The organism is Pseudomonas sp. App30 (assembly GCF_047947025.1).
In the GTDB taxonomy this organism is placed as follows: domain Bacteria; phylum Pseudomonadota; class Gammaproteobacteria; order Pseudomonadales; family Pseudomonadaceae; genus Aquipseudomonas.
In genome coordinates this window covers 3,780,001-3,836,607 of record NZ_CP133165.1, presented here as the reverse complement: position 1 = coordinate 3,836,607, position 56,607 = coordinate 3,780,001, and the positions used below count along the sequence as shown (strand labels likewise).

The window sequence follows — 56,607 nt, the reverse complement described above, 5'->3', positions numbered from 1 at the left end:
TGCCCGGCCTGCCGGCACTCACCAGCTCGCCTTGCCTGTACGACGAACGGCTGCTGGACGCCAGCGACCTGCTGATCAATTCAGGCCAGCCGGGCCTGCTGCTGGAAATCACCCGCGACGATTTCCGCAAGATGCTCAACAAGGCCAGCGCCGGCAACTTCGGCGAGCCGCTGGGCAGCATCCGCCCCAACCTCGACCGCCCCCACGACGACCGCCAGGAAATCACCCAGGCGGTGCAGGCGTTTACCGCGCGGCGCATCCAGCAACGCCTGGAAGCCACCATCGAGATCCCGCCGCTGGCGGAAACCGCGCAGAAAATCATCAAGCTGCGCGTGGACCCGAACGCCACCATCGACGACATCACCGGCGTGGTGGAGACCGACCCGGCCCTGGCCGCGCAGGTGGTCAGCTGGGCGGCCTCGCCGTACTACGCGTCGCCGGGCAAGATCCGCTCGGTGGAAGACGCCATCGTGCGCGTGCTGGGCTTCGACCTGGTGATCAACCTGGCGCTGGGCCTGGCCCTGGGCAAGACCCTGAGCCTGCCCAAGGACCAGCCGCAACATGCCACGCCATACTGGCAGCAGTCGATCTACACCGCTGCGGTGATCGAAGGCCTGACCCGCGCCATCCCGCGGGCGCAGCGCCCCGAAACCGGGCTGACCTACCTGGCCGGCCTGCTGCACAACTTCGGCTACCTGCTGCTGGCCCACGTGTTCCCGCCGCACTTCTCGCTGATTTGCCGCCACCTGGAGGTCAACCCGCACCTGTGCCACAGCTACGTGGAACAGCACCTGCTGGGCATCACCCGCGAGCAGATCGGCGCCTGGCTGATGCGTTTCTGGGACATGCCCGAGGAACTGGCCAGCGCCCTGCGCTTCCAGCACGACCCCAGCTACGATGGTGATTACGCCCAGTACCCGAACCTGGTGTGCCTGGCAGTACGCCTGCTGCGCAGCCGCGGCATCGGTTCGGGCGCCGACGAAGGCATTCCCGACGAGCTGCTGGAGCGCTTGGGGCTGAGCCGCGAAAAGGCCGAGGAAGTGGTCAGTAAAGTGCTGGACGCCGAGGTACTGCTGCGCGAACTGGCTTCGCAGTTCAACCACCACTGACCGCGTGGGAGCCGGCTTGCCGGCTCCCCCGGGCTTATTTCTTCTTCGGTTTCAGGTATTTCATGATGCCCTGGAACCAGATCACCAGCGCCGGGTTGCCCTTGATCTGGATGGTCTTGTCCTGGATACCCTGCATGAACGCCAGCTGCTTGTTCTTGGCCTGCAGGGTCTCATAGCCGAAGGCGGCGTCTTTGAAGGCGATGGCGAACGCCGGGTCGGCCACGGTGCCGCCCTTGCTGGTCACGCGCATGTCCTTGACGATGAAATGCCGGGCCACCTTGCCGTCCAGGGTCTGCAGCTGGAACACCAGGTCGCGGTCCTTGAGCTGCTGGCTGAAAGCGGGGTTGGTGCGGCTGGCCCGGGCCATCAACATGCCCATGGCCCAGAGCAGAAAGCGAAACTTCATGTACGCGCCTCGGAAAAATCATCAATAGGGTACGCAGCAGTGTACCGCTATCGCCGCACGGCACCACTACAAAATCATTTTTTAACGATTTTGCCCGCCAAACAAGGTTTTTAGACGCCATATCGGCGAATTATCGGGCTGTCTAAGCAGGCAACACACTGGGCGATTCGCCACCTTTCAAAGTCGAGAAAACTCCGTCACGATAACAAACTCGAACGTGACGGTACGTTTTCAGCCTGTACGAATCAGACCGTACAAAAAAACCATCTGGCCACTCGTTTGACAGCAACACCGGGGCCCACTAGCTTCTATTGGATCCTTTACACATTGCGTTACATTTATGCAGGTAGCCCGATCGTGACAGCCAAAAAGTCGTTGAGCTCCATTCTGGGCACCGAGCAGGTTCCAGCCCACCTGGCTCGGTCAGTTATCGAGGAGAAGCTGCGCAGCGCCATATTGGACGGCCGACTACCCGCGGGCATGGCAGTACGCCAACAGGAGCTGGCCACGCTGTTCGGCGTCAGCCGCATGCCGGTGCGTGAAGCCTTGCGCCAGCTGGAAGCGCAGTCACTGCTCAAGGTGGTCATGCACAAGGGTGCAGTGGTGGCGCCACTGATCGGCGAAGACGCCGTGGACACCTACAACCTGCGCCTGCTGCTGGAAACCGAGGCACTGCGCCAGTCGGTGCCCAACCTGACCGAAGCGCACATCGCCGAAGCGCGCCATTACATCGATCAGCTCGACACCGAGACCAACCTCAGCGAGCTGGGCCGCCTGAACCGCCTGTTTCACCTCTCCTTGTATGCCGGCTCCAGCAACCGCAAGCTGCTGCGGCTGATTGAGCAGGAGCTGAACGAGGAAGAACGTTTCCTGCGCTTCCACCTGTCGTCCATGGGTTTGGGCAAACCCACCCAGGATGATCACATTGAACTGGTGGATGCCGTGCAGGACCGCGACGTCGAACGTGCGGTCACCGTGCTGCAACGGCACCTGAACAACGCATCCGCAACCATCCGGCATTATCTCGACACTCGCCAGCCGGATTGAACGGGCGCCGCGCCCAGGGAGGCGGCGCGGCCCCGGTAAGACATGCCCGGCACGGCCCGGGTGGGGGAAAGGCCGTGCACGTTCAAAACAACCCATGGTTGATGGTCGCCAATTCCGGGCAGCCCACGCTGATGCGCCTGATCTGCTTCTCATGCGCGGGCGCCGACCCGGCGCAGCTGTTGCAGTTGGCCGAGGACCTCGAAGACCACATCGAGCTGGTCACGGTTTGCCTGCCCGGCCACGGCGCACGGGCCGACGAACCGGCCCTGGAAGACTGGCCGCGGCTGCTTGAACAGACCTTCGCCCAGCTCAAGCCGCTGCTGGCCGAGCCCCACGCCATGTTCGGCCATTGCCTGGGCGGCAGCATCGCCTACGAAATCGCCAAGCGGGCCATCCGCGCCTTCCCTCGCCAGACCCGCCACCTGTTCATCGCCGCCTGCCGCAGCCCCGATACTTCCCCACGCACTCCGTTGCTGCATCAATTGCCTGGCCGGCAATTGTTCCAGGCCCTCGAAGCCCTGAACGCCATTACCTCCCAACAATCGTCCGACCCTCACTTTATCGCCCAAGTCGAACCCATGCTGCGCCGCGACCTGCAACTGGCCGAATCCTGGTCGGACACGGTCGGGCATTCGCTGCAAGTGCCACTGACGGCCCTGTACGGCAGTGAAGACCCATTGGAACCCATGGCCAACATGCTGCCGTGGCAAGGTTTTACCGCGCGCGAATTCGAGCTGATCGAGCTGCCGGGCGACCATTTCTTCGTACACAGCCAGCGCCAGCGTCTGCTACATATCATCAATACCCATCTGGGCCTGCTCAGCGCCTGACTCTCCGCTTGCTTACCTCCTGTAATCGCCCCCTGATGGCAATCTGACCATTTAACGCACACTCTTTGCCTTGGCCCCAGGGCCGTGACCAGCCCATACAAACTATGGGCCGCCGACAGTCACCCATGCAGGAGCAACGCGCGCCGGGCTTGTCCCTCGACTAAATAAATCCCCCCATCTCAAAACTTAGAGTGCTCCGAGTGATGCATTCACTCGCTGTTATTGATTTTGACCGTAAAACGTTGAAAGGGGAGCGCTTGCGCCTCTAAAACTGGCGACGCCGGTTTTAGCGCAACCCTATTGTTTTTAAAATCATAACCTGTTGTTTTTTAACGATTTTATTTGAACAAAAACAACTTCATGGTCTAGCGTTTAGAGGGCTGAGGGGCAGCAACCAACAGCACCCATTTAGCCAATAACAATATTTTACATTTACCCACGAAAACAAAGGAGATATTCAGCCGCTTTTGAGTTGACTGCCGCAGACAAAGTTAATTCCGTTGACGACCTGTTCGAAACAGTGAGGAAGTGCCATGACCTTTCAAAACGTTGTGCTTGAACAAAAGAAAAGCGAACTGGGTGCACACCCGATCTTTGCCGAGATCAACTCGTTGCCCATATTGCAGCGTTTCATGGAAACCCATGTATTTGCGGTATGGGATTTCATGTCCCTGACCAAGCGCCTGCAACGTGAACTGACCTGCGTCAGCCTGCCCTGGCTGCCACCACGAGACCCCAAGGCCGCCAGGCTGATCAACGAGATTGTGCTGGGGGAAGAAACCGACGACCACCTGCTCGAAGGCCACTACAGCCACTTCGAACTGTACCTGGACGCCATGCGCGAGATTGGTGCCGATACCGCGCCTATCGAGCGCTTCGTGCAGCTGCAGGCCGAAGGCGTCAACTACCTGACCGCCCTGCACAGCGTCAACGCCACCCCGGCGGCGGTACGCTTTGTCTGCAACACCCTGGACACCGCTTTGCACGCGCCGGCCCACATGGTCGCGGCAGCGTTCCTGCATGGCCGCGAGAGCGTCATTCCGCAGATGTTCCAGCAACTGCTGGACGACTGGCAAATACCCCGGGAACAGGCCCCTACCCTGCACTATTACCTGCAACGGCACATCGAGGTCGACTCGGACGACCACGGCCCGGCCGCGCAGTCGCTGCTGGACCGCCTGGTAGACGATGACCCGCAACGCCAACAGGAAGTGCACGAGGCGGCGCTGGCAGCCATCGAAAGCCGCATGGCGTTGTGGAACGGGCTGCGGGCGACCCTGCACGCGCGCACCGGGGTGAGCGCATGAACGCCGCCGACTATCGCTCGTTCGCCGACGCCTGGGAAAACCGGGCCACCATCCGCACCCGACCGCGACGGCGGGTGGAGGACGACCAGCGGCTGATCTACCCGGTCAGCCGCCAGCCGCTGGTGCTCAGCGCCACCTTTGAGCGCGAGTGCCCGCAGTTGCGCGACTTCGCCCTGGTGCAGAGCTTGTACAAATTCATCCACGACGTGGTGATTTTCGAGACCGAGATCGTCAACCACACCGCCGGCGCCATCGCTCGCGGCCGGTTCGCCATGGCGCTGCCCTTTGCCTGCCGTTACGACGCCATGACCGTGGTGGTGGACGAGGACTACCACGCCCTGGTGGCCATGGATTTCATGCAGCAGACCATCGAGCTGACAGGCATAGAGCCCATCGGCCTGCCCAGTGAAATCGAACTGAGCCGGGCCATCCCGGCGGCATTGGCGCAACTGCCCGAAGGGCTGCGCCAGGCCGGCGAGCTGATCTGCGTGGCGATCGCCGAAAACACCCTGACCAACGACGTGGCCGCGTTCGCCCGCGACGCCACGGTGAAAGACTCGATCAAGGGGCTGATGGCCGACCACCTGCTGGACGAAGGTCGGCATTCGACGTTCTGGACCCGCCTGGTGCGCATCTACTGGCAAGCGGCGCCCGCCGCCGACCAGGCGCACCTGGCGCGGATGCTGCCGACCTTCATCGAGCGCTACCTGACCAACGATATCCAGAAGGCCTTCGACCTCAGCCTGATCGAGCACCTGCACGCCGATGCCTGCGTGCGTCGGGCCCTGGCCGAGGAGGTGCAGGCCCTGGCCTACCCGATCAACCACCAGCACCCGTTGCTGGCCAACATCCTGCGGTTTTTCCAGGGCAGCTCGATGCTCGACAGCCCCTGCGTGCGCGATGCCCTGGCCGCTTACCTGAGCTGATTCAAGGAGAAGATCATGAGACGTCTGCAGATCATCTTGTGCGGTTCCAGCCGGGCCTTGCGGGCCTTGGGCGCCGCCTTGCGCGAGTACGGGCACCAGGTGGACGAAGCCGGCGGCCCCGCCGACCTGCTGATCGAGGACGGCAGCGCCCCCGTGCCCGCTGGCCCCCGCTGCCTGCACCTGGGCCTGCGCGTCAGCCTCGCCAACGGTGTAGCGCCACTGCCCAGCGTGCAGTGGCAATGCTGGGCGGGCAGCGCCCAGGCCCAGCGGCTGATTATTTGCCAGGCACAGGCAACGCCGCCCAGCGGCAACGGCGCCATGCTCAGCGCGCAGGTCATCGAGAGCCTGGTGGAGCGGCTGACCCTGGAGGTCAGCCGCCTGTCCCGCGACCCACAGCACTTCGCCCGCTGGCCGGCCTGCGACGCCGCGGGGCTGGCCGGCCAGCAGGGGTTGCAGGCCCTTGAAGTGCTGGCCTACCAACACGCCTTCAACCAGACCCGACAACCGCAATGGCTGGACAGCGCGCAGCCGGCACTGGTGGAACAGCTACAGGCCAGCCTGCTACGCCATGCGCGCCAGCCAGCGTTGCTGTGGAGCGATGGCAGCCTGAGCTACGGGCAACTGCATGCCCAGGCGTTGGCGATACGCAGTGCCCTGCAACCCTGGCTGGACCGCGCCCAGCCCCCAGTGATCGGCGTGTGCCTGGGCAAGTCGCCGGCGCTGTATGCCGCGCTGCTGGCGGTGCTGGGTAGCGGCGCCGTGTTCCTGCCCATGGACCCCAGCCACCCGCCCCGGCGGCTGCAAGCAATCGCCGAAAACGCCGGCGCCGCCCTGTTGCTGCACAGCGGCAGCGCCCCGTTTCAAGCGCAAGGCATGGCCTGCCTGGGGGTTGAGGGGCTGCCAGCGGCCACGCGCACCCTGCTGTTCGATCAAACGCCGGGCAGCGAGGCGCCCGCGGTGGCCATCTACACCTCCGGCACCACCGGGCAGCCCAAGGGCGTGCTGCTCTGCCACGCCAACCTCAACCACTTCCAGACCTGGTACCGCCAGCATGTGGCGCTGGGCAGCCAGAGCCGGGTGCTGCAGTTTTCCACCATCGGCTTCGACGCCTCGTTGCTCGACATCCTGCCCACCTTCATCGCCGGGGCGACCCTGGTGCTGCCCAGCGAAGACCAGCGCCGCGACCCCGAGCAACTGGTGGCGCTCATCAATGGCCTGGAGGTCAGCCACGCGTTCCTGCCGCCAGCGCTGCTGAGCATCCTGCCCGCCGACCGGCCGCTGGCGTTGCAGCATCTGGTCACCGGTGGCGACGTGTGCGAGCCGGCGGCGCTGGCCAACTTCGCCGCCCACTGCCAGTTGCACAATATCTACGGCCCCACGGAAACCACGATCCTGGCGACCACCCGCCGCATGCAGCCGGGGGATAACCCGCGCCTGCTGGGCCAGCCTATCGCCAACACGCAGGTGCTGATCCTCGACGAGGACGGCCAGCCGGTCGCCGACAACACCCCCGGCGAGTTGTACATCGCCGGCGCCGGCACCGGCCTGGGCTACCTGAACAACCCGGCCTTGAGCGCGGAGCGTTTCGTCAGCCTGGCGCTGCCCGATGGCCAGCGGCTGGCCGCCTACCGCACCGGCGATATCGGCCAGTGGTGCGACGACGGCATTGCCCTGGCCGGGCGGCGGGACAACCAGGTGAAGATCCGCGGCTTCCGCGTCGAGCCCGAGGAGGTCGAGCACTGCCTGCGCGCCAGCGGCCAGTTCGGCCAGGTGGCCGTGGTGGTGGACGCGCAGAAGCGCCTGCTGGCGTTCGTTGCACAGCCGCGCCAGGCCGACGCGCTGGCGCACCTGACCGCTCACGCCCAGGCCCACCTGGCCGACTACATGCGCCCGCTGCACTACAGCGAACTGGCCGTGCTGCCAGCCACCCCGAACGGCAAGGTCGACCGCCATGCGCTGCTGGCGATACCCCAGGCCGCGGCCCGCGACAAGCCACGGCAAGCGCCCGCCAACGCCGCCGAGGCGAAGCTACTGGCGTTGTGGAGCGAATTGCTGGAACTGCCTGGCGAGCAGATCTGCACCCAGGACAGCTTCTTCAACCTGGGTGGCCATTCCATCCTGCTGTCGCAGATGCTGCTGCAGATTCGCGAGCGCTTCGGCACGGGCATTTCCATCAACCGCTTCATCGAACAACCGACCCTGCAGCGCCTGGCCGAACTGGTGGCCGGCGTGCAGGACCAGGTGCGCCAGGTCAGCCCCCAGGCGTTGAGCGACGCCTTCCGCGAACTGGATATCCACGCCCTGCCCATGGACCGCCTGGGCGACGTGCACAAGGTGGTGGTCACCGGCGCCAACAGTTTCCTCGGCGTGCACATCGTCGAGGCGCTGCTGGCCTGGGGCGCCACCGAGGTGGCGTGCCTGGTGCGTGCGCAGCCCGGCGCCAGCGCCAGCGAACGCTTCCAGCAGGCGCTGGACGAGAACCGCCTGCAGCACCTGGACCTCAGCCGCGTGCGCGTGCACGCCGCCGACATCACCCAGCCAAAACTGGGCTTGAGCGATGCGGTGTACGCGGATATCGACCAGCGCTACGGCGCACTTATCCACAATGCCGCGGTGGTCAACCACGTGCTCGACTACGAGGCGCTGGCGGCCAGCAACGTCGAGCCGGTGTTCCACTGCCTGCGCCTGTGCGAAGGGCGCAGCAAGAAAATCTTCAATTTCGTCTCCACCCTGTCGGCCTCCAGCGTCATCGACGCCGACGGCAACGTGCGCGAGGAACCGCCGGCCGACACCCCGCCCATCTACATCCGCAACGGCTACAACCTGTCCAAGTGGGTGGCCGAACGCATCCTCCAGCGCGCCCGCGAGCAAGGTGTGTGGGCCAACCTCTACCGCCCCGGCAACATCACCTTCAACAGCCGCACCGGGGTGTGCCAGCCGCACCGCAACCGGTTGATGCTGATGCTCAAGGGCTCGCTGCAGCTGGGCCAGGTGCCAGCGCTGAGCCTCAACTTCGACCTGATGCCGGTGGATTTCCTGGCGCGCTTCCTGGCCTTCCACAGCAGCCGCTACCAGGCCCGCCACGCGGTGTTCAACCTGCACAACCCCGAACCATTGAGCTGGGCCAGCTACGTGGCGGCGTTCCGCGAGGCGGGGCGCGACTTCGAGCTGGTCAGCGTGGCCCAGTGGCAACAGCAGCTGGGCCGGGTGGACGCCGACAACGCGCTGTTCGGCGTGCTGGGCTTCTACCTCGACGGCTTCGAAGAAGACATCGGCGACATCTCGCGCATCGACCACGGCAACGCCCGCGACGGCGTGCAGCGCATGGGCGAGCGCTACCCCAGCAAGACCCCGGCGCTGCTGCGCAAGGGTTGCGCGTACCTGAAGGAAATCCAGTTCATCTGAGTCATCCCCACCCCAAGGAGAAGCACCATGAACGCACTCGTACCCGATACCCTGATCCGTCACCCCCAGGGCTGCACCGTCAGCGCTGAAGTGGCCATTAACGCCGACGCCGATGCGGTGTGGGCGCTGGTTGGCAACTTTGCCGGTTTCAACAAGTTCATCCCGGCGCTGGCGCGCATCGACATGCTCGGCGAAGGGCCGCGCTCGTTGCGCATCAAGCACTTCGCCGATGGCGAGAACATTGTCGTCGAGCAACTCAACAGCCATGACAGCCAGGCGCGGCGCATGACCTGGAGCCTGATCTACACCACCCTGGACATCGGCAACCTGTGGGCCTCCATGGAGGTATTCGCCGATGGCCCGGGCAGGTCCCGGGCGTTGTGGACCATCCAGGGGGAGCCTGCGAAGGGCGGTGCCGAGGCCCTGCCTGGGTTCAAGCAGTTCCTGCAGGGCTTTGCCGATGACGCCATGGGTAACGCCCGCAAGCTGTTCGAATAACCTGTGTTTTGTGGGAGCTGGCTTGCCAGCGAGTTTTTCGCGCCTCAACAGCTCGCTGGCAAGCCAGCTCCCACAACCGCTGCCCAACGTCCGGGTTGTTGCAAAATGTGCAAAGCTTCATGAAAATAAGACTAATTATCATTCATGCAGTTTCGCGCAGCGCATCCTCATGCCCTCCCAAGAAAATGTCGTGCACTCGCTCTACCATCACCACCACGGCTGGCTCAACGCCTGGCTGCGCAGCCGGCTGGGCAACGCCGCCGATGCCGCGGACCTGGCCCAGGACACCTTCCTGCGCCTGCTGCAGCGCACCGAACGCCTGGAGCTGAGCGCGCCGCGCGCGTTCCTGCGCACCATCGCCCGGGGCCTGGTGATTGACCACTGGCGCCGCGAGGAACTGCACCGCGCCTACCTGGAAACCATCGCCCACCTGCCCGCCGCCCAAGTGCCGTGCCTGGAAACCCGCGCGTTGCTGCTGGAGCTGCTGGAAGGCATCGCGCGCCTGCTCGACGGCCTGAAGCCCAAGGTGCGCAAGGCGTTCCTGCTGTCCCAGTGCGAAGGCATGCGCCACCAGGACATCGCCGCACAGATGGGCATTTCCCTGCGCTCGGTGGAGCGCTACGTGGCTGATGCGCTCTACCACTGCTACGTGCTGCGCTATGAACACTGAGCCGGGCGCCGTGCCCGACCCGCAGATGGTGCGCCAGGCCATCGACTGGATGCTGCGCATGGGCAGCGAACGCGCCAGCCCGCGCCTGCAACGCCAGTGCGCCGACTGGCGCGCGGCCGACCAGCGCCACGAACTGGCCTGGCAGCGCATCCAGGCCATGAGCCAGGAAGTGGCCAGCCACTACCGCGCCGTGCCAGGTGCCGGCCAGGCACTGGAAGCCAGCGCCCAGCGCCTGGGCCGGCGCCAGGCGCTGAAGCTGCTGGGCGTGGTGGCGCTGCTGGGCAGCGCCGGCTGGTTGGGCCGCGACCTTGAGCAGTGGCAACAATGGTCATCGGACTTCGCCACCGGCGTCGGCGAGCAACGCCGCTTCAACCTGCCCGATGGCTCGCAGCTGCAACTCAACACCCACAGCGCCGCCGACCTGCGCTTCAACGCCCGGCAACGGCTGGTCAGCCTCAGGCATGGCGAAATAATGATCAGCTGCCAGCCCGACTCGCGCCCGTTCCAGGTGAGCAACCGCGACGGCCTGTTCGAAACCGCGCAAGGGCGTTTCAGCGTGCGCCAGCAGGACACCTGCACGCGCCTGAGCGTGACCAGCGGCAAGGTCGCGATCTACCCGGCCCAGGGCGGCGCGCTGACCTGGGCCCAGGCGGGCCAGAGCTGGCAGCTGGACCAGCAGGGCCTACGCCTAATCGCCCGCCCGGACATGGACATGGGTGCCTGGGCCGACGGCCTGATCGTCACCCGCGACATGCGCCTGCAGGCGTTCCTCGAGGAAGTGGGGCGCTACCGCCACGGCTACCTGGGCTGCGCCAGCGGGATCGCCGACCTGCGCCTGTCCGGCGTCTTCCGCCTGGCCGACACCGACGCGCTGCTGGCCCTGCTGCCACAGACCCTGCCGGTACAGGTGCGCACCCGCACGCGGTTCTGGGTGCAGCTGGAACCGGCGTGAGCGGCGGAAAATTTTTTGGCGGGTTTTGCCGCGCCAACCGGCTTGGACAGTAATCAACCTGTTCATGCCCCTTTGGAACCGCACCATGACCGGCAAAACCCCCGCACTCTCCCTGCTGCTGTCCACCGCCATGGGCCTGGCCGCCCTGCCCCTGGCGGCCAACGCCGCCGCTGTCGACACCCCCCAGGCCGCCAACCGCAGCTACGACATCGCCGCCGGCAGCCTGGGCGATGCGCTGAACCAGTTCGCCCGCCAGGCCGGCATCACCCTGGCCGCCACCCCGGCGCAGACCCAGGGCAAGCAAAGCGCTGGGCTGCATGGCAGCTACGATATCGAACAGGGCTTGAGCACCTTGCTGGCCGGCAGCGGCCTGCGCGCCAGCAGCGCCGACGGTGCCAGCTTCATCCTGCAAGCCACCCAGGACCAGGCCATGACCCTGCCCAGCACCGACGTGCGTGGCTTTGCCCTGGGCAACGCGCTGGGCAGCATGGACGGCTACAACGCCACCCACAGCCAGGTGGCCACCAAGACCAGCACCGCCCTGCTGGAAACCTCGCAGAGCGTGTCGGTGGTCACCCGCCAGCAGATGGACGACCAGGGCGCGCAGACCGTGTCGCAGACCATGCGCTACACCCCCGGCGTGCTGACCAACCCCTACGGCGCCACGCACCGCTACGACTACGTGGCCATGCGCGGCTTCAACGACGGCTCGGTGGACAACATCTACATCGATGGCCTCAAGTCCATGGGCGACAGCGGCACCTACAGCACCATGCAGATCGACCCATATTTCCTGGAACGGGTCGACATTCTGAAAGGGCCATCGTCGGTGCTCTACGGGCGCAGTTCGCCCGGCGGCCTGGTGGCGCTGACCACCAAGAAGCCGCTGTACGAGGCCTACCACGAGATCCAGGCCACCGTCGGCACCCAGGGCCAGCACGGCGTGGGCTTCGACTTCAGCGGCCCGCTGGATGACGACAAGCGCATTGCCTACCGCGTCACCGGCCTTACCCACGAGGCCGACACCCAGTTCGACCACAACGAAGAAAAGCGCTACGCCATCGCGCCCACCCTGAGCATCGACTTCGACGAAGACACCTCGCTGACCCTGCAGGCCTACCTGCAGCACGACCCCGAGGGCGGCTACCACGGCGGCCTGCCTGCCGACGGCCTGCTGCACCAGCACAATGGCCAGCGCATCTCCGAGCACTTCTTCGAGGGCGAACCTGGGGTGGATCATTACAGCCGCGACCAGCAGTCGTTCGGCTACCAGTTCGAGCATCGCTTCAACGACGTCTTCACCGCGCGGCAGAACTTCCGCTACCTGGACTCCAAGGTCGACCTGGCCCAGGTCTACGGCTACGGCTGGGTGTCGCCCAGCAGCAACGAGCTGAACCGCTACTACTCGGGCGCCAGCGAGAAGCTGCACTCGTTCATCATCGACAACATGCTGCAGGCCGAATACTTCACCGGCGCCGCCAAGCACACCACCCTGCTGGGCCTGGACTATCAACGGCGCAAGACCGTGGTCGACTGGACCAGCGGCTCGCTGGCGCCCATCGATGCGTTCAACCCGGTGTACGGCAACTCCACCATCAGCTACTACAGCCCCACCAGCTACCTGCGCCGCCTGCAGCAGACCGGCGTGTACCTGCAGGACCTGATCGAGCTGGACAAATGGCGTTTCTCCCTGGGTGTGCGCCAGGACTGGGTGAAGACCTCGGATGAAAACCGCATCGCCGAATACAACCGCCCGCTGGGCACCACCATCAGCGACGAGCGCAGCAAGCTGACCACCCGCGCCGGCGTGCTCTACCTGTTCGACAACGGCATCGCGCCGTACCTCAGCTACTCGGAGTCGTTCAACCCCAACTCCTACTCCGACGCCAGCGGCAACCCGCTGCCACCCACCGACGGCACCCAGTGGGAAGCCGGCCTGAAGTACCAACCGCCGGGCTCGGACAACCTCTACACCGCCTCGGTGTTCCGCATCGACCAGGAAAACCTGGCCACCAAGCTGCCCCAGGAAAACTTCTACCGCGCCATCGGCGCCGTGCGTTCCCAAGGCGTGGAGCTGGAAGCGCACCTGCAACTCACCGACAACCTGAAACTGCTGGGCAGCTACACCTTCACCGACCTCAAGTACACCAAGTCGATGATCAGCACCCTGAGCACCGCCGACAACCTCATCGAGAACAAGGGCAACTCGCCCACCCAGGCGCCGCGGCAGATGGCGTCGATGTGGGCGGACTACAAATTCAGCGACGGCGCGCTGGATGGCCTGCGCCTGGGCGCTGGCGTGCGGTACGTGGGGTACAGCTGGGCCGATGCCGAGAACACCACGAAGGTGCCGGCCTATACCCTCTACGATGCCTCGGTGGGCTACGACCTGGGCAAGCTGGGGCTCAAGGGCCTGGACCTGCGGGTGAACGCCAACAACCTGACCAACGAGAAGTACGTGGCCACCTGCGCCAGCCTGAACTTCTGCTACGTGGGCGAGGAGCGCAACGTGGCGGCGACCTTGAGTTATCGGTTCTGAACCCCGGACGCGGCCTGCGGCCGCTGCTACAAACCTTCGGCACCGTCGCTCTGTAGCAGCGGCCGAAGGCCGCGTCAGGCATCACACGTTATATTCGGTCTCAAGCTCATCGAGTTGGTGATCGAACGCACGCAACCGGGCCGACCAGGTGTACACCAGGGTCTCCATCTCGCGGTCCACCACCGCACCACCCTTGATGGTGGTGCGCGGGTCGCAGAAGTCCAACAGGTAGCGCTGGCGCGCCAGCGCCGTGGCCACGGTGGACAGCTCGCGGGCGTTGTCCAGCCAGTGCCATTGGCTGTCGTGGATCTCTTCGTCGAGGCCCTCGCACTGGCGCTTCAGCGCCTCCAGGGATTTCTCCAGCGGCGTGCCCGCCAGGTCACCCATCACCTCCTGGAAAGTGCGCCCGGGTTGCCAGTAGCTGCCCCAGAAATAACGGTCGAACACGGTCTCGACCTTGCGCAGGGCAACCTTGGTGTCCCAGATGCGTACCAGGGTGTGGCCCTGGGTTTCTCGTCGTTTTTTCAGCTGGGCGTTTTCGTGCGCCGACCAGGCCAGTACCGCCATCGCCAGCACGCCGATCAGGCCCAGCGCGCTATTGAAGAACACTAGGGCCTGCTCGATTCGGTGGGCCTGGACGACCCCGTAGAAGTAGGTGGCAGTGATCAATCCGAGCGCCGTGGTGGCGCACCAGAAGCCAGGAGCATAGGAATCTTTCATAGTTATTATCATCCCATTGACCCGGGGCCAGTGATGACTGAAAGAATCCGCGTGAGTACCGCCGCGCGGTCATGAACAGACCACAGGAACCCGATAAATCAGAGCATAGGACAGCTTGCGGCGAGTGTTGCCTGCAAAAGTCAAAAGCACGGCGGCAGCGGATAAGCGGCAGGGTCAGCGCACTTTGTGCAGCAGTTCGTTGAGCTGGTCGATGACTTCCGCCCAGTCGGCGTCCTCGAGGATTTCGTCGCGCAGGAAGGCGGCCTGGGCAGGTGTCCAGAAGAACGCCTCATGCAGTTTCAGGCCGGGCTTGAGCGGCGAGTGGCTGGTGACGAAGCGCTCGATTTCCACTGGCGAGGACGCCAGGCCCAGCTGATCGAACAGGGCGGGCAGGCTATGGCTGGGCGATTCCATGTGGGTACCCTCGGGGTCAACTAAACTCTTATTAAAGGTAACTTTGACGCTGGCGTCGAGGGGCAACCCCGGAGGTTCATGTGGGCGCTGTGATTGTGCTGACCGTCAACCAGGCAGCAGTCGGGTTGATCCTTTTCGGCCTGGTCATGCTGGCCATCGAAGCGCTGCTGCCGACCTATGGCGTGCTGGGCGTGGGTGGCCTGGTGGTGCTGTTGCTGGGCGTGGTGGTACTGGTGGATGCCCAGGGGCCGGATATCGCGGTGTCGGGCACACTGCTGTTGGCCATGGCGGCCGTGGCGGTGGTGCTGGTGATCACGGTGCTGACCATGGCCATCAGCGCGGCACGACGGCGGCCGGTGGGTGGCGACAGCGAACTGGTAGGCCAGGTGACGCCGGTGTCGGCGCTGCAATCGGACAACCCCTGCGCCGGCTGGGTGCAGCTGCAAGGCGAGCAATGGCAGGTGCGCTGCGAGGCGCCACTGCAACAGGGCGAGCCGGTGAAGGTGCTGGCCCGCCGCGGCGTGCAGTTGGAAGTGGCCGCGGCGAAACCGCCCACGGGAGCGTGAACCATGTTCATCGAAATCGGCTACACCGCCGTGCTGGTGGTGCTGTTCCTGCTGGCGCTGTCCACCTTTCGGATATTGCGTGAATACGAGCGCGGCGTAGTGTTCCAGCTGGGGCGCTTCTGGCAGGTTAAAGGCCCGGGGCTGATCATCCTGATCCCGGTGGTGCAACAGATGGTGCGCGTCGACCTGCGCACCGTGGTGCTGGACGTGCCACCCCAGGATGTCATCACCCGCGACAACGTGTCGGTGAAGGTCAATGCCGTGCTGTACTTCCGCGTGCTGGACCCGCAGAAGGCGATCATCCAGGTCGAGGACTTCCTGATGGCCACCAGCCAACTGGCGCAGACCACCTTGCGTGCGGTGCTGGGCAAGCATGAGCTGGACGAGTTGCTGGCCGAACGTGAGCGGCTGAACATGGACATCCAGCAGGTGCTGGACGCGCAGACCGACGTGTGGGGCATCAAGGTGGCCAACGTCGAGATCAAGCACGTGGACCTCAACGAATCCATGGTACGCGCCATCGCCAAACAGGCCGAAGCCGAGCGCGAGCGCCGCGCCAAGGTGATCCACGCCGAGGGCGAGCTGCAGGCCTCGGAAAAACTCGCCCAGGCGGCCGAAATGCTCGGCCGCCAGCCGGGCGCCATGCAGCTGCGCTACATGCAGACCCTGAGCGCCATCGCCGGCGACAAGACCTCGACCATCGTCTTCCCGCTGCCCATCGAACTGCTCAAGGGCATGGCCGACCTGTCCGCCAAACCCTGACACCCCAGACGCCGCCTCCCGTAGCAGCTGCCGAAGGCTGCGTCCGGCAGCGCCACGGTGCAAGCCCAGGGACGCCGCCTGGCGGCAGCTGCTACGGGGTCGTTTGATGCTGTTGCGGGGTTTCCCAACCGCCACCCAACGCCAGGAACACGTTGATCTGCTGCATCGCCACCTGGGTGTTGGCGGCGGACAGCTGGGCGGTCACGTCGGTGTAGGTCTTGGTGGCCTGCAGGTCGGCCAGGAAGGATTCGCGGCCGGCCAGGAAGAAGCGGTGGGTCTGGTCGGCAGCCTGGCGGGCCGATTGCTCGGCGTCGGCCAGGGCGTCGCGGCGCTCCAGCAGGGCGGTGTATTGGGCAAGGCCGGTCTGGGCTTCGCGCACGGCATTCAGTACCACGCCATCGAAGTGCGCCAGGGCCGCCTGGGTGGCCACCTCGGACTCACGCACGCGGGCGCGGGCCTGGTTGCCCGGGATGGTCCAGGTGATCAGCGGGCCAAAGCCCCAGCGGTTGGTGGTGTCTTCGCCCAGGTCCTTGAGGAAGCCCACCGAACCCACGGTGGCACCGAAGCTGATGTTGGGGTACAGCTGGCCGGTAGCCACGCCGATCTCGGCGGTGGCAGCGGCCAGTTTGCGCTCGGCCTGGCGCACGTCAGGGCGGCGTTTGAGCAGCGCGGCGCCGTCACCCACGGGCATCACCTGGGCGATCTTCGGCAGCTCGGCGCAGTCGGCGGTGCCCGCCGGCAGCTGGTTGACCGGCTTGGCCAGCAGCATGGCCAGGGTGTACAACCCGGCCTGGCGCTGGGCCTCGAACTTGGGCAGGTCGGCACGCAACGACTTGAACTGCGTCTGGGTGCGCGTCACCTGGGTTTCGTCACCACGGCCAGCGTCACGCAACCGTTGGGTCAACTGCACGCCCTGCATCTGCAGGTCCAGGGACTTCTGGGCAATGTGCCGTTCTTCGTTGGCAGCGCAGATCTGCGTGTAGGAACGCACCACTTCCGCCACCAGGGTAATGCGCGCGGTGTCGGCGGCGGCCTGGGCCGCGTCGGCGTTGGCCTGGGAGGCCTCGACGCCGCGCTTCAAGGTGCCCCACAGGTCAAACTGATAGGAGGTGGTCAACGCCAGGCTGCCGACGTTGGCCACCGGGATCTTCACGCCCTGCAGGTAGGACTCGGCAGACTCCTGCAAGCGCTGCGCGCCCGCCTCGGCGGTCGTGGTGAAGCCACCGGCGTTCTGCGCTTCCTCGATCTGCACGCGGGCGCGGCTGAGGTTGGCGGCCGCGATGCGCAGGTCGGTGCTGGACACCAACGCGTCACCCACCAACTGGTCCAGGCGCGGGTCGTTGTACAGCTTCCACCAGTCCTGCGGCACCGGGGCCGACACCACGTTGCTGTCGCCCGTGGCCAGGCTGCCTTGCAGGTCGGGGCGGTTGATCGCGCCGTCCTTGGGCCGGTGGTAGTCCGGCCCCACCATCTGGCAGGCCGACAGCAGCAGCCCCAGGGCCACCGCCGAAAGACGCACGCAGTGGTTCATCGAGCGGCCTCCGCGGAGTGGCCGGTCTCGTCGACGATGGACACCGTGGCGGTACGCCCGGCGATCATGCGGAAGTGCTCCGGCACGTCGTCGAAGGCAATGCGCACGGGAATCCGCTGGGCCAGGCGCACCCAGCTGAACGCCGGGTTGATGTTGGGCAGCAGGTTGGAACCGCTGCTGCGGTCGCGGTCTTCGATGCCGGCGACGATGCTCTGCACGTGGCCGGTCAGGCGGGCGTTGTCACCCATCACGCGGATGTCGACCTTCTGCCCCACTTCGATCAGCGGCAGCTTGGTTTCCTCGAAGTAACCGTCGACGTGGAACGAGCTGCTATCCACCACCGACAGCACCGGGTGGCCGGCCGCCACGAACTCGTGGGCACGCGGCGCACGGTCGTTGAGGTAGCCATCCACCGGGCTCTTGATCACCGAGCGGTCCAGGTTCAGCTGGGCAGTGTCCACGGCCACCTGGGCCTCGGCCAGGGCTGCCTGGGCGCGGGCCAGCTTGGAGTCGCTCTCCTCCAGTTGTTCCTTGGCCACCAGGTTGCCCAGGCCCTTGTTACGGCGCGCCTCGCGTTGCGCCTGGGCCATGGTTTCCTGGCGGTCGGCCAGCGCGGCTTTCGCCTGGCGCAGGGCCAGGCTGAAGCGGTCCTGGTCGATGGTGAACAGCACCTGGCCACGCTTGACCACTTCGTTGTCGTGCACCGCCACGTCCTGGATCAGCCCGGAGACGTCAGGCGATACCTGGATCACGTCGGCACGGATGTGGCCGTCGCGGGTCCAGGGCGCGAACATGTAGTACATCACCATGCGGTAGACCACCACGGTGGCAAGGACCACCACCAGCAGGGTCAGGAGAAGGCGGCCAACGGTCAACAAGGGTTTTTTCATGTCATCAGGTTTCGGCAGAGTGCGTCCACCGCGCCTAGCATCAGCGCGTACAGACCGACGTTGAACAAGGCCCGGTGCCAGACCAGGCGATAAAAGTGCAGGCGATTGAGCACGCCGTGGACTATCAGGAACAGCACATAGGTGATAGCCATCATCACCAGCAGCGTGGGCAGGAAGATCCCGCTTACATCAATTTCACCGATCATAACGGAGCTCCATCCAGGCCTTGAGTCGGCGGCTCTGGGGCTGCGCTCGGCTCGATCACCACTTCCACACCCGGCAGCAGCGCCAGGCGCAGGCCGCTCAGCGAGTGCAGCATCTGCACCCGTGCCTCGGCCTCGTCACCCACATGCTGCTGGGCCAGCGCCCGGCGCGCACGGTCCATGGTCATGAGGATAGACATGGGCGCGGGCAACCGTTCGCGGGCCTTCAGGCAGTTGCGGAAATAACCGCCCACCTCGTCCACCACCTGGCGCACCTGGGCGCGCGGGCCCACCGGAATGCGCGGCATGTAGGCCAGCAGGTCGAGCATGTTCAGCGCCACGCGCAGGTCGCGCAGCGCGCCGCCGGTGTCCTGGCCGGTCTGGGCCAGCCGCGGCAGGTGCTGCATCAGCCGGTCGAGCATCTGCACGCCCATGGCGCGGTGCTCGGCCAGGGTGGCCTGTTCGCTGAGGCTGACAATGTCGCGCCAGCTGAAGCGGGTCATGCGCTTGGCCGCCAGCTCAGTGCCGAACGGCCGCACCATCAGGGTCCACAGGAACGCGAACAGCAGGCCCGCAGGCCCCGCGATGTTGGAGTTCAGGAAGGACAGGAAGTTGGCGTCGTAGGCGGTGTCCAGGCTGATGAAGGTGGCGCCGTTGACCAGCGTCAGCATCATGCCCAGGTTGAAGCGCGGCTGCAGGGTCAGGGTGGCCGCGGTAATGAACGGCACCGCGAACGCCAGCGCCAGCATGGGGAAATCATGCAGGTTGGGCAGAATCAGGAACAGGTAGAGGCTGGACATCACCACCGCGATCAGGGTCCAGAAGAAGAACCGGTAGATCTGCGGCGCCGGGTCGTCCATGGCAGCGAAGAAGCTGCAGGCCACGGCCGCGAGGATCACCCCGCCACCGCCATCGGCCCAGCCGGTGAAGATCCAGATCATCGACGCGACGACGATGGCCATGATGGTGGTGAACGCCGAGTACATCATCATGCCGCGGTCGAAGAACGGCGACAGCCGGCCCAAACGCCAGTGACGATACACGGCGCGCCATTGCGACTGGTCCTCGGTCTCGATGGCCAGCTGCAGGGTGCGCATGTCCTGCCACAGGTCCACCCACTCGCCCAGGCGGTACAGGGCGTTGGACAGCAGCAGGTTGCGACGGTCGTCGAGGGCTTCGGGCTCGGGCTGCAGCTCGGCCAGGCGCGCGTGCACTTGGGTCCACAACGCCGGCGAGGCGTTCTCCTTGGTTTCCTTGAGCCACTGGCGCACGTCTTCGAGCACCGGCGCCAGGATGGCGATCAACTCGGTGCGGCGCTCCACGGCGATCAGCGCGTCGTCCAGGGCGTCGATGGTGGGCAGCAGGTGAATCATGCGCCCGCGCAGTTCCTTGATGTTGCGCACGGTCTGCGGCAGCGCGCCTTCGTGGGGGATCTGGCCAATCATCAACTCCAGGGAGTTGAAGGTAGCGACCATGGACGCGCGCAGGGTGCCTACTTCGGTGGCGGTGATTTCCCGCGACAGGAAGCGATCGCTGTAGGTGGTGGCTTCCACGAACCACTTGCGCGTGGCGTCGCCGAGCACCGGCGCCAGGCGCCGTGGCCAGAAGATCGAGCCGATGACGGCGGCGCTGATCAGCCCCAGGCAAATTTCCTGGAAGCGCGCCGAGGCGATGTCGAACACCAGCGTCGGGTTGTCCACTACCGGCAGCGCGATCAGCGGCATGGTGTAGCCGGCCAGCATCAGCGCGTAGCTGTTGGCCGTGCGCAGGTGCAGGGACAGGAACAGCAGGGTGCCGGTCCAGGCTGCGACGATCAGCGCCAGCAGGAACGGCGTCTGCACGAACATGGGCACGAACAGCACCGCCGCGGCGGCGCCGACGAAGGTACCGATGCCCCGGTACAGCGCCTTGGACGTGGTAGGGCCGACGAACGGGCTGGAAACGATGTAGACGGTGGCCATGGCCCAGTAGGGGCGTGGCATTTCCAGCTTCATGGCCACGTACAGCGCCACCATCGAGGCGATGAAGGTACGCACACCGTAGAACCAGTCCCGCAGCGGCGGGACATCACTGAAAAAGGCTTTCAAGACGGCGACACCGCCGTGCCCTGCCCGGCTTCCTCGAACGCCCGCACCACGCGCAAGGCGGCTTCCAGGTCAGCGGGAGCGATGTCGTGCAGCACCTCGCGGCGCAGGCGCACCAGCTCGCCTTCGATGGCTTCGGCCAGCTCGCGGCCGGTGGCGGTCAGGCTCAGGGCCTTGGCGCGACGGTCGGTAGGGTCTTCAGTGCGAATGACGAAGCCTGACGAGCACAGCTGGTCGAGCAGGCGCACCAGGGACGGGCTCTCAAGCCCGGCGGCATGGGCCACGGTAACCTGGCGCACGCCGTCGCCCAGGCGCACGATCAGCAGCAGCGGCACCGCGCAGGCTTCGGAAATACCGTAGTTGGCCAGGGTGGTCTGGCAGATGCGGCGCCAGTGGCGGGCGGCCGTGACCATGCCACTACTGATATTGAGGTGGAGCTTGTCGAGATTCATTTGGACAGGAACACACCGATATTCATAGTTTGCTAACTATCTATATTCGGGCAAGGAATCCCCCTCCGTCAATAGTGGCGGCGAGACATTTCGCGGCGTGGCGCAAATGCCTGGCTGCCTTGTTGTTATAGACGCAACAGTGCCGTTGCGCGCGTTACAGCAGCGTTTCCGCAGGCGAAAAAATCCCCGTAACGGCGGTTACGGGGCTGCTGTCGTGGGAGCGGGTTCTACCCGCGAAGATAACGCCACGGTCTGACTGAGACTGCGCGGTGCGGCTTTCGCGGGCAGAGCCCGCTCCCACGGCCAGGGTTCAGTCGGCGTAGAAGGCGGGGCGTGGTGGCAGGTCGATGGGTTCGATGTTGCCGCTGGTCTGCGCCAGGATGCAGGCGTCGGCGGCCACGGCGGCGGCCAGGCCGTTCCAGGCCGAGGGGCCACCCAGCTGGCCGCTGGTCACACCCTTGATGAACGCTTGCAGCTCCACGTCGTAGGCATCGATGAAGCGGTCCTTCCAGTCCATCAGGATGCCGGTGGACAGCTTGGCGTCGCTGCGCATCTGCACGCTGGTGGGCTCGGGCAGCTTGGCGATGCCCTGCTCGCCCACCACTTCGCACTGGATGTCGTAGCCGTATTTGCAGTTGACGAAAATTTCGACGTCGATGCGCACGCCACGGGCGGTCTCCAGCAGCACGATCTGCGGGTCGCGCAGGGCGGCATGGGTGTTGCGTGTGCTGCGCGGGAACACCACTTGGGCCGAGACGTAGTCGTCGTCGACCAACCAGCGCAGCACGTCCAGCTCATGGATCAGCGTGTCGGTGATGGCCATGCTGGTGCCATAAGCCGTCGGCACCTCGGGGTTGCGGTGGGCGCAGTGCAGCATCAGCGGCTCGCCGATGGCGCCGCTGTCGATCACTTCCTTCAGCGCGCGGTAGCCTTGGTCGAACGGGCGCATGAAGCCGACCTGCACCAGGCGGGTACCGTGGGCCATCTCGGCCTCGACGATACGCCGGCAGCCTTCGGCCGTGACCGCCAGGGGTTTCTCGCAGAACACCGGCTTGCCGGCGGCGATGGCGGCCAGCACGAACTCTTCGTGGCTGGGGCCCCAGGACGTCACCAGCACCGCTTGCACGTTGGCCGCGTTGATAAGGTCCTGGCCGCTGGCGTACACCTCGGCCTCGATGCCCAACTGGGTGACGACGCCGCGCGCCTGCTCGGCATTGATGTCGTTGACCGCCACCACCCGCGCGCCGGCGAGGGCGAAGCTCAGGCGACGGATGTGTTCGCGGCCGATTGCGCCGGTCCCGATGACACCGATGTTCAAAGTCATGATGGCTCCTGATTTGTTGTTGTGGGCCGCTTGATCAGGCTTTCGGGAGGAAAGCCGTTCGAGTGATCTCAGGCTAGAACGGCGCCCTGGCGAAATCAATTATTTTTCTATAAATAATTTATTTGGAATTTTTGTTTTATTACCGGATTTTGCCGCACTCGCCGATGGCGGTTGTATCATCATCGCCACCCAGAACCTGCGATTAAGGACGATCAATGCGCACCCGCCTGCTAGCCCCACTTGCCCTGGCCATCAGCGCCGGCTTCGCCACCCAGGCCTTCGCCAGCGGCGACGATTCCTGCTACCCGGCCTGGATGCTCAACGTGAACGGCTTCGCCGGTGGCTGCAACAGCCTGCCCTTCCTGTCGCCGGGCAACGACAGCCAGGTGAACTTGCGCCTGCTGCTGGCCGACAAGGGCGCACTGCCCCTGCCCGACATGGGCATCACTGACCAGGAGCGCCAGGAAGGTTACGGCCCGGTGCCCTTCGACATGGCGCGCCTGACGCCAGCCAGCCCGCCAGCACCAGCGCCGGACGCCACGGCGGCGCCAGCCCCGCGTGCCCTGGACCAGTTGACCAGCCAGCTGGGCCTGCCCGCCGCCCCGCAAACCCTGGCCGGCGACAACTTCCTGGGCGGCGAAGGCAGCCGGTGCCGCAGCAACGCCGAAGCCAGCGCCAGCGAGTTCTTGAAACAACTGCAGGACCTGCCGGCAGACGAACGCCAGGCCCTGGGCAAGGCGCGGCTGGCCATGCTGGGCGCCTGTGACTGGAGTGACAGCGACCTGGCCGCCCTGCTGCCCACCGTGCAGTCGCCCCAAGGGCAAACCTTCGCCAGCTACCTGCAAGCCGCCGCCAACTTCTACCGTGGCCATTTCGACCAGGCCCAGGCGCAGTTCGCCGCACTGGCCAGCAGCCCGGCGCAATGGGTGAAGGAAACGGCGCTGTACATGAGCGCCCGCACCGCGCTGAACGCCGCCCAGGCCAACGCCTTCGACGAATACGGCATGGTGGCCCTGGCGAAAGTCGACACTGCCGCCCTGCAGCAGGCCGGCGCTGGCTTCAATCATTACCTGGAAACTTATCCACAGGGCGAGTACGCCACCTCGGCCCGCGGCCTGCTACGCCGGGTGCACTGGCTGGCGGGCGACCAGCAGGCGCTGGCCGCCGACTTCGCCTGGCAGCTGACCCAGGCCACCCCGCAGCAACGTAACACCGACCTGAATCAGCTGATCACCGAAGCCGACGCCAAGCTGCTGGTCGGCGCCAAGCCTGGGCAGGTGCGAGACCCGCTGGTACTGGCGGTGGTGGACCTGATGCAACTGCGCGGCAAGCCCCTGCCCACCCTGACGCTGGCCGAACTGCAGGCGCAGAAGCCGCTGTTTGCCGAGCAACCGGGCCTGCATGACTATCTGCTGGGCGTGTACCAGCTATACATCGCCAACGACCCTGACGCGACCCTGGCCGCCGTGCCCGCCAGCGTGCCGGCCAAGCTCGACTACCTGGCGTTCAGCCAGCAGACCCTGCGCGGCCTGGCCCTGGAGCAGAAAAAGGACTACCCCGGCGCGGCGCAGCTGTGGCTGAAGCTGCTGCCCGCGGCCCAGCAACCGCTGCAACGCGACCAGCTGGAGATGGCCCTGGCGCTCAATTACCAGGCCAGCGGCCAGCTGGCCAAGGTGTTTGCCGACGACTCGCCGATCAAGGCCGCGCAGCTGCGTAACATCATGCTGTACAGCAGCGCCAGCGCCGACCTGCTGCGCCGCCAGGTCAGCAAGGGGCTGGACCAGACCGAGCGCGACACCGCGCTGTTCGTGTTGCTGTACAAGGACCTGACCCGTGGCCTGTACGCCGACTTTGGCAAGGACATGGGTCTGCTGCCAGCGCAAACGTCCCCTGAGCAAAAATTGACCAACAGCCTGGGCTTCGTCTACGGCGATGGTCGCAGCCTGGCCATGTTCCGCTGGCAGGGCGACCAGGCCGCTTCCGGCTACAGCTGCCCGGCCATCGCCGACACCGCCGCAGCGCTGCAAAAGTCCGCCAATGAGCCCAAGGCGCTCAACTGCCTGGGTGAATTCATGCTGCGCAACGGCCTGGACTCGCTGCCCATGGACCAGCGCGCCGCCAAGGCCAAGGGCAAGCCAGGCAGCTTCAACGGCCCGGTCTACTCGCGCCTCGACGGCTACCAACAGGTGATCGCCAACAAGCAGGCCGGCCATACCGACCGCGCCTACGCCCTGTATCGCGCCATCAACTGCTATGCGCCCAGCGGCTACAACAGCTGCGGCAGCCAGGACATTGCCCCGGCCCTGCGCAAGCAATGGTTCCGCGAGCTGAAGACCGGCTACGCCGACACCACCTGGGGCAAGACCCTGCAGTACTACTGGTGAAGCACTGGTGCCTGGCCCTGTGGCTGCTGGCGGCAACCGCCAGCGCCCAGGCCGCCGTTGACGCCGCCGACCACGACGCCTTCTGGGTGTGGGGCGGGGTGGCCAGCCAGCCGGCGCTGGCCCACGCCCGCACGCTGTACATCCTGCAGGGCCAGGTGGCCACGCCCCGGCGCAACCGCCAGGCGCCGGCGCAGCTGATAGCCCAGGGCATGGCCATGCCCCGGCTGGGCGCCGGCCAGGTGTGGCTGGCATACCGGGTCGATACCCTGCACTGGCCGGACCAGGTGTACCGGCAGCTGTTCGGCCAGGTGCAACGCTGGGTGACGGCGGGCAACCCGGTGGTGGGCATCCAGATCGATTTCGACGCCCGCACCCGCTACCTCGACGAATACGTGGCCTTCCTGCGCGACCTGCGCCAGCGCCTTCCCGCCCACTACCGCCTGAGCATCACCGGCCTGATGGACTGGAGCAGCAACGCCGATGCCCAGGTCATCGGCCAACTGCGCGGCGTGGTGGATGAAGTGGTGGTGCAGACCTACCAGGGCCGTCACAGCATTCCCGACTACGCTGCCTATCTGCCCAGGCTCAGCCGCCTGGGCCTGCCGTTCAAGGTCGGGCTGATTCAGGGCGGCGACTGGCAGGCCCCCGATTTCCTGGGCAGTAGCCCCTGGTTCAAGGGGTACGTGGTGTTTTTGCAGAACCCGGCGGCCGCGCAAAAATAGTTGCCGCCCCCGGCGCTGGCCCATGGCAATGCAGACCGGCTTTGGGCAAGCTAGCCTAAGCTGCTTGTTGAACGTTACCGGTTACCTCAAGGAGGGCCCCCATGTACTACGTGCAACGCAATGCACTCGGTCACATCATCCGCGCCGAGAAGACTGCCTACCCTCAGGCGGAAGATTTCCTCGTCGAAGACCACCCCGACGTGCTGGCCTGGCAGGCCCGCGGCACCATCGAGGGGCGTTTGCAGCAGCTGCGCCAGAGCGACATGGACATGATCCGCGTGCTCGACGACCTGATCCAGGTGCTGACCAGCAAGGGCGTGATCCGCATCACCGACCTGCCCGAGGCGGCGCTGGCCAAGCTCAAGACCCGCGACGCGGTGCGCGGCGAGCTGGGCGGCCTGGACCACCTGCTGGACGATGGCGACAAGTTGCTGTAACGCCCTGTAGCCGCTGCCGACAGGCTGCGCTGGCCCTCGAGTACCCTGAAGATCTCCAGCGTGGGCAAGGGCCAGCGCAGCCTTCGGCAGCGGCTACGGCGTTCAACGCGCCACGGGGTTCGGTAGCAACGAAAAAGGGCCCCGCAGGGCCCTTTTTTTACGCGCTCCCGTTTACGGGTTGACGCTGTCCTTGAGGAACTTGCCTGGCTTGAAGGCCACGGTGTTGCTGGCCTTGATCTTGACCGGCTCACCGGTCTGCGGGTTCTTGCCAGTGCGGGCGCCGCGATGGCGCTGCAGGAAGGTGCCAAAACCGACCAGCGTGACGCTGTCTTTCTTGTGCAGTGCGTTGGTGATTTCTTCCAGCACCGCGTTGAGCACGCGGTTGGCTTGTTCCTTGGTGAGATCTGCTTTTTCGGCGATAGCGGCGGCGAGTTCTGGTTTGCGCATAGTGAAGCCCCTTTGACGGTTTTTTGTTGTTATTGCCCGGGCTGTTCTTCCGGAACAGCGCCGAAGGCGCCGCAGGCTCTACGCTGCGGCAGACCGAGTGAGAATGGCACGGCGCAAGAGGCTGCGCCAGTCTCCTCCAGGGGTTTGTAGCGACAAAAATCGGGTTAATCCGACAGAAAGACCGTTATTTACGCCAGCAACGACGGAAGCTGCCGGTTCAGCGCCAGTTTCTCCCCGACCGCCGCCCCGGTAAGGGCGTAGCCCAGCAGGTTGCCGGCCACATCGCGGCACAACGCCTTGATGTCGGCGCCCTGCCCTTCGACCTGCCATTGGCCTTCCAGGCCACGTGGCACAGGCGACACCACCAGCGGGCAGACCGGGGTCTTGACGGTGATGGGCATGGGGCCATAACTGACGGCCGTGGGGTTGCCGGCCAGGGTCTGCGCCAGGGCCCGGGCGCAGCTCATCAGCGGCATCACGTACAGCAGGTTGAGGCCATCCACCTCGGCGCAGTCGCCCAGCGCATGGATGTTGGCGTGGGAGGTCTTCAGCGCGCGGTCGACGACGATGCCGCGGTTCACCTCCAGGCCGGCCGCGGCGGCCAGGTCCACCCGCGGGCGCAGGCCGATGGCCGATACCACCAGGTCGCAGCCCAGCACGGTGCCGTCGGACAGGTGCGCTTGCAGGCCATCGGCCACGCGCTCCAGGCGGTTGAGTACCGGGCCCAGGTGGAACCGCGCGCCCAGGCCTTCCAGCCCGGCCTGCACGGCAGCCGCCGCCGCGGGGTGCAGCAGGGTCGGCATCACCTGTTCGCACGGTGCCACCAGTTGCACCTCGAAGCCACCGGCAATCAGGTCGTTGGCGAATTCGCAGCCAATCAGGCCAGCGCCCAATATAAGCACGCGCTTCTTGCCCTGGGCGGCGGCGCGGAAGCGCGCGTAGTCCTCCAGGTCATTGATGGGGTACACGGCGTCGGCGCCATCGCCCTGGACCGGCACGCTGACCGTTTGCGCGCCCCAGGCCAGCACCAGGTCGCGATACGGCACGGCTTCCTCGCCGACCCACAATTGCTTGTGGCCCGGGTCAATGCCGGTGACCCGCGTGTGCGTGCGGATCTCGGCCTTGAGCTGGTCAGCCATGGCGCCGGGCTCGGCCATGCTCAGGCCGTCGGCGTCCTTGTTCTTGCCGAAGCCGGTGGAGAGCATCGGCTTGGAGTACGAACGACCGTCATCGGCGGTGATCAACAGCAGCGGCGTCTCGCCGTCCAGCTTGCGAAATTCCCGCGCCAGGTTGTAGCCGGCCAGGCCGGTGCCCACGATCACCACAGGTGCTGTCATTTAGGTACTCCTTGCAGGGAAGAATCGATCAAGCGATCTCGATCATCTCGAAATCCATTTTGCCCACGCCACAATCGGGGCACAGCCAGTCTTCCGGCACGTCCTGCCACAGGGTGCCAGGGGCGATGCCGTCATCGGGCCAGCCGTCCGCTTCGTTGTAGATCAGGCCGCATACCACGCACTGCCACTTTTTCATTTGCCGGTTTCCTCATTGCTCAGGCTCAAGGCTCGGTCGATCGATGTTTGTTGCGCTGCCGACCGGCTCAGCCGGTTTTGTACTGGGGGTTGTGCACAGATGCAAGCGTGAATGCATGCTAAGCTCGGCGGCTTCTTCGCTTGCAGACAGCTGCTTACCGTGACAGATGCATTCACCTTTGCGCCGGCATGGCTGGCGCAGGCGCCATCGGGCGCCGATGCCACCACCCGCGACTGGTTGTTCGACCAGGGCTCGCTGACCCGCCGCCTGACCCGCCTGTCTCGCGACCACTTCAGTGTCACACCCCTGCACGAGCAATGGCAGGTACTGCGCGCCGATGAATGTCAGGCCCTTGGCCTGGCCGATGGCAGCAGCGGCTGGGTGCGCGAGGTGTACCTGCGCGGCCATGGCACGCCGTGGGTGTTCGCCCGCAGCGTGGCCGGGCGCCAGGCCCTGGAAGCCGACGGCCTGGCGCTGGACGCCCTGGGCAGCCGCTCGCTGGGCGAACTGCTGTTCACCACGCCGGCGTTCCAGCGCCAGCCCATCGAGGTGTGCCACTACCCCGCACCGTGGCTGCCCGCCGAGCAGGCCTGCGAAGGGCTGTGGGCACGCCGCTCGCGCTTTGACCGCGGCGCGCTGAAGGTGCTGGTGGCCGAAGTCTTCCTGCCGGCGCTGTGGCCGGCCGCTCAACTCGACGCGGAGAACCCTTGATGTTCCAGAGCCTGCTCAAATCCCTGAACCGGGTGCACCCGCGCGCCTGGGACTTCGTCCAGCTGACGCGCATGGACAAGCCCATCGGCATTTACCTGCTGCTGTGGCCGACGCTGTGGGCGCTGTGGATCGCCGGCGAAGGCAAGCCGTCCCTCGCTAACCTGGTGATCTTCGTGCTGGGCGTGGTGCTGATGCGCGGTGCCGGCTGCGTGATCAACGACTTCGCCGACCGCAAGGTCGACGGCCACGTGAAACGCACCGAGCAGCGGCCGCTGGTCAGTGGGCGCATCAGCTCGCGCGAGGCGCTGGTGTTCTTCGCCGTGCTGGTGGGCATCAGCTTCGCCCTGGTGCTGTGCACCAACGCCACCACCATCGGCCTGTCGTTCGGCGGCCTGCTGCTGGCGGCCACCTACCCGTTCATGAAGCGCTACACCTATTACCCGCAGGTGGTGCTGGGCGCAGCGTTCTCCTGGGGCATGCCCATGGCGTTCACCGCCGAGACCGGGCACCTGCCCGCTGCGGCCTGGCTGCTGTACATCGCCAACCTGCTGTGGACGGTGGGGTATGACACCTATTACGCCATGACCGACCGCGACGACGACCTGCGCATCGGGGTCAAGTCCACGGCCATTCTGTTTGGCGACGCCGACCGGCTGATCATCGTGCTGCTGCAGGGCCTGGCGTTGCTGTGCCTGCTGCTGGCCGGCGGCCAGTTCGGCCTGGGCGGCTGGTTCCACCTGGGGCTGCTGGCGGCGGCGGCGTGCTTTGCCTGGGAATGGCACAGCACCCGCGACCGCGAACGGATGAAATGCTTCAAGGCGTTCCTGCACAACCACTGGGCAGGCCTGGCGATTTTCGTCGGCATCGTCGCCGACTACGCCTTGCGCTAACGACTCAATTATCGTGGGAGCGGGCTCTGCCCGCGAAGATGGCACCGCAAGTCGCCTGGCACAACGCGGTGTTCTTTTCGCGGGCAGAGCCCGCTCCCACAGATCGCAGGTCGCGGGTACTCGCTATCAATCGGCGTCGGCGTCGGTGGGCACTACGTGCCAGACGTCCATCTTGCCGTCACCCATCTTGTCGCCGGCCTTCTTGTCCATCTTGAAGGTGTACACCGGCTTGCCGCCGAACGCCCATTGCATCTTGCCGTCATCACGCTTGACCACGGTCCAGTCGCCGTCGTCCTTGGCCCCGCTTTCGGCCATCAGCGGCGGCCAGTTCTCGGCGCACTTGTCGTTGCAGTTGGATTTGCCGTCACCGTCCTTGTCGTAGGTGTAGAGGGTCATGCCGTGGTGGTCCACCAGCATGCCGTCCTTGGCCATCGCAGGCTCTGCCGCTTGGGACAGGGCAGGTGCGGCCAGGGCGAAGGCGCCGACCAAGGCCATCCAGTTCAGCGTATGTCGTGTCATTGGATCTACCTCATTGTTATTCGTGGTAACGGAATTTCAGCTTAGCTCAGCGTCCGGAACTTGGTACGCTGGCGGCAACCTGTCACACGACTGCAATAATTCCGTTATCTAATGCGCCCCAAGACACTTCAATGACAAGAGGTTTGAGCATGGTTGGCAGGAACATTCTGATCGTTGACGACGAAGCGCCCATTCGCGAAATGATCGCCGTCGCGTTGGAAATGGCTGGCTATGACTGCCTCGAAGCAGAAAACTCCCAGCAGGCCCACGCCATCATCGTCGACCGCAAGCCTGACCTGATCCTGCTCGACTGGATGCTGCCCGGCACCTCGGGTATCGAGCTGGCCCGCCGCCTCAAGCGTGACGAGCTGACCGGCGACATCCCGATCATCATGCTCACCGCCAAGGGTGAGGAAGACAACAAGATCCAGGGCCTGGAAGTGGGCGCCGACGACTACATCACCAAGCCGTTCTCGCCCCGCGAGCTGGTGGCGCGCCTCAAGGCCGTGCTGCGTCGCGCCGGCCCCAGCGACGGCGAGGCGCCGATCGAAGTGGGCGGCCTGCTGCTGGACCCCATCAGCCACCGCGTGACCATCGATGGCCGCCCGGCCGAGATGGGCCCCACCGAATACCGCCTGCTGCAGTTCTTCATGACCCACCAGGAACGCGCCTACACCCGTGGCCAGCTGCTGGACCAGGTGTGGGGCGGCAACGTCTATGTCGAGGAGCGTACCGTCGATGTGCATATCCGCCGCCTGCGCAAGGCACTCGGCATCGCCTACGAGAATCTGGTACAAACCGTGCGCGGCACCGGCTATCGCTTTTCCACCAAGAGCTGAAGCCCCCTCGCCAGGCCATAACTCGAAAGGACGCGACGTTAATTGAACCAGAACTGGCACAGCATCCTGATCAGGCACATGCTGATATTGGTCACGCTTTGCCTGTTGGCAGGGCTGGTCAGCGGTTATTACGGCTGGTGCCTGGCCACGGGCCTGGCCCTGTACCTGGGCTGGACCCTCAAGCAACTGCTGCGCCTGCACCGCTGGCTCAACCAGCACCAACCCGACGAAGCACCACCCGATGGCTACGGCCTGTGGGGCGACGTGTTCGACAGCATCTACCACCTGCAACGCCGCGACCAGCGCGTGCGCGGGCGCCTGCAAGCGGTGATCGACCGCGTGCAGGAATCCACCGCAGCCCTGCGCGATGCGGTGATCATGCTCGACAGCGAAGGCAACCTTGAGTGGTGGAACCGCGCCGCCGAAACCCTGCTGGGCCTCAAGACGCCCCAGGACGGCGGCCAGCCAGTGACCAACCTGGTGCGCCACCCGCGCTTCAAGGAATATTTCGAGGCCGAGAACTACGCCGAGCCGCTGGAAATCCCCTCGCCCATCAATGACCGCATGCGCGTGCAGATGCTGATCACCCGCTACGGCAACAACGAGCACCTGATGCTGGTGCGCGACGTGACCCGTATCCACCAGCTGGAGCAGATGCGCAAGGATTTCATCGCCAACGTCTCCCACGAACTGCGCACGCCGCTGACGGTGATCGCCGGCTACCTGGAAACCCTGCTGGACAACGTCGAGGACGTGAACCCGCGCTGGGCCAGGGCCCTGCAACAGATGCAGCAGCAGGGCGGGCGCATGCAAACGCTGCTCAACGACCTGCTGTTGCTGGCCAAGCTGGAGGCCACCGACTACCCCTCCGACACCCAGCCGGTGGCGGTCTACGCCCTGCTGCAGTCGATCAAGAGCGACGCCCAGGCCCTGTCCGGGCAGCGCAACCAGCGCATTACCCTGGAAGCAGACGACAACATCCGCCTCAAGGGCAGCGAGTCGGAGCTGCGCAGCGCGTTTTCCAACCTGGTCTTCAACGCGGTGAAGTACACCCCCGCCGAGGGCAACATCCATATCCGCTGGTGGGGCGACGGCAAGATGGCCTACATGAGCGTGCAGGATTCGGGCATCGGCATCGACGCCAAGCACCTGCCGCGGCTGACCGAGCGCTTCTACCGCGTGGACTCCAGCCGCGCGTCGGCCACCGGCGGCACCGGCCTGGGCCTGGCCATCGTCAAGCACGTGCTGCTGCGCCACCGCGGGCACCTGGAGATCAGCAGCACGCCGGGCCAGGGCAGCACCTTCACCTGCATTTTCGCCCCGCAGCAGCTGGTGATGCAGGCACAAGGCCTGAAGGTCCTCTAGGCAAGCGCCCCTTCAGCCGCTACATTGATAGTCTTGTGCCTGCATTTCAGGCACCGCTGCCACCCCCTTTTTCTGAAGACGGAACCCGTAAAACTCCATCATGGACCCTTCCCCTGGCTTTACCCTCGCTTCACTCTTCGCCGACTTCGGCATGATTCTTTTCGCTGTGCTGCTGGTGTTGCTCAACGGCTTTTTCGTAGCCGCCGAGTTCGCCATGGTCAAGCTGCGCTCCACCCGCGTGGAATCCATCGCCGAGAAAAACGGCTGGCGCGGGCAGATCCTGCGCACCGTGCACAGCCAGCTCGACGCCTACCTCTCCGCCTGCCAGCTGGGTATCACCCTGGCCTCCCTGGGCCTTGGCTGGGTGGGTGAACCGGCCTTCGCGCACCTGCTGGAACCGCTGCTGGAAGCGGTGGGCGTGCAGTCGCCGGAAGTGGCCAAGGGTATCTCGTTCTTCAGCGCCTTCTTCGTCATCTCCTACCTGCACATCGTGGTGGGCGAGCTGGCACCCAAGTCCTGGGCCATCCGCAAGCCCGAGTTGCTGTCCATGTGGACGGCGGTGCCGCTGTACCTGTTCTACTGGACCATGTACCCGGCCATCTACCTGCTCAACGCCAGCGCCAACGCCATCCTGCGCATCGCCGGCCAGGGCGAGCCTGGCCCGCACCACGAGCACCACTACAGCCGCGACGAGCTGAAACTGATCCTGCACTCCAGCCGTGGCCAGGACCCCAGCGACCAGGGCATGCGCGTGCTGGCCTCGGCCGTGGAAATGGGCGAGCTGGAAGTGGTGGACTGGGCCAACTCCCGCGAGGACATGGTCAGCCTGGACTTCAACGCCCCGCTGAAGGAAATCCTCGCGCTGTTCCGCCGCCACAAGTTCAGCCGCTACCCGGTGTATGACGCCCAGCGCAACGAATTCGTCGGCTTGCTGCACATCAAGGACCTGCTGCTGGAACTGGCGGACCTGGACCATATTCCCGAGTCGTTCAACCTGGCCGAGCTGATTCGCCCGCTGGAGCGCGTGTCCCGGCACATGCCGCTGTCGCGCCTGCTGGAGCAGTTCCGCAAGGGCGGAGCGCACTTCGCCCTGGTGGAAGAAGCCGACGGCAAGGTGATTGGCTACCTGACCATGGAAGACGTGCTGGAAGTACTGGTTGGCGACATCCAGGACGAACACCGCAAGGCCGAGCGCGGCATCCTGGCGTACCAGCCGGGCAAGCTGCTGGTGCGTGGCGACACGCCGCTGTTCAAGGTGGAACGCCTGCTGGGCGTGGACCTGGACCACATCGAGGCGGAAACCCTGGCCGGCCTGATCTACGACAGCCTCAAGCGCGTGCCTGAAGAGGAAGAAGTGCTGGAGGTCGAAGGCCTACGCATCATCATCAAGAAGATGAAAGGCCCCAAGATCGTCCTGGCGAAAGTGCTGCGCCTGGAGTAATCAGGCCCTTCTGGTTATTTATTGCCCAACGCAAAGTTGGGCAACGTGCCCACCGGTTGGTTGAACTGGAAGGGTATGGACTCCAGCCCCAGGCCCACGTTGCGCTGCACCACGAAGTGCAGGTGCGGCCCGGTGCTGTTGCCGGTATTGCCCGAACGCGCCAGCGGCGTGCCCACCGCCACGTGCTGGCCTTCGCGCACACTCACCGAACCTTGCATCAGGTGCAGATAAACGCCCATCGTGCCGTCATCGTGCAGTATCCGCACGAAATTGCCGGACGGGTTGTTGCCACCGCTGCCCTGGTCGTTTTCCACTTTCACCACCGTGCCGCCCCGGGCAGCGATGATCGGCGTGCCCACGGGCATGGCGATGTCCATGGCGTAGCGGCTCTTGGGCCCGAAATGGCTGAAGGTGCCGTTGGGGCCCTGGGTCAGGCGAAAGGGGCCACCCACCCACGGCAGGGGGTAGCGGTAGCCCATGGGGGCGGTCGAAGGGTTGCCCAGTGAGTAGCGAAACTTCTGCGAAAACCGTAGCGCCTGCCCCGGCTTCTGCGCCACCAGGGTGGCCAGGTCGATGGTCGAGCGTGCCGGCAGCACCCGCCGTACCAAGGACGGCGCGCCAGCGCGCACGTTGCCCAGGTTGGCCAGGCGCAGCTCCACTTCCACGGGTGCGTACAGTTCGTTGCGGGCGGTGAAGGTGGTCACGCCCAGCTGCTTGCGCACGTCCAGGTGCACCTGCTGGTCCAGCCGCTCGGTCATGCGGTCGGCGAACACCAGCACCTTGGCGTTGCGGGTGGGCCGGTCCGTGTAGGACGTCACGCCATAGGCGTCGGTGTACTTGTAGATGGTGGTGGCTGCCGCGTGGCCGCTGCTTAGCGCCAGCGCGCAGAGGAGAAAGGTACGAAGCTGCATGATGGCATTCTGCAATATGGGCCTCGGCCAAGATTAGCAGGTGTGCCCGCGCCTTGCGCAAGCCGCATGGCGGATGACAGGGTAAGCGGGGTCGCAGGCGACCGGACGGTAGGTGCCGGGTTCCAGGCGCACCAGTTCATAGCGCACGCTGCCATTGCCATCCACTCGTTGCAAGGCTACCCAGGGCTGGCCCCAGGCGTCGAAATGGTCGATGGGCCAGGCCAGGCGGGCCTCCTTGAGCAGGCGGTAGCCCTTGAGGTCCATGTTTGCCAGGCCGGCGGGCACGTCGGTGACCCACACGTTGTAGTCAAGCCAGACCAGTTCGTCACCGGGGTTGAGGGGGTCGTGCAAGGGCTGGCAAAGGTCGCAGGGCATGGTCGGGGGGCACTCCGTGGGGGAGCTGCAAGCATGCGCGCGAAGCCCTGGGAGGGGCAGCGTAACGATTCCCAAAGTTGTGTAGGAAGTTGCTCCCTGTGGGGCCTTGGACGCAGCCTTCGGCAGCTGCTACGGGTTGTGTAGCAGCGGCCGGCAGGCCGCGTCAGGCGCCAGGGACGAAGTGTTTCTGGGCGGTGCCGCGGGCGATCAAGCGCGAGATGTAGTCGAGCTTCTGCGCGTCCTGGTCGACGAAACGGAAGGTCAGCTGCAGCCACTCGCTGTCCGGCTTGGGCTCGTGGGCGACCACGGCGTGCAGGTAACCGTTGAGGCGTGCCACTTCGGCGTTGTCGCCCTGCTCCAGGTCGAGCACGGCGTTCTCCAGCACCTGGGGCAGCACTTCCCCACGGCGCACCACCAGCAGCGCCTCCTTGAGGCTCAGGCCCTTGATCACGCATTGCTGGGTGCCGCTGGACAGGCGCAGCTGGCCCTGGCCACGGTTGCCGCTCGGCGCCGCCGGGGTTGCGCCAGGGCGCGGGGCGTTGTTGAGCAGGCCGCCACGCGGGGCTGCTGCCGGTGCAGCGGCCGCGACCGGGCGCGCCACTTCGGCCTTGCCGCCGGTCAGGGCGCTGAGCGAGTCATTGGCAAAGGCAGAACCGGCGCGGGACGGGCCCGTGGCCATTACCGCCTCCAGCTTGCCGATCTTGGTCAGGGCTTTCTTCACCTTGGTCAGCAGCTGTTCGTTGGTGAAGGGCTTGCCGATGAAGTCGGAAACGCCGGCCTGGATGGCCTGCACCACGTTTTCCTTGTCGCCGCGGCTGGTCACCATGATGAACGGCATGGCCTTGAGGTTATCCTGCTCGCGGCACCAGGTCAGCAGCTCCAGGCCCGACATTTCCGGCATCTCCCAGTCGCACAGCACCAGGTCGAAATTGTCCTTGATCAGCATCGCCTGGGCCTTGCGGCCGTTCACGGCGTCTTCGATGACCATGCCCGGAAAGTAGTTGCGCAAGCACTTTTTCACCAGGTCACGGATGAAGGGCGCATCATCCACAACCAGCACACTGACCTTACTCATTGACCACTCCTAAGATTACCCGGCAAGCATAGCGCTGACTGATGGCCATTTGCCAAAACTAATGAGTCACGCCGGGACTCTCTGTTCACGGGTGCCATTTCTTTTCACGGCCCGCAAACGAAAATGCCCGGCGCTAGGCCGGGCATTTGTAGTCGGGCAGTCTTACTTATCGTCCGAAACACCCGGAACATTAGCGCGATCGGCACGGCCCTGGACTTCCTCGCGCATGCGCGCCAGGCCCAGGTGACGCACGTCGGTGCCGCGCACCAGGTAGATCACCAGCTCCGAGATGTTGCGCGCGTGGTCGCCGATGCGCTCCAGCGAACGCAGGGCCCAGATCACGTTCAGCACCTGGGAGATGGAGCGCGGGTCTTCCATCATGTAGGTGACCAGCGCGCGCAGCGCGGTCTTGTACTCGCGGTCGATGGTCTTGTCGTACTGGGCCACCGACAGGGCCAGGTCGGCGTCGAAGCGGGCGAAGGCGTCCAGCGCCTCGCGGACCATGCGGCGCACCTGGTCGCCGATGTGGCGCACTTCCTCGTAGCCCAGCGGCGACTGGCCTTCCTCACACAGCTGGATGGCGCGACGGGCGATCTTGGTCGATTCGTCGCCGATGCGCTCCAGGTCGATCACCGACTTGGAGATGCTGATGATCAGGCGCAGGTCGGAAGCGGCCGGCTGGCGACGGGCGAGGATGCGCAGGCATTCCTCGTCGATGTTGCGTTCCATCTGGTTGATCTGCTCGTCAACGTCACGCACTTGCTGGGCCAGGCCCGAGTCGGCGTCGATCAGCGCGGTGACCGCGTCGTTGACCTGCTTCTCTACCAGGCCGCCCATGGCCAGCAGGTGGCTGCGGACTTCTTCCAGCTCGGCGTTGAACTGCTGGGAGATGTGGTGGGTAAGGCTATCTTTATCAATCATGGGTCGCTCCGCGACAGCTTTGAGACTTAAAGCTGCAATCTACAAGTGGTTAAGTGGTAATCCAGAACACAAACGCAGTACCGCTTCTGCTTGCCGCGTGAAACTGCAAGCTTGCAGCTACCTCTAGCCATACCGACCGGTGATGTAGTCCTCGGTCTGTTTTTTCGCAGGGTTGGTGAACAGAGTGTCGGTGTCGCCGAACTCCACCAGCTTGCCCATGTACATGAACGCCGTGTAATCGGACACCCGGGCAGCCTGCTGCATGTTGTGTGTCACGATCACAATGGTGTATTTGGATTTCAGTTCGTAGATCAGTTCCTCAACTTTCAACGTTGAAATCGGATCAAGTGCCGAACAAGGCTCATCGAGCAACAATACCTGCGGCTCCACCGCAATGGTACGGGCGATCACCAGGCGCTGCTGCTGGCCGCCGGACAGGCCCAGGGCCGACTCGTGCAGGCGGTCCTTGACCTCGTCCCACAGCGCCGAGGCCTTCAGCGCCCACTCCACCGCCTCGTCGAGCACGCGCTTCTTGTTCACGCCCTGGATGCGCAGGCCGTAGACCACGTTCTCGTAGATGGTCTTGGGGAATGGGTTGGGCTTCTGGAACACCATGCCCACGCGGCGGCGCAACTCGGCCACGTCCTCGCCCTTGCGGTAGATGTTGTGGCCGTCGAGGTTGATCTCACCTTCCACGCGGCAGCCGTCCACCAGGTCATTCATGCGGTTGAAGGTGCGCAGCAAGGTTGACTTGCCGCAGCCCGACGGGCCGATGAAGGCGGTGACGCGCTGCTTGGGGATGTCCAGGGAGACGTCGAACAGCGCCTGCTTGTTGCCGTAGAACAGGTTCAGGCCGGGCACCTGGATGGCCACGGTCTCGTTGGCCATGCTCAGGCCCTGGCGCTTGCGGCCGATGGCGGAAAGGCTGATGCCACCGGGGGTGTTGGGGTCTTGCTGCATGGGTGGCTCCCTACGCGTTCAGTGCGTTGGTTGAGCCGCCCGCCTCGCATCGAGGGGGCGGCTGGCGAGTGCCAAGGGGGGACGGTCAGTTGTCCAGCGCCTTGTACTTCTCGCGCAAGTGGTTACGAAGGGCGACGGCCGACAGGTTCAGCGCGGCAATCACCAGCACCAGCAGCAACGCCGTGGCATACACCAGCGGGCGTGCGGCCTCGACGTTGGGGCTCTGGAAGCCGACGTCGTAAATATGGAAGCCCAGGTGCATGATCTTCTGGTCCAGGTGCAGGTACGGGTACACCCCGTTCAACGGCAGCGACGGCGCCATCTTCACCACACCCACCAGCATCAGCGGGGCTACTTCGCCTGCGGCACGGGCCACGGCCAGGATCATGCCGGTCATCATCGCCGGGCTGGCCATGGGCAGCACGATCTTCCACAGCGTCTCGGCCTTGGTGGCGCCCAGCGCCAGCGAACCTTCGCGCAGGCTCAGCGGGATGCGCGCCAGGCCTTCCTCGGTGGCCACGATGACCACCGGCACGGCCAGCAGCGCCAGGGTCAGCGAGGCCCACAGCAGGCCGGGCGTACCGAAGGTCGGTGCCGGCAGTGCCTCGGGGAAGAACAGGCGGTCCAGGGAGCCACCCAGCACGTAGACGAAGAAGCCCAGGCCAAACACACCGTAAACGATAGCCGGTACGCCGGCCAGGTTGTTCACGGCAATGCGGATAAGCCGGGTCATGGGCCCCTGGCGCGCATATTCACGTAGGTACACCGCCGCCAGCACGCCGAACGGGGTAACGATCATGGCCATGATCAGGGTCATCATCACCGTGCCGAAGATGGCCGGGAACACGCCGCCTTCGGTGTTGGCCTCGCGCGGGTCCTGGGTCAGGAACTCCCAGACCTTCATGCCGTAGTAATACAGCTTCTTGAACAGGCCCATGTTGTTCGGCTGGTAGGCGTGCAGCACCTTGCCCATGCTGATTTCCAGGACCTTGCCGTTGACGTCGCGCACGGTGATGCTGTCGCGCTCGATGGCCTGGTGCAGGTCACCCAGGCGCGATTCGATGTCCTGGTACTGACCCTTGAGCGCGGCACGCTCGGCGTCCATGTCGGCCTGGGCGGTGGCGTCCAGGCGGTGCTCCAGCTCCAGCTTGCGGCCATGCAGGCGGATGCGCTCGAGCTGGGCATTGATGGAGCCGATCTCGCCCTTCTCCAGGCGGTTGAGCTGGCGCGCCAGGTCTTTCACGCGGTCCAGGCGCGGGTAGAACTCATTGAACACGGCGTCGCCCTCGGCGACCACCTTGCCGTTCTCCTTGACGTCCAGCAGGTAGCCGATGAAGTTGCCCCACTCGCGGCGCTCGACGCTCACCAGCTCCGGCGGCTTGCTCTGGTCCTGCAGCCAGTCGCCCACCACCCACATGAAGTCAGCGCCGTTGATGTCGCGGTTGCCGACCTTGATCAGCTCGCGGGTCATGAACTCCGGGCCTTCCTTGGGCACCGGCAGGCCGGCGCCGGCCAGTTGCGCGCGGGGCACTTCGTCGCGCTGCACCACTTCGCCAATCAGCAACTGGGGCGGCTGGCCGGGCACGTTGTAGCTGGCGCGCACCAGGTCGGCCGGCCAGAAGTGGCCCAGGCCGCGCACGGCCAGCACCGAGAGCAGGCCGACGGTCATGATCACGGCGATGGACACCGCGCCACCGCTGAGCCAGACGCCGGGCGAGCCACTCTTGAACCAGCCCTTGAGAGAATCCTTTTTCACGGATCGCTACCTTTCTACTAAAGCGACGAGTATTTCTTGCGAAGACGCTGGCGAATCAGCTCGGCCAGGGTATTCATCACGAAGGTGAACATCAGCAGCACCAGTGCGGCCAGGAACAGCACGCGGTAGTGGCTGCTACCCACCTCCGACTCGGGCATTTCCACCGCCACGTTGGCGGCCAGGGTGCGCATCCCCTCGAACAGGTTCATCTCCATCACCGGCGTGTTGCCGGTGGCCATCAGCACGATCATGGTCTCGCCCACGGCGCGGCCCATGCCAATCATCAGCGCCGAGAAGATACCGGGGCTGGCGGTGAGCAGCACCACGCGCGTCAGGGTCTGCCAGGGCGTGGCACCCAGCGCCAGCGAGCCCAGGGTGAGGCTGCGCGGCACGCTGAACACGGCGTCCTCGGCGATGGAGTAGATGTTGGGGATCACCGCGAAGCCCATGGCCAGGCCCACCACCAGAGCGTTGCGCTGGTCATAGGTAATGCCCAGGTCGTTGCTGATCCACAGGCGCATGTCGCCGCCGAAGAACCAGGCTTCCAGGTGCGGGCTCATGGCCAGCGAGCCCCAGCCCACCAGCAGGATGACCGGCACCAGGATCGCGCTTTCCCAGCCATCGGGCACCCGCAAGCGAATGGACTCCGGCATCCGGCTCCAGGCGAAACCGGCCACCAGGATACCGATGGGCGTGAGCATCAGCAGGCTGAAGATGCCCGGCAGGTGCCCTTCCAGGTACGGCGCCAGGAACAGCCCGGCGAAGAAGCCGAGGATTACCGTAGGCATGGCCTCCATCAGCTCGATCACCGGCTTGACCTTGCGGCGCAGGCCCGGGGCCATGAAATAGGCGGTGTAGATCGCGGCGGCGACGGCCAGCGGCGCGGCCAGGAACATGGCGTAGAACGCCGCCTTCAGGGTGCCGAAGGTCAGCGGCGACAGGCTCAGCTTGGGCTCGAAGTCCGACGTGGCGGCAGTGGACTGCCAGACGTACTTGGGCTCGTCATAGTTTTCGTACCAGACCTTTTCCCACAGCGCGCTCCAGGACACCTCCGGGTGCGGGTTGAGCAGAACCATGGGCACCAGGCGCCCGCCCTCCTCGACCATGATGCGGTTGGCACGCGGCGACAGCGCCAGCACGCCCGGGCCCTGTGCCACCTGCTGGACCAGCAGGGTGCGGTGCGCGGTGCTGTGGAACACGCCCAGCTGGCCCACCGCGTTGACGGCGATGAAGCCCTTGCGGCGCTGCTCGGCGGTGATATCGACGATAGGCGCGCTGCCCATCTGGAAGTCGCGGATGTGCTTGAGGCGCGGCTCGCCATCAGGGTCGCGGGCCATGAACCACTGCGCCAGGCCGCCCTTGGAGGTGCCGACGATCAGCGAGATGCCGCCCACCAGCTGGGTGCTGGCGGTGATTTCGGCGTTGGCGTCTTCCAGCAGCTTGTAGCGGCCATTGAGGCTCTTGTCGCGCAGGCTGAACACGTCGGCCTGGGCGCGGCCATTGATCACGTACAGCCACTGCTGGCGCGGGTCGACGAAGATGGCCTTGACCTGCTCGGTCATCTGCGGGAGTTCGATGGCGGCCTGGGTGGTCTCGGTGTCGCCCGTCAGCATGTTCTCCGACTTGGTCAACGACAGCACATGCAGCTGCGGCCCAGTGGAACCGGCGACGATCAGGGTGTCGTCAGTGGCGCTGAGGTTGACGTGTTCCAGGGCCCGGCCCTGGTCGTCCAGGGTCAGCAGCGTCGGCCCGTAGGGAAACTCGATGTTCGGGGTAATGGTCTTGTGCCCGTCGGGGTACGTCACCTTGTAGGTGTGACGGAAGATCATCGACTGGCCGTTGGACAGGCCCAGGATCACCAGCGAGCTGCCGGGCTGGTCTTCGCCGATGGAAGCCACGGTGACGCCGGGCGGCAACGGCAGGTCCACGCGCTTGAGTTCGCTGCCGTCGCGGGTGCTGAAGAACAGCGCCTGGCCGCGATCGGAAACGCGCATGCCCACCTGGTTCTGTTCTTCCAGGGCAATCATCAGCGGCTTGCCGGCGTCCTGCATCCAGGCGGGGGCGATCGGCGCCTTCACCGTCAGTTCGGCGCCCTTGAACAGCGGCAGCACCACGTAGGCGAGGTAGAAGAAAATCAGGGTGATGGCCGCGAGCACGGCCAAGCCGCCCACCAGTACAAACCAGCGGGAAAGGTGGTCCTTGAGCGCCCGCAGCTTGCGCTTGCGCACCAGCTCCGGGGTGTTGAAGTCAATGCGCTCCGGGGGTTTGCGCGGGGTCATTGGAGAGTTGGCCAGATCATTCATGCGCACACCCTAGCGGCCTCGTATTACAGAAACATGACAGTGAATTGACGCAACAAGGTCTACCGCCCAGGCAGGCTGGGCAGTACACCAGGTGAATCGTTAAGCGAGCCCTCTAGAACGGGCCCGCCAGACATTCTACTTACTTTGCGCCTTCACTCAGCCCCAGATCTGCCAATGCTTTGGCAGCGACCTTGGCTGGTAACGGGATGTAACCATCTTTTACCACGACTTGCTGACCGGATTGTGACAGCACCAGCTTGACGAATTCGGCTTCCATGGGCGGCAGGGGCTTGTTCGGCGCCTTGTTGACGTACAGGAACAGGAAGCGCGACAGCGGGTATTTGCCGTTCAGGGCATTCTCCTCGGTGTCCTCGACGAAGTTGGTGGTGCCTTTCTTGGCCAGGGCCACGGTCTTCACGCTGGCAGTCTTGTAGCCGATGCCCGAATAGCCGATGCCGTTGAGCGAGCTGCTGATGGACTGCACCACCGAGGCCGAGCCGGGCTGCTCGTTGACGTTGGGCTTGTAGTCACCCTTGCACAGCGCCTCTTCCTTGAAGTAACCGTAGGTGCCTGACACCGAGTTGCGGCCGAACAGCTGCACCGGCTTGGTGGCCAGGTCCCCGGTCACGCCCAGGTCACCCCAGGTTTTCACGTCGGCCTTGGCACCACACAGGCGGGTGGCGGAGAAAATCGCGTCCACCTGCTCCATGGTCAGGTGCTCGATGGGGTTGTCCTTGTGCACGAACACCGCCAGGGCATCCACCGCAACCGGAATAGCCGTGGGCTTGTAGCCGTACTTCTGTTCGAAGGCCTGCAGTTCAACATCCTTCATGCGACGGCTCATGGGGCCGAAGTTGGCGGTGCCCTCGGTCAGCGCGGGTGGCGCGGTGGACGAGCCGGCCGCCTGGATCTGGATATTTAAGTTGGGGTATTCCTTCTTGAACGCCTCGGCCCACAGGGTCATGAGGTTGGCCAGGGTGTCGGAGCCGACGCTGGACAGGTTGCCCGAGACGCCGGTGGTCTTCACGTAGGCAGGAATCGCAGGGTCGACGGCGGCATGGGCCTGGACGGTGACGGCACCCGCGGCGACGAAGCTGATCGCGGCCATCAAACGCTTGATTGTCATGGGGTGAGTCCTGGAAATAGGTTGTTCGAATGGGGTCGGGCGCAGTATCGGTAGCCCATATGAACATTCTATGTACGGATTATGACAGCCGGATGACTGGCCATTACCGCATGTTGCAGGGCGCAACCCCGTAGCAGCGGCCCGTAGGCCGCGTCCAGCGTCCCAGCGCCGAGCCTGCACCTGCGCGGCGCCTGGGACGCGGCCTAGGGGCCGCTGCTACGGGAAGTTCAGCGTTTTTTTGCCAGCAGGTAGAGGCCAACGAAGAGGCCGATCATGCAAATCCCTGCAACATAATAAGCCGGGCCCATGGGGTCGGATTTCAGCAGCAGCGTCACGATCATCGGCGTCAGGCCACCGAAGATGGCGTACGCCAGGTTGTAGGAGAACGACAAGCCGGTAAAACGCACCACCGCCGGGAACGCCTTGACCATCACGTAGGGCACGGCGCCGATGGTGCCCACGAACAGGCCGGTCAGCGCGTACAGCGGGAACAGCCACTCGGGGTGCGCGTGCAGGCTGTGGTAGAACACCCAGGAGCTGGCCAGCAGCGCCAGGCTGCCGCCCACGAACACCCGGCCGGCGCCCAGGCGGTCGGCCAGGGCGCCGGCGCACACGCAGCCGATGCTGAGGAAGACGATGGCCAGGCTGTTGGCCTGCAGCGCCACCGAAGGCGAGAAGCCGTACACGGTCTGCAGCACGGTGGGGGTCATCAGGATCACCACCACGATGCCGGCCGACAGCAGCCAGGTCAGCAGCATCGACACGGCGATGGCGCCGCGGTGGTCGCGCAGCACCGCGCGCAGGGGAATTTCCTCGGCCAGCGCCTTGCGCTGCTGCAGCTCGGCGAACACCGGGGTTTCGTGCAGCCAGCGGCGCAGGTACACCGACATCAGGCCGAATACACCGCCCAGCAGGAACGGAATGCGCCAGGCGTAGTCCGAGACTTCGGCAGCGCTGTAGAGGCTGTTGATCAGGGTGGCCACCAGGGAGCCGAGCAGGATACCCGCCGTCAGGCCCGAGGTCAGGGTGCCGCAGGCGTAGCCCACGTGGCGCGCCGGCACGTGTTCGGAAACGAACACCCAGGCCCCGGGTACTTCGCCGCCAATGGCCGCGCCTTGGATGACGCGCATCAACAGCAGCAGGATGGGCGCCCACAGGCCGATCTGCGCGTAGGTAGGGAGCAGGCCCATGATCAGGGTCGGCACGGCCATCATGAAGATGCTCAGGGTGAACATCTTCTTGCGGCCCAGCAGGTCACCGAAGTGCGCCATGACAATGCCGCCCAGGGGGCGTGCCAGGTAGCCAGCGGCGAAAATGCCGAAGGTCTGCATCAGGCGTAGCCATTCGGGCATGTCGGCGGGGAAGAATAATTTGCCCACCACGGTGGCGAAGAACACGAAAATAATGAAATCGTAGAACTCCAGCGCACCGCCCAGGGCGGAAAGCGACAAGGTCTTGTAGTCGTTGCGGGTCAAGGGGCGCGCCGGTTGCGCGTGACTCGATGGCACGGAGGTCATGTCTATGGCTTCTCTTATAGGCATTACGGCAACCCTCACCAGGGCTGCTTGCGGCTGGCAGGTGGGGCACGATAGCAAATTGCTCGAAAAAGCACATTGATCGTGGTTTTCCAGCGCCAAGTGAGACTTGGACGGTCGTCGCTACTGTTATCGCGCTATATACTGCGCGTCTGTAGGAATTTTCTGTTTGGTTACAAGGTATTTGTGCGAAAACGTCGCTATATGCGGTAGCCGATTTCGCAGAGTTACCCTTGGAGCGCCTCTACCGGCGAAAGCAGCGTAGTATGAAGCTGAATCGTTTTATATGAGGCGTCATCGTATTACGCCAACGCTATTGAGAGTTTTTGGGTCAGAGGCACCCCAGGCATGATTGAACTCGAACAAGAAGATCCTATCCCACAAGGCGATCTCGCCTTGCAGATCACCGCATTGCCCCGTGAAACCAACGGTTTCGGCGATATCTTCGGTGGCTGGCTGGTCGCGCAGATGGACCTGGCCGGCACCGCCATGGCCAGCAAAGTCGCCGGTGGCCGCGTGGCTACCGTGGCCATCGATCGCATGGCCTTCCTGGTACCCGTTGCAGTGGGCGCGCAATTGTCTTTCTATACCCAGACCCTGGAGATCGGCCGCAGCTCGATCCAGATGATGGTCGAGGTGTGGAGCGACGATCCGCTGTCCAGCGAATGGCGCAAGGTAACCGAGGCAGTATTCGTGTTCGTGGCCATCGACGGCAGCGGGCGTACCCGTTCGGTACCGCCGCGGCGCTGAGTGCCGGAAAACTCGGCGGCTGTTTCAGGGTCAACTGCATATCTATTGGATTGGAAGCGAGAACTGCGCATGTCTACCCCCCAGGTCGAGTCGGTCAAACTGGATGAATTGAACTGCTGGCGCATCAGCCACAGCGGTGCCGAACTGCTGGTCGCCCAACAGGGCGCGCAGATCCTCAGTTATCAACGCGATGGCGAACAGCCGCTGATATGGCTCAACGACAAGGCGGTATTCAAGCACGGCACGCCCGTGCGCGCCGGCGTGCCGGTGTGCTGGCCGTGGTTCGGCATCTTCGCCCGCAACCCGCAGTCGGTGCAGGCCATGTACAAGGCCGAGCCCGCGCCCACCCACGGCCTGGTGCGGGCCATGGACTGGCAGCTACACGGCATCGACAGCGCCACCGATGACAACCTGCGCATCGACTTCACCCTGCCCGAGGCCGAAGGCAAGCTGCCGGGCTGGCCGCACAAGGTGGCGTTGAAGCTGAGCATCGTGCTGGGCGACCACCTGGGCATCAGCCTGACCAGCACCAACCTGGGCGACGAGCCCGTCACCATCAGCCAGGCGCTGCACAGCTACTTCGCCGTGAGTGACGTGCGCGACGTGCATGTGGAAGGCGTGGCGGGCCTGAAGTACATCGAGACCCTGGAAGACTGGCAGGTACGCGAGCAGGCCAGCGAGCTGCGCTTTGCCGGTGAAACCGACCGCATCTACCAGCAGGTGCCGGCGCAACTGACCATCGTCGACCCGGTCTGGAAGCGTCGCGTGCGCCTGACCAGCAGCGGCTCGAACGCTGCGGTCATCTGGAACCCGTGGATCGATCGTGCGTTGAAGCTCGACGACATGGCCGATGATGGCTGGCAGCGCATGCTGTGCATCGAGACCGCCAATGTGATGGATGACGTGGTGGTGTTGCTGCCAGGTGCCGAGCACACCCTGGGCGTCACCGTAGTCAGCGAAAAGCTCTGACACCTCCCCGTAGCAGCTGCCGCAGGCGGCGTCCGGCCCCGACCGTGGTGCCTGGGACGCAGCCTGCGGCAGCTGCTACGGGTTAGAGGTCGGACTCTACGACTACTCGCACTTTCGATGCGTCCATCGCGTAGGCCGCGTCGGCCATATCGTTACTGACCTTCTCCACTTTCAGCGTGCCGATCGCCCACAGCGGCGTGTAGATGTCATCCAGCTTCAAGCCCTTGGGGTAGCGAATCAGGATCATCTGGTTCGGCGGCGGTGGCGGCACGTGGATGCAGGCGCCTGGGTACGGCACCAGGAAGAACGCCGTGGCACGGCCCTTGGCGTCGGTCTCCAGGGGCACTGGGTAGCCGCCGATGCGGATGTTCTTGCCATCCATCTCGGGCACGGTCTTGGTCGAATACATCACCGCCGGCAGGCCCTTGCTCTGCTTCAGGCCGCCCTTGTGGGTGAAGTTGCCGTCGCCCTCTGGGGTGTTGTGGGTGATCTCCGGCATGGCCTCCAGGGCCTTCTGGTCCGACTTGGGCATGAGCGACAGCCAGTCGGTTTCCGGGAGTTTTTCCGCGGCGTGAACAAGGCCGCTGAAGACGAGCAGGGTGGCAAGAAGAATACGGCGCATGAAGGGCCTCGACACAAAATGAGTCGGGCATTCTAGCCCTCTCCAGGTGCCAGCGGAGAGGGCCATTGGGCGATTGTCAGTCGTTTTTCTTGATCATGCCGTAGATCACCAGCAGGACGATCGCGCCGATCACCGCACCGATGAAGCCCGCTGCCTGACCCGCCTGGTAGATGCCCAGCGCCTGGCCTCCATAGGTGGCTACCAGGGAGCCGCCGATGCCCAGCAGGATGGTCATGATCCAGCCCATGCTGTCGTCGCCGGGCTTGAGGAAGCGTGCCAGCAAGCCAACGATGAGGCCGATGAAGATGGTGCCGATGATGCCCATGTGAAACCCTCTGATTGACTGCATTAGCCAAAGCCTAGTTGCGCTTTGGCTTCCTGCAATCAGAGGGCTCAGCGGGGAGGATGGTTCCCTGTCAGGCGCCGATCAGGGCTTCGACTGCCTTGATCTGTTGCTGCAGGGTGGCCATGTCGGCGCTGCGCAGGGTGGCGTGGCCCACCTTGCGGCCAGCCTTGAAGGCCTTGCCGTAGTGATGCAGGTGGCAGTCGTCGATGGCGATGACCTTATCCACAGGCGGCACTTCACCGATGAAGTTGAGCATGGCGCTTTCGCCGACCTTGGCGGTCGAACCCAGCGGCAGGCCAGCCACGGCGCGCAGGTGGTTCTCGAACTGGCTGCACTCGGCGCCCTCGATGGTCCAGTGCCCGGAGTTGTGCACGCGCGGGGCGATCTCGTTGGCCTTCAGGCCACCGTCCACCTCGAAGAACTCGAAGGCCAGCACGCCGACGTAGTCCAGGTGCTTGAGCACGCGCCCGGCATAGTCTTCGGCCAAAGCCTGCAACGGGTGGTCGGTGCTGGCCACGGACAGGCGCAGGATGCCGCTGTCGTGGGTGTTGTGCACCAGCGGGTAGAAGCGGGTCTCGCCGTCGCGGGCGCGCACGGCAATCAGCGACACTTCGCCGGTGAACGGCACGAAGCCTTCCAGCAGGCATGGCACGCTGCCCAGCTCGGCGAAGGTGCCTTCGACGTCAGCCTGGCTACGCAGCACTTTCTGGCCCTTGCCGTCGTAACCCAGGGTGCGGGTCTTGAGCACGGCCGGCAGGCCGATGCTGGCTACGGCGGCGTCCAGGTCGGCTTGCGACTGGATGTCGGCGAACGTCGGCGTAGGCACGCCCAGGTCCTTGAACATGCTCTTTTCGAACCAGCGGTCGCGGGCGATGCGCAGGGCGTTGGCGCTCGGGTATACCGGCACGAACTGCGACAGGAACGCCACGGTCTCGGCCGGCACGCTTTCGAACTCGAAGGTCACCAGGTCGACTTCGTCAGCCAGCTGGCGCAGGTGGTCCTGGTCGCCGTAGTCGGCACGCAGGTGCTCGCCCAGGGGCGCGGCGCAGGCATCCGGCGCCGGGTCCAGGAAAGCGAAGTTCATACCCAGCGGCGTACCCGCCAGGGCCAACATGCGGCCCAGCTGGCCGCCACCGATAACACCGATCTTCATGAAAGAGCCTCAGGCCTGACGCGGGTCTGGATTTTCCAGCACGCTATCTGTCTGTTCAGTGCGGAATTGCTTGAGCACGGCGTGGAATTGCGGGTGCTTGGCGCCCAGGATGCTGGCCGACAGCAGCGCGGCGTTGATGGCGCCGGCCTTGCCGATGGCCAGGGTGGCGACCGGGACGCCGGCCGGCATCTGCACGATGGACAGCAGCGAATCGACGCCCGAGAGCATGGAGGACTGCACCGGTACGCCCAGCACCGGCAGGTGGGTCTTGGCCGCGCACATGCCTGGCAGGTGGGCAGCGCCACCGGCACCGGCGATGATCACTTCGATTCCGCGGCCTTCCGCTTCCTCGGCATACTGGAACAGCAAATCGGGCGTACGGTGGGCCGAGACCACGGTGACTTCGTACGGAATACCGAGCTTGTCCAGCATATCGGCGGTGTGGCTAAGGGTGGACCAATCGGACTTGGAGCCCATGATCACGCCAACCAGTGCACTCATCGTCGAGCCTCTTCTCTTGGGCGCCCGCAGGCGCGTCAAAAAACAACAAGCCACGCAGGAAAACCGGCGTGGCTTGTTATGCGAATTATGGCCGGCAAAACCGACCGAAGGCCGCGCAGTATACCGCAAAGATCGCGGATAAATAGACCTTCTATCAGCGCTGAAAACCGCGGTTTTACTGACTTAAAAGTCAATCCGAAACCAGCGATTTGCGGGCAGCGAATGCCAGCTCAAGGCTGGCGTTTAAGTTGGCGACGCAATCTGAAGTTATCACCGGCCAAGGCCACCAACGCGATCGTGTTCAGTAGCGCAAATCCATCGGTTCCCAGGTTATGCCAAAAACCCCAGGCCAAGACGGCGACGACTGACGCGGCGACCACTAGAAATATCGAGTCCTTCATACGACAACCTTGGCGTTGAGATAATGCCGGCGGCCTGGTAATTGAGGCTTGTACACACCAGGAAATTTGATGAGGCATGCGCTCAGCCAATGTCGCTCCAGATTATTGTCGCGTGCAATGGCCAGAACATCGGCAATCGAGAGGCCGCCCGACAAGCTTCGGCCTGTGGCAACAGCGATACTGCCAATGACCGCGCCGACGTAAAACGCGGCTGAACAGGCACCGATTACCGCCAGCTTTTCCAGACGGGTCCCTGCACTGATCAACTCACCCAGGGTGACCGTCTTGCCAAACTTGTCAATCTGGGTAAGTAGGGTCGAAGCAGTCCCTACTGCCGCCGATAAGGTACCGAATAGCGATTCGGGCGCCGGCAGCCCCATGCTTTCCATATTTTCTTTGAAGTAGTCGTAGAAGCTTGCCATTCATCAATCCTTTGCGGCCTTCGAATCAGGCCGGCTATCCATGTAGCGCGCAAGCCTAAGGGATCATTATTCAAAGCTCAATCGCATGGCGAGTTATCCCGCAGCCGCGCCGCCCTCCAGCTTGCGCCACAGCAGGCGCACATTGGCCTTCCTCACCAGTGCGCAGCGGTACAGGCGAATCTCCAGTGGCACGTGCCACTGCGGGCCGCCGCACACTACCAGCTCGCCCCGCTTGAGCTCGGCCTTGGCGCTCAGGTGCGGCACCCAGGCAATGCCCAGGCCTTCCAGGGCCATGCTCTTGAGGCTATCGGCCATGGCGGTCTCATACACCGTGGTGTAGCGCAGGTTGCGCTGGCGCAGCAGCAGGTTCACCGAGCGGCCCAGGAAGGCGCCGGCGCTGTAACCCAATAGAGGAAAACTGATGTCGTGTTCCAGGTCGTACAGCGGCTTGCCGTCCGGCCCCACGGCGCAGACCGGGATCATTTCGGTGTGCCCCAGGTGCAACGACGGGAAAATCTCGGCGTCCATCTGTAACGCGGCGTCCGGGTCATAGAAGGCCAGCATCAGGTCGCAGCCACCTTCGCGCAAAGCATGCACGGCGTCACCGACGTTGGTGGCCACCAGCCGCGTGGCGATGTTCAGGCCTTCATTACGCAGCTGCGCGATCCAACTGGGGAAGAAGCCCAGGGCCAGGGAGTGGGCGGCAGCCACCTGCATGACCTCGCCCTGCCCGCCCTCCAAGTGATGCAAATGACGCAAGACTTCGCCCAATTGTTCCACCACGGTTCTCGCGGTCACCAGGAACAGCTGGCCAGCCGCCGTCAGCTCGATGGGCGTGCGCGAGCGGTTGACCAATTGCAGCCCCAGGGCAGCCTCAAGGCTGCGGATTCTGCGGCTAAACGCGGGCTGCGTGACAAAACGGCGCTCCGCAGCCTGGGAAAAGCTGCGGGTGGCGGCCAGGGCACTGAAGTCCTCCAGCCATTTACTCTCAAGATTCATCAGCGACCTCCGGGGCGCCTTACGTTCTGGACGACTGATGCGTCACACGACCTATTATGCCGTTTATGCATAGGGCAGTGTCTAACAGCATTGGCCGACGATTGGTCACAAGCCTAGCATTGGCAGCGTTCCGGCACATGCCGGGTCCACATTGAGATTATCTCTATCATGTCCTCCGCTGCATCACCGCGCATCGAAAAAGACCTGCTTGGCGTTCTCGAAGTCCCCGCTGAAGCGTACTACGGCATCCAGACCCTGCGAGCGGTTACCAACTTCCGCCTCTCGGGCGTTCCGATCTCGCACTACCCCAAGCTGGTCGTGGGCCTGGCCATGGTCAAACAGGCCGCTGCCGACGCCAACCGCGAGCTGGGCCACCTCAGCGATGCCAAGCACGCCGCCATCAGCGAAGCCTGTGCTCGCCTGATCCGCGGTGACTTCCACGAGCAGTTCGTGGTGGACATGATTCAAGGCGGCGCTGGCACTTCGACTAACATGAATGCCAACGAAGTCATCGCCAACATCGCGCTGGAGGCCATGGGCCACAGCAAGGGCGAGTACAAATACCTGCACCCCAACAACGACGTGAACATGGCGCAGTCGACCAACGACGCCTACCCTACCGCGATCCGCCTGGGTCTGCTGCTGGGTCACGACGCCTTGCTGGCCAGCCTCGACAGCCTGATCCAGGCCTTCTCGGCCAAGGGCCAGGAGTTCTCCCACGTACTGAAGATGGGCCGTACCCAGCTGCAGGACGCGGTACCGATGACCCTGGGCCAGGAATTCCACGCGTTCGCCACCACGCTGACCGAAGACCTCAACCGTCTGCGCAGCCTGGCGCCGGAGCTGCTGACCGAAGTCAACCTGGGCGGTACCGCCATCGGCACCGGCATCAACGCCGACCCGCGCTACCAGGCCCTGGCCGTATCGCGCCTGGCCACCATCAGCGGCCAGCCGCTGGTACCGGCTGCCGACCTGATCGAAGCCACCTCCGACATGGGTGCCTTCGTGCTGTTCTCCGGCATGCTCAAGCGCACCGCGGTGAAGCTGTCGAAGATCTGCAACGACCTGCGCCTGCTGTCCAGCGGCCCGCGCACTGGCATCAACGAGATCAACTTGCCAGCGCGTCAGCCAGGCAGCTCGATCATGCCAGGCAAGGTCAACCCGGTGATCCCGGAGGCCGTGAACATGTGTGCCTTCGAAATCATGGGCAACGACCTGGCCCTGACCATCGCTGCCGAAGGTGGCCAGCTGCAGTTGAACGTGATGGAGCCGCTGATCGCCTACAAGATCTTCGACTCGATCCGCCTGCTGCAACGCGCCATGGACATGCTGCGCGAGCACTGCATCGTCGGCATCACTGCCAACGAAAAGCGCTGCCGCGAACTGGTCGAGCACTCGATCGGCCTGGTCACCGCGCTGAACCCGTACATCGGCTACGAGAACGCCACCCGTATCGCCCGCATCGCGCTGGAAACCGGCCGCGGCGTACTGGAACTGGTGCGTGAGGAAGGCCTGCTGGACGAAGCCAGCCTGGAAGACATCCTGCGCCCAGAAAACATGATTGCTCCACGCCTGGTGCCGCTGAAGGCCTGACCTTCACCACCACGCGCTGCTACACCGCTCACCAGGTCGAGGGACTAGACACCTCTCACCTTTTGAGGGCCCCGGGCTTGTCCCGCGGGCCCTTTTTTTTGCCTGGCGTTTGGGTAAGGAATGGGGCGGCTACTACAGGTGCCGAAGGCTGCGTACGGGGCCTATGGGATGTCAGCCATTGCGCGTGGTCCATGACGCGGCCTGCGGCCGCTGCTACAAGTGCCGTGTACCCCGTAGCAGCTGCCGAAGGCTGCGTCCGGGGCCTATGGGGTGTCAGCCATTGCGCGTGGTCCATGACGCGGCCTGCGGCCGCTGCTACAGGTGCCGTGTCCCCGTAGCAGCTGCCGAAGGCTGCGTCCGGGGCCTATGGGATGTCAGCCATTGCGCGTGGTCCATGACGCGGCCTGCGGCCGCTGCTACAGGTGCCGTGTACCGCGTAGCAGCTGCCGAAGGCTGCGTCCGGGGCCTCTGGGGTGTCAGCCATTGCGCGGGGGCCATGACGCGGCCTGCGGCCGTGTACCGCGTAGCAGCTGCCGAAGGCTGCGTCCGGGGCCTATGGGGTGTCAGCCATTGCGCGGGGCCGCTGCTGCGGAAGATTTTGCGCAGCCCATAACGACAAAACCCCCGTCTGCGCTAGCAGACGGGGGTTTCGGAATTCAATCTTGACGATGACCTACTCTCACATGGGGAAACCCCACACTACCATCGGCGATGCATCGTTTCACTGCTGAGTTCGGGATGGGATCAGGTGGTTCCAATGCTCTATGGTCGTCAAGAAACTCTGTGTGCCGATCCGTCACCGCAGTGACGTTCCAGCCAAAAATGATGGAGCTTCTACTAAAAGACAAAACCCCCACCTGCGTTAGCAGATGGGGGTTTCGGAATTTAATCTTGACGATGACCTACTCTCACATGGGGAAACCCCACACTACCATCGGCGATGCATCGTTTCACTGCTGAGTTCGGGATGGGATCAGGTGGTTCCAATGCTCTATGGTCGTCAAGAAATTCTGTAGCTAGGATGCCCTTTGGGAGGCATTCCAGCGAATCGGGTATGTGATGGTATTTGTGAATCAGCAAACTTTCGGTTCGTATCATCTTCACAACACCGCAATCTGGTCGTTCGACGCAAATTGCTTGGGTGTTATATGGTCAAGCCTCACGGGCAATTAGTATTGGTTAGCTCAACGCCTCACAGCGCTTACACACCCAACCTATCAACGTCGTAGTCTTCGACGGCCCTTTAGGGAACTCAAGGTTCCAGTGAGATCTCATCTTGAGGCAAGTTTCCCGCTTAGATGCTTTCAGCGGTTATCTTTTCCGAACATAGCTACCCGGCAATGCCACTGGCGTGACAACCGGAACACCAGAGGTTCGTCCACTCCGGTCCTCTCGTACTAGGAGCAGCCCCTCTCAAATCTCAAACGTCCACGGCAGATAGGGACCGAACTGTCTCACGACGTTCTAAACCCAGCTCGCGTACCACTTTAAATGGCGAACAGCCATACCCTTGGGACCGGCTTCAGCCCCAGGATGTGATGAGCCGACATCGAGGTGCCAAACACCGCCGTCGATATGAACTCTTGGGCGGTATCAGCCTGTTATCCCCGGAGTACCTTTTATCCGTTGAGCGATGGCCCTTCCATACAGAACCACCGGATCACTAAGACCTACTTTCGTACCTGCTCGACGTGTCTGTCTCGCAGTCAAGCGCGCTTTTGCCTTTATACTCTACGACCGATTTCCGACCGGTCTGAGCGCACCTTCGTACTCCTCCGTTACTCTTTAGGAGGAGACCGCCCCAGTCAAACTACCCACCATACACTGTCCTCGATCCGGATAACGGACCTGAGTTAGAACCTCAAAGTTGCCAGGGTGGTATTTCAAGGATGGCTCCACGCGAACTGGCGTCCACGCTTCAAAGCCTCCCACCTATCCTACACAAGCAAATTCAAAGTCCAGTGCAAAGCTATAGTAAAGGTTCACGGGGTCTTTCCGTCTAGCCGCGGATACACTGCATCTTCACAGCGATTTCAATTTCACTGAGTCTCGGGTGGAGACAGCGCCGCCATCGTTACGCCATTCGTGCAGGTCGGAACTTACCCGACAAGGAATTTCGCTACCTTAGGACCGTTATAGTTACGGCCGCCGTTTACCGGGGCTTCGATCAAGAGCTTCGCGTTAGCTAACCCCATCAATTAACCTTCCGGCACCGGGCAGGCGTCACACCCTATACGTCCACTTTCGTGTTTGCAGAGTGCTGTGTTTTTAATAAACAGTCGCAGCGGCCTGGTATCTTCGACCGGCATGGGCTTACGGAGCAAGTCCTTCACCCTCACCGGCGCACCTTCTCCCGAAGTTACGGTGCCATTTTGCCTAGTTCCTTCACCCGAGTTCTCTCAAGCGCCTTGGTATTCTCTACCCAACCACCTGTGTCGGTTTGGGGTACGGTTCCCGGTTATCTGAAGCTTAGAAGCTTTTCTTGGAAGCATGGCATCAACCACTTCGTCGCCTAAAGGCAACTCGTCATCAGCTCTCGGCCTTAGAATCCCGGATTTACCTAAGATTCCAGCCTACCACCTTAAACTTGGACAACCAACGCCAAGCTGGCCTAGCCTTCTCCGTCCCTCCATCGCAATAACCGGAAGTACAGGAATATTAACCTGTTTTCCATCGACTACGCTTTTCAGCCTCGCCTTAGGGACCGACTAACCCTGCGTCGATTAACGTTGCGCAGGAAACCTTGGTCTTTCGGCGTGGGTGTTTTTCACACCCATTGTCGTTACTCATGTCAGCATTCGCACTTCTGATACCTCCAGCAAGCTTCTCAACTCACCTTCACAGGCTTACAGAACGCTCCTCTACCGCATCACCCAAAGGTGATACCCGTAGCTTCGGTGCATGGTTTGAGCCCCGTTACATCTTCCGCGCAGGCCGACTCGACTAGTGAGCTATTACGCTTTCTTTAAAGGGTGGCTGCTTCTAAGCCAACCTCCTAGCTGTCTAAGCCTTCCCACATCGTTTCCCACTTAACCATGACTTTGGGACCTTAGCTGACGGTCTGGGTTGTTTCCCTTTTCACGACGGACGTTAGCACCCGCCGTGTGTCTCCCATGCTCGGCACTTGTAGGTATTCGGAGTTTGCATCGGTTTGGTAAGTCGGGATGACCCCCTAGCCGAAACAGTGCTCTACCCCCTACAGTGATACATGAGGCGCTACCTAAATAGCTTTCGAGGAGAACCAGCTATCTCCGAGCTTGATTAGCCTTTCACTCCGATCCACAGGTCATCCGCTAACTTTTCAACGGTAGTCGGTTCGGTCCTCCAGTCAGTGTTACCTAACCTTCAACCTGCCCATGGATAGATCGCCCGGTTTCGGGTCTATACCCAGCGACTAAACGCCCTATTAAGACTCGCTTTCGCTACGCCTCCCCTATTCGGTTAAGCTCGCCACTGAATATAAGTCGCTGACCCATTATACAAAAGGTACGCAGTCACAGAACAAAGTCTGCTCCCACTGCTTGTACGCATACGGTTTCAGGATCTATTTCACTCCCCTCTCCGGGGTTCTTTTCGCCTTTCCCTCACGGTACTAGTTCACTATCGGTCAGTCAGTAGTATTTAGCCTTGGAGGATGGTCCCCCCATATTCAGACAAAGTTTCTCGTGCTCCGTCCTACTCGATTTCATGACTAAGAGATTTTCGCGTACAGGGCTATCACCCACTATGGCCGCACTTTCCAGAGCGTTCCGCTAATCTCAAAGCCACTTAAGGGCTGGTCCCCGTTCGCTCGCCACTACTAAGGGAATCTCGGTTGATTTCTTTTCCTCAGGGTACTTAGATGTTTCAGTTCCCCTGGTTCGCCTCTTGCACCTATGTATTCAGTACAAGATAACCATCTTATGATGGCTGGGTTCCCCCATTCAGACATCTCCGGATCACAGTCTGTTTGCCGACTCCCCGAAG

Annotated in this window: 51 protein-coding genes and 3 rRNA genes (2 of these 54 cut by a window edge); 23 read left to right on the top strand and 31 right to left on the bottom strand. The window is 64.0% G+C overall.

What is annotated here, in order from left to right:
* Window positions 1–1,109: the 3' portion of an aminoacyl-tRNA deacylase and HDOD domain-containing protein gene (locus RAM80_RS17930; protein WP_416421811.1), read on the top strand. Its footprint begins 292 nt before the window's first position; the window shows 1,109 of its 1,401 coding nt (coding positions 293–1,401); its start codon lies off the left edge, out of view; its stop codon occupies window positions 1,107–1,109.
* Between the two features lie 34 nt (window positions 1,110–1,143).
* Here the strand turns inward: RAM80_RS17930 and RAM80_RS17925 are convergent, their stop codons facing one another.
* Window positions 1,144–1,515, bottom strand: a complete 372-nt coding sequence (locus RAM80_RS17925; protein WP_416421810.1) for a helicase — start codon at window positions 1,513–1,515, stop codon at window positions 1,144–1,146.
* Between the two features lie 357 nt (window positions 1,516–1,872).
* Between RAM80_RS17925 and RAM80_RS17920 the strand changes: the two genes are divergently transcribed.
* The 9 genes from RAM80_RS17920 to RAM80_RS17880 all read left to right on the top strand — a co-directional run bounded on the left by RAM80_RS17920 (window position 1,873) and on the right by RAM80_RS17880 (window position 13,689).
* Entirely contained in the window at window positions 1,873–2,562 is a 690-nt protein-coding gene (locus RAM80_RS17920) for a GntR family transcriptional regulator (RefSeq protein WP_416421809.1), read from the top strand.
* Window positions 2,563–2,636: 74 nt separating this feature from the next.
* A complete protein-coding gene (locus RAM80_RS17915; RefSeq protein ID WP_416421808.1) occupies window positions 2,637–3,392 on the top strand; it encodes a thioesterase II family protein in 756 nt (251 codons plus the stop codon).
* A 533-nt stretch (window positions 3,393–3,925) separates the two neighbouring features.
* The gene (locus RAM80_RS17910) at window positions 3,926–4,699 is read left to right on the top strand and encodes a DUF3050 domain-containing protein (protein WP_416421807.1); all 774 of its coding nucleotides are present in this window, start codon (window positions 3,926–3,928) and stop codon (window positions 4,697–4,699) included.
* Window positions 4,696–5,625 (top strand): diiron oxygenase, encoded by a 930-nt coding sequence (locus RAM80_RS17905; protein WP_416421806.1) that lies wholly within the window; start codon window positions 4,696–4,698, stop codon window positions 5,623–5,625. The genes RAM80_RS17910 and RAM80_RS17905 overlap by 4 nt, the downstream gene beginning before the upstream one ends.
* 15 nt (window positions 5,626–5,640) lie before the next feature.
* Entirely contained in the window at window positions 5,641–9,030 is a 3,390-nt protein-coding gene (locus RAM80_RS17900; protein ID WP_416421805.1) for an amino acid adenylation domain-containing protein, read from the top strand.
* A gap of 27 nt (window positions 9,031–9,057) precedes the next feature.
* Complete coding sequence (locus RAM80_RS17895) at window positions 9,058–9,528, top strand: SRPBCC family protein (RefSeq protein ID WP_416421804.1); 471 nt, start codon at window positions 9,058–9,060, stop codon at window positions 9,526–9,528.
* A gap of 169 nt (window positions 9,529–9,697) precedes the next feature.
* Window positions 9,698–10,198 (top strand): sigma-70 family RNA polymerase sigma factor, encoded by a 501-nt coding sequence (locus RAM80_RS17890; RefSeq protein WP_416421803.1) that lies wholly within the window; start codon window positions 9,698–9,700, stop codon window positions 10,196–10,198.
* Entirely contained in the window at window positions 10,188–11,150 is a 963-nt protein-coding gene (locus RAM80_RS17885) for a FecR domain-containing protein (RefSeq protein WP_416421802.1), read from the top strand. The genes RAM80_RS17890 and RAM80_RS17885 overlap by 11 nt, the downstream gene beginning before the upstream one ends.
* Before the next feature lie 85 nt (window positions 11,151–11,235).
* Complete coding sequence (locus RAM80_RS17880; RefSeq protein ID WP_416421801.1) at window positions 11,236–13,689, top strand: TonB-dependent siderophore receptor; 2,454 nt, start codon at window positions 11,236–11,238, stop codon at window positions 13,687–13,689.
* Window positions 13,690–13,770: 81 nt separating this feature from the next.
* Here RAM80_RS17880 and RAM80_RS17875 read toward each other — a convergent pair whose 3' ends face one another.
* Window positions 13,771–14,409, bottom strand: coding sequence for an NADH:ubiquinone oxidoreductase subunit N (locus RAM80_RS17875; protein WP_416421800.1), 639 nt, complete (start codon window positions 14,407–14,409; stop codon window positions 13,771–13,773).
* A 174-nt stretch (window positions 14,410–14,583) separates the two neighbouring features.
* The gene (locus RAM80_RS17870; RefSeq protein WP_027980809.1) at window positions 14,584–14,823 is read right to left on the bottom strand and encodes a DUF2789 domain-containing protein; all 240 of its coding nucleotides are present in this window, start codon (window positions 14,821–14,823) and stop codon (window positions 14,584–14,586) included.
* Window positions 14,824–14,903: 80 nt separating this feature from the next.
* On the opposite strand from RAM80_RS17870, the gene RAM80_RS17865 reads away from it, so the two are divergent.
* Both RAM80_RS17865 and RAM80_RS17860 read left to right on the top strand, forming a co-directional pair.
* Entirely contained in the window at window positions 14,904–15,389 is a 486-nt protein-coding gene (locus RAM80_RS17865; protein ID WP_416421799.1) for an NfeD family protein, read from the top strand.
* A gap of 3 nt (window positions 15,390–15,392) precedes the next feature.
* Entirely contained in the window at window positions 15,393–16,151 is a 759-nt protein-coding gene (locus tag RAM80_RS17860; protein ID WP_416421798.1) for a slipin family protein, read from the top strand.
* A gap of 91 nt (window positions 16,152–16,242) precedes the next feature.
* Here RAM80_RS17860 and RAM80_RS17855 read toward each other — a convergent pair whose 3' ends face one another.
* The 6 genes from RAM80_RS17855 to RAM80_RS17830 all read right to left on the bottom strand — a co-directional run bounded on the left by RAM80_RS17855 (window position 16,243) and on the right by RAM80_RS17830 (window position 22,635).
* Complete coding sequence (locus tag RAM80_RS17855) at window positions 16,243–17,682, bottom strand: efflux transporter outer membrane subunit (protein ID WP_416421797.1); 1,440 nt, start codon at window positions 17,680–17,682, stop codon at window positions 16,243–16,245.
* Window positions 17,679–18,572 carry an efflux RND transporter periplasmic adaptor subunit gene (locus tag RAM80_RS17850; protein WP_416421796.1) on the bottom strand — a complete coding sequence of 298 codons (894 nt, stop codon included), beginning with the start codon at window positions 18,570–18,572 and terminating at the stop codon, window positions 17,679–17,681. Before RAM80_RS17850 ends, RAM80_RS17855 begins: the two co-directional genes overlap by 4 nt.
* On the bottom strand, window positions 18,569–18,778 hold the full coding sequence (locus RAM80_RS17845; RefSeq protein ID WP_416421795.1) for a DUF1656 domain-containing protein: 210 nt from the start codon (window positions 18,776–18,778) through the stop codon (window positions 18,569–18,571). Before RAM80_RS17845 ends, RAM80_RS17850 begins: the two co-directional genes overlap by 4 nt.
* Window positions 18,775–20,862, bottom strand: coding sequence for an FUSC family protein (locus tag RAM80_RS17840; protein WP_416421794.1), 2,088 nt, complete (start codon window positions 20,860–20,862; stop codon window positions 18,775–18,777). Before RAM80_RS17840 ends, RAM80_RS17845 begins: the two co-directional genes overlap by 4 nt.
* Window positions 20,859–21,311: a MarR family winged helix-turn-helix transcriptional regulator gene (locus RAM80_RS17835; protein WP_416421793.1), complete on the bottom strand. Its 453-nt coding sequence runs from the start codon at window positions 21,309–21,311 to the stop codon at window positions 20,859–20,861. Before RAM80_RS17835 ends, RAM80_RS17840 begins: the two co-directional genes overlap by 4 nt.
* Window positions 21,312–21,621: 310 nt before the next feature.
* The gene (locus RAM80_RS17830) at window positions 21,622–22,635 is read right to left on the bottom strand and encodes a Gfo/Idh/MocA family protein (protein ID WP_416421792.1); all 1,014 of its coding nucleotides are present in this window, start codon (window positions 22,633–22,635) and stop codon (window positions 21,622–21,624) included.
* 215 nt (window positions 22,636–22,850) lie between these two features.
* On the opposite strand from RAM80_RS17830, the gene RAM80_RS17825 reads away from it, so the two are divergent.
* From RAM80_RS17825 to RAM80_RS17815, 3 genes are all read left to right on the top strand, one after another.
* A complete protein-coding gene (locus tag RAM80_RS17825; protein WP_416421791.1) occupies window positions 22,851–25,019 on the top strand; it encodes an outer membrane assembly lipoprotein YfiO in 2,169 nt (722 codons plus the stop codon).
* Window positions 25,016–25,741, top strand: coding sequence for a DUF3142 domain-containing protein (locus tag RAM80_RS17820; protein WP_416421790.1), 726 nt, complete (start codon window positions 25,016–25,018; stop codon window positions 25,739–25,741). Before RAM80_RS17825 ends, RAM80_RS17820 begins: the two co-directional genes overlap by 4 nt.
* Before the next feature lie 101 nt (window positions 25,742–25,842).
* Window positions 25,843–26,178 (top strand): tryptophan synthase subunit beta, encoded by a 336-nt coding sequence (locus RAM80_RS17815; protein ID WP_416421789.1) that lies wholly within the window; start codon window positions 25,843–25,845, stop codon window positions 26,176–26,178.
* A 171-nt stretch (window positions 26,179–26,349) separates the two neighbouring features.
* On the opposite strand, the gene RAM80_RS17810 is transcribed toward RAM80_RS17815, so the two are convergent.
* The 3 genes from RAM80_RS17810 to RAM80_RS17800 form a co-directional block, all read right to left on the bottom strand.
* Window positions 26,350–26,625, bottom strand: coding sequence for an HU family DNA-binding protein (locus RAM80_RS17810; protein ID WP_008366879.1), 276 nt, complete (start codon window positions 26,623–26,625; stop codon window positions 26,350–26,352).
* A gap of 188 nt (window positions 26,626–26,813) precedes the next feature.
* Window positions 26,814–27,962, bottom strand: coding sequence for an NAD(P)/FAD-dependent oxidoreductase (locus RAM80_RS17805; RefSeq protein ID WP_416421788.1), 1,149 nt, complete (start codon window positions 27,960–27,962; stop codon window positions 26,814–26,816).
* A 28-nt stretch (window positions 27,963–27,990) separates the two neighbouring features.
* Window positions 27,991–28,158, bottom strand: a complete 168-nt coding sequence (locus RAM80_RS17800) for a rubredoxin (protein ID WP_027616797.1) — start codon at window positions 28,156–28,158, stop codon at window positions 27,991–27,993.
* Between the two features lie 111 nt (window positions 28,159–28,269).
* Between RAM80_RS17800 and RAM80_RS17795 the strand changes: the two genes are divergently transcribed.
* Together RAM80_RS17795 and ubiA are read left to right on the top strand one after the other, a co-directional pair.
* Complete coding sequence (locus tag RAM80_RS17795; RefSeq protein WP_416421787.1) at window positions 28,270–28,869, top strand: chorismate--pyruvate lyase family protein; 600 nt, start codon at window positions 28,270–28,272, stop codon at window positions 28,867–28,869.
* On the top strand, window positions 28,869–29,759 hold the full coding sequence (ubiA, locus tag RAM80_RS17790) for a 4-hydroxybenzoate octaprenyltransferase (RefSeq protein WP_416421786.1): 891 nt from the start codon (window positions 28,869–28,871) through the stop codon (window positions 29,757–29,759). The genes RAM80_RS17795 and ubiA overlap by 1 nt, the downstream gene beginning before the upstream one ends.
* Before the next feature lie 126 nt (window positions 29,760–29,885).
* Here the strand turns inward: ubiA and RAM80_RS17785 are convergent, their stop codons facing one another.
* The gene (locus RAM80_RS17785) at window positions 29,886–30,278 is read right to left on the bottom strand and encodes a hypothetical protein (protein ID WP_416421785.1); all 393 of its coding nucleotides are present in this window, start codon (window positions 30,276–30,278) and stop codon (window positions 29,886–29,888) included.
* Between the two features lie 149 nt (window positions 30,279–30,427).
* Between RAM80_RS17785 and phoB the strand changes: the two genes are divergently transcribed.
* From phoB to RAM80_RS17770, 3 genes are all read left to right on the top strand, one after another.
* Window positions 30,428–31,117, top strand: a complete 690-nt coding sequence (gene phoB, locus RAM80_RS17780) for a phosphate regulon transcriptional regulator PhoB (RefSeq protein WP_008366891.1) — start codon at window positions 30,428–30,430, stop codon at window positions 31,115–31,117.
* A 78-nt stretch (window positions 31,118–31,195) separates the two neighbouring features.
* On the top strand, window positions 31,196–32,482 hold the full coding sequence (gene phoR, locus RAM80_RS17775; protein ID WP_416427512.1) for a phosphate regulon sensor histidine kinase PhoR: 1,287 nt from the start codon (window positions 31,196–31,198) through the stop codon (window positions 32,480–32,482).
* Window positions 32,483–32,582: 100 nt separating this feature from the next.
* Window positions 32,583–33,923, top strand: a complete 1,341-nt coding sequence (locus RAM80_RS17770) for a hemolysin family protein (protein WP_416421784.1) — start codon at window positions 32,583–32,585, stop codon at window positions 33,921–33,923.
* A 14-nt stretch (window positions 33,924–33,937) separates the two neighbouring features.
* Here the strand turns inward: RAM80_RS17770 and RAM80_RS17765 are convergent, their stop codons facing one another.
* The 9 genes from RAM80_RS17765 to RAM80_RS17725 all read right to left on the bottom strand — a co-directional run bounded on the left by RAM80_RS17765 (window position 33,938) and on the right by RAM80_RS17725 (window position 44,867).
* Window positions 33,938–34,834, bottom strand: coding sequence for a peptidoglycan DD-metalloendopeptidase family protein (locus RAM80_RS17765; protein ID WP_416421783.1), 897 nt, complete (start codon window positions 34,832–34,834; stop codon window positions 33,938–33,940).
* A gap of 33 nt (window positions 34,835–34,867) precedes the next feature.
* Entirely contained in the window at window positions 34,868–35,209 is a 342-nt protein-coding gene (locus tag RAM80_RS17760; RefSeq protein WP_416421782.1) for a hypothetical protein, read from the bottom strand.
* A gap of 163 nt (window positions 35,210–35,372) precedes the next feature.
* Entirely contained in the window at window positions 35,373–36,284 is a 912-nt protein-coding gene (locus tag RAM80_RS17755; protein WP_416421781.1) for a response regulator, read from the bottom strand.
* A gap of 162 nt (window positions 36,285–36,446) precedes the next feature.
* Entirely contained in the window at window positions 36,447–37,205 is a 759-nt protein-coding gene (phoU, locus tag RAM80_RS17750) for a phosphate signaling complex protein PhoU (protein ID WP_416421780.1), read from the bottom strand.
* 123 nt (window positions 37,206–37,328) lie between these two features.
* Window positions 37,329–38,165: a phosphate ABC transporter ATP-binding protein PstB gene (gene pstB / locus RAM80_RS17745; protein ID WP_416421779.1), complete on the bottom strand. Its 837-nt coding sequence runs from the start codon at window positions 38,163–38,165 to the stop codon at window positions 37,329–37,331.
* A gap of 85 nt (window positions 38,166–38,250) precedes the next feature.
* Complete coding sequence (gene pstA / locus RAM80_RS17740; RefSeq protein WP_416421778.1) at window positions 38,251–39,921, bottom strand: phosphate ABC transporter permease PstA; 1,671 nt, start codon at window positions 39,919–39,921, stop codon at window positions 38,251–38,253.
* A gap of 17 nt (window positions 39,922–39,938) precedes the next feature.
* The gene (locus RAM80_RS17735) at window positions 39,939–41,972 is read right to left on the bottom strand and encodes an ABC transporter permease subunit (RefSeq protein WP_416427511.1); all 2,034 of its coding nucleotides are present in this window, start codon (window positions 41,970–41,972) and stop codon (window positions 39,939–39,941) included.
* A 391-nt stretch (window positions 41,973–42,363) separates the two neighbouring features.
* On the bottom strand, window positions 42,364–43,350 hold the full coding sequence (locus tag RAM80_RS17730) for a phosphate ABC transporter substrate-binding protein PstS (protein WP_416421777.1): 987 nt from the start codon (window positions 43,348–43,350) through the stop codon (window positions 42,364–42,366).
* A 227-nt stretch (window positions 43,351–43,577) separates the two neighbouring features.
* Complete coding sequence (locus RAM80_RS17725) at window positions 43,578–44,867, bottom strand: MFS transporter (protein ID WP_416421776.1); 1,290 nt, start codon at window positions 44,865–44,867, stop codon at window positions 43,578–43,580.
* Between the two features lie 366 nt (window positions 44,868–45,233).
* On the opposite strand from RAM80_RS17725, the gene RAM80_RS17720 reads away from it, so the two are divergent.
* Window positions 45,234–45,635, top strand: a complete 402-nt coding sequence (locus tag RAM80_RS17720; protein WP_008366910.1) for an acyl-CoA thioesterase — start codon at window positions 45,234–45,236, stop codon at window positions 45,633–45,635.
* A gap of 69 nt (window positions 45,636–45,704) precedes the next feature.
* On the top strand, window positions 45,705–46,604 hold the full coding sequence (locus RAM80_RS17715; RefSeq protein WP_416421775.1) for a D-hexose-6-phosphate mutarotase: 900 nt from the start codon (window positions 45,705–45,707) through the stop codon (window positions 46,602–46,604).
* 82 nt (window positions 46,605–46,686) lie between these two features.
* On the opposite strand, the gene RAM80_RS17710 is transcribed toward RAM80_RS17715, so the two are convergent.
* The 6 genes from RAM80_RS17710 to RAM80_RS17685 form a co-directional block, all read right to left on the bottom strand.
* Window positions 46,687–47,226 (bottom strand): DUF3299 domain-containing protein, encoded by a 540-nt coding sequence (locus RAM80_RS17710; RefSeq protein WP_416421774.1) that lies wholly within the window; start codon window positions 47,224–47,226, stop codon window positions 46,687–46,689.
* 76 nt (window positions 47,227–47,302) lie between these two features.
* Complete coding sequence (locus RAM80_RS17705) at window positions 47,303–47,551, bottom strand: GlsB/YeaQ/YmgE family stress response membrane protein (protein ID WP_416427510.1); 249 nt, start codon at window positions 47,549–47,551, stop codon at window positions 47,303–47,305.
* A gap of 91 nt (window positions 47,552–47,642) precedes the next feature.
* Window positions 47,643–48,725 carry a 5-(carboxyamino)imidazole ribonucleotide synthase gene (locus RAM80_RS17700; protein ID WP_027980846.1) on the bottom strand — a complete coding sequence of 361 codons (1,083 nt, stop codon included), beginning with the start codon at window positions 48,723–48,725 and terminating at the stop codon, window positions 47,643–47,645.
* 9 nt (window positions 48,726–48,734) lie between these two features.
* Window positions 48,735–49,226 carry a 5-(carboxyamino)imidazole ribonucleotide mutase gene (purE, locus tag RAM80_RS17695; protein ID WP_416421773.1) on the bottom strand — a complete coding sequence of 164 codons (492 nt, stop codon included), beginning with the start codon at window positions 49,224–49,226 and terminating at the stop codon, window positions 48,735–48,737.
* Window positions 49,227–49,623: 397 nt separating this feature from the next.
* Window positions 49,624–50,049, bottom strand: a complete 426-nt coding sequence (locus RAM80_RS17690) for a hypothetical protein (RefSeq protein ID WP_416421772.1) — start codon at window positions 50,047–50,049, stop codon at window positions 49,624–49,626.
* A gap of 93 nt (window positions 50,050–50,142) precedes the next feature.
* On the bottom strand, window positions 50,143–51,048 hold the full coding sequence (locus RAM80_RS17685) for a LysR substrate-binding domain-containing protein (RefSeq protein ID WP_416421771.1): 906 nt from the start codon (window positions 51,046–51,048) through the stop codon (window positions 50,143–50,145).
* Window positions 51,049–51,216: 168 nt separating this feature from the next.
* Here RAM80_RS17685 and RAM80_RS17680 point away from each other — a divergent pair, with 168 nt between their 5' ends.
* Window positions 51,217–52,641, top strand: coding sequence for an aspartate ammonia-lyase (locus tag RAM80_RS17680; protein ID WP_416421770.1), 1,425 nt, complete (start codon window positions 51,217–51,219; stop codon window positions 52,639–52,641).
* 660 nt (window positions 52,642–53,301) lie between these two features.
* Here the strand turns inward: RAM80_RS17680 and rrf (RAM80_RS17675) are convergent.
* The 3 genes from rrf (RAM80_RS17675) to RAM80_RS17665 all read right to left on the bottom strand — a co-directional run.
* Window positions 53,302–53,417: ribosomal RNA gene (gene rrf, locus RAM80_RS17675) — 5S ribosomal RNA — on the bottom strand.
* Window positions 53,418–53,530: 113 nt separating this feature from the next.
* Window positions 53,531–53,646 (bottom strand): 5S ribosomal RNA (gene rrf / locus RAM80_RS17670).
* Between the two features lie 143 nt (window positions 53,647–53,789).
* Window positions 53,790–56,607: ribosomal RNA gene (locus tag RAM80_RS17665) — 23S ribosomal RNA — on the bottom strand; it runs 75 nt beyond the window's last position.

Coding starts and splice junctions, on each gene's coding strand:
- RAM80_RS17925 (WP_416421810.1), bottom strand. CDS start 1,515: ATGAAGTTTCGCTTTCTGCTCTGGGCCATGGGCATGTTGATGGCCCGG.
- RAM80_RS17910 (WP_416421807.1), top strand. CDS start 3,926: ATGACCTTTCAAAACGTTGTGCTTGAACAAAAGAAAAGCGAACTGGGT.
- RAM80_RS17905 (WP_416421806.1), top strand. CDS start 4,696: ATGAACGCCGCCGACTATCGCTCGTTCGCCGACGCCTGGGAAAACCGG.
- RAM80_RS17900 (WP_416421805.1), top strand. CDS start 5,641: ATGAGACGTCTGCAGATCATCTTGTGCGGTTCCAGCCGGGCCTTGCGG.
- RAM80_RS17895 (WP_416421804.1), top strand. CDS start 9,058: ATGAACGCACTCGTACCCGATACCCTGATCCGTCACCCCCAGGGCTGC.
- RAM80_RS17890 (WP_416421803.1), top strand. CDS start 9,698: ATGCCCTCCCAAGAAAATGTCGTGCACTCGCTCTACCATCACCACCAC.
- RAM80_RS17885 (WP_416421802.1), top strand. CDS start 10,188: ATGAACACTGAGCCGGGCGCCGTGCCCGACCCGCAGATGGTGCGCCAG.
- RAM80_RS17880 (WP_416421801.1), top strand. CDS start 11,236: ATGACCGGCAAAACCCCCGCACTCTCCCTGCTGCTGTCCACCGCCATG.
- RAM80_RS17875 (WP_416421800.1), bottom strand. CDS start 14,409: ATGAAAGATTCCTATGCTCCTGGCTTCTGGTGCGCCACCACGGCGCTC.
- RAM80_RS17870 (WP_027980809.1), bottom strand. CDS start 14,823: ATGGAATCGCCCAGCCATAGCCTGCCCGCCCTGTTCGATCAGCTGGGC.
- RAM80_RS17860 (WP_416421798.1), top strand. CDS start 15,393: ATGTTCATCGAAATCGGCTACACCGCCGTGCTGGTGGTGCTGTTCCTG.
- RAM80_RS17855 (WP_416421797.1), bottom strand. CDS start 17,682: ATGAACCACTGCGTGCGTCTTTCGGCGGTGGCCCTGGGGCTGCTGCTG.
- RAM80_RS17850 (WP_416421796.1), bottom strand. CDS start 18,572: ATGAAAAAACCCTTGTTGACCGTTGGCCGCCTTCTCCTGACCCTGCTG.
- RAM80_RS17845 (WP_416421795.1), bottom strand. CDS start 18,778: ATGATCGGTGAAATTGATGTAAGCGGGATCTTCCTGCCCACGCTGCTG.
- RAM80_RS17835 (WP_416421793.1), bottom strand. CDS start 21,311: ATGAATCTCGACAAGCTCCACCTCAATATCAGTAGTGGCATGGTCACG.
- RAM80_RS17830 (WP_416421792.1), bottom strand. CDS start 22,635: ATGACTTTGAACATCGGTGTCATCGGGACCGGCGCAATCGGCCGCGAA.
- RAM80_RS17825 (WP_416421791.1), top strand. CDS start 22,851: ATGCGCACCCGCCTGCTAGCCCCACTTGCCCTGGCCATCAGCGCCGGC.
- RAM80_RS17815 (WP_416421789.1), top strand. CDS start 25,843: ATGTACTACGTGCAACGCAATGCACTCGGTCACATCATCCGCGCCGAG.
- RAM80_RS17810 (WP_008366879.1), bottom strand. CDS start 26,625: ATGCGCAAACCAGAACTCGCCGCCGCTATCGCCGAAAAAGCAGATCTC.
- RAM80_RS17805 (WP_416421788.1), bottom strand. CDS start 27,962: ATGACAGCACCTGTGGTGATCGTGGGCACCGGCCTGGCCGGCTACAAC.
- RAM80_RS17800 (WP_027616797.1), bottom strand. CDS start 28,158: ATGAAAAAGTGGCAGTGCGTGGTATGCGGCCTGATCTACAACGAAGCG.
- RAM80_RS17795 (WP_416421787.1), top strand. CDS start 28,270: ATGCATGCTAAGCTCGGCGGCTTCTTCGCTTGCAGACAGCTGCTTACC.
- ubiA (WP_416421786.1), top strand. CDS start 28,869: ATGTTCCAGAGCCTGCTCAAATCCCTGAACCGGGTGCACCCGCGCGCC.
- RAM80_RS17785 (WP_416421785.1), bottom strand. CDS start 30,278: ATGACACGACATACGCTGAACTGGATGGCCTTGGTCGGCGCCTTCGCC.
- phoB (WP_008366891.1), top strand. CDS start 30,428: ATGGTTGGCAGGAACATTCTGATCGTTGACGACGAAGCGCCCATTCGC.
- phoR (WP_416427512.1), top strand. CDS start 31,196: ATGCTGATATTGGTCACGCTTTGCCTGTTGGCAGGGCTGGTCAGCGGT.
- RAM80_RS17770 (WP_416421784.1), top strand. CDS start 32,583: ATGGACCCTTCCCCTGGCTTTACCCTCGCTTCACTCTTCGCCGACTTC.
- RAM80_RS17765 (WP_416421783.1), bottom strand. CDS start 34,834: ATGCAGCTTCGTACCTTTCTCCTCTGCGCGCTGGCGCTAAGCAGCGGC.
- RAM80_RS17760 (WP_416421782.1), bottom strand. CDS start 35,209: ATGCCCTGCGACCTTTGCCAGCCCTTGCACGACCCCCTCAACCCCGGT.
- RAM80_RS17755 (WP_416421781.1), bottom strand. CDS start 36,284: ATGAGTAAGGTCAGTGTGCTGGTTGTGGATGATGCGCCCTTCATCCGT.
- phoU (WP_416421780.1), bottom strand. CDS start 37,205: ATGATTGATAAAGATAGCCTTACCCACCACATCTCCCAGCAGTTCAAC.
- pstB (WP_416421779.1), bottom strand. CDS start 38,165: ATGCAGCAAGACCCCAACACCCCCGGTGGCATCAGCCTTTCCGCCATC.
- RAM80_RS17735 (WP_416427511.1), bottom strand. CDS start 41,972: ATGCAGGACGCCGGCAAGCCGCTGATGATTGCCCTGGAAGAACAGAAC.
- RAM80_RS17730 (WP_416421777.1), bottom strand. CDS start 43,350: ATGACAATCAAGCGTTTGATGGCCGCGATCAGCTTCGTCGCCGCGGGT.
- RAM80_RS17725 (WP_416421776.1), bottom strand. CDS start 44,867: ATGACCTCCGTGCCATCGAGTCACGCGCAACCGGCGCGCCCCTTGACC.
- RAM80_RS17720 (WP_008366910.1), top strand. CDS start 45,234: ATGATTGAACTCGAACAAGAAGATCCTATCCCACAAGGCGATCTCGCC.
- RAM80_RS17715 (WP_416421775.1), top strand. CDS start 45,705: ATGTCTACCCCCCAGGTCGAGTCGGTCAAACTGGATGAATTGAACTGC.
- RAM80_RS17710 (WP_416421774.1), bottom strand. CDS start 47,226: ATGCGCCGTATTCTTCTTGCCACCCTGCTCGTCTTCAGCGGCCTTGTT.
- RAM80_RS17705 (WP_416427510.1), bottom strand. CDS start 47,551: ATGGGCATCATCGGCACCATCTTCATCGGCCTCATCGTTGGCTTGCTG.
- RAM80_RS17700 (WP_027980846.1), bottom strand. CDS start 48,725: ATGAAGATCGGTGTTATCGGTGGCGGCCAGCTGGGCCGCATGTTGGCC.
- purE (WP_416421773.1), bottom strand. CDS start 49,226: ATGAGTGCACTGGTTGGCGTGATCATGGGCTCCAAGTCCGATTGGTCC.
- RAM80_RS17690 (WP_416421772.1), bottom strand. CDS start 50,049: ATGGCAAGCTTCTACGACTACTTCAAAGAAAATATGGAAAGCATGGGG.
- RAM80_RS17685 (WP_416421771.1), bottom strand. CDS start 51,048: ATGAATCTTGAGAGTAAATGGCTGGAGGACTTCAGTGCCCTGGCCGCC.
- RAM80_RS17680 (WP_416421770.1), top strand. CDS start 51,217: ATGTCCTCCGCTGCATCACCGCGCATCGAAAAAGACCTGCTTGGCGTT.